The following is a 56,602-nucleotide window of genomic DNA, read 5'->3' on the forward strand; positions in this document are numbered from 1 at the left end:
GGGCGGTGGATGGCGCGCTTGGCGCCGAACTCCTCGCCGCCTTCAAGAAGGTCATCGAAAATCCGCTCACCATGCTGATCTAGGCGATATGGACCTGCTTTCCGGGGACAAACGATGAAGACCATCCTGTGCTTTGGCGATTCGCTGACATGGGGGTATGACCCCGCCGGCCCCGGACGGCATCCCTTCGATGATCGGTGGCCGAGCGTGCTTCAGGCGGAGCTGGGCGGTGGTGCGCGTGTGATCGCCGAGGGGCTGAATGGCCGCACCACGGTGTTTGACGATTTCGCATCCGGTGCCGACCGCAACGGCGCACGCCTCTTGCCTACGCTTCTGACCAGCCATGCGCCGCTCGATCTGGTCGTCATCATGCTCGGCACGAACGACATGAAACCCTTCATCTGCGGCCGTGCTTTCGGCGCGAAACAGGGCATGCAGCGTCTGATCGACATCGTGCGCGGTCATGATTATCCGATGGGCGAGCCGGCACCGAAGGTGCTCATCATGTCGCCGCCGGCCGCCTGCGAAACGCCAGAACCGGACTTCGCGGCCCTTTTTGAAAGCGCCCGTATCGAGTCGGCGAAGCTGGCCGGTCTTTATGCTGCGCTCGCGGATGAGACGGGTGCGGGCTTCTTCGATGCAGGAAGCGTGGCTCAGACGAGCCCGCTTGACGGCGTTCATCTGGACGCCGAAAACACAGGCTCCATTGGCCGGGGGCTCGCCCCGGTCGTGAGAGACATGCTTGGACTTTGACAAAGGAGGGATAAGCATGGCCAACACTGTGGAAAATGAAAGCGTACATGCTTCGTGGGGCTGGCTGGCCCTGCTCGGGGCCATTTCACTGATCGGCGGCATTCTGGCTCTCTTCAATCCGTTCGCAGCCACCATGACTGCAGCGATACTGGCAGCCTGGACATTCGTGCTGTTCGGCGTGCTCCAGATCGTGCAGGCGTTTCGTGTTCGGGGCTGGGGCGGGTTTCTCTGGGCCCTGCTGCTGGGGCTGCTGACGCTTGCCGTCGGGATTTCGATCATCGCCAAGCCGGCTGCCGGGATCATTTCGCTGACCATTCTCGTGGCCATCATGTTTCTGGTGCTCGGTGTGGTGAAGGTCATGTATGCCTTCGCATTCCGGCCGCTTTCCGGCTGGGGATGGGTGCTCTTCTCGGGCATCGTCTCGCTTCTGCTCGGCGTCATGATCCTTGCGGACATGCCATGGGCCGCGGCAACAATTCTGGGCATCCTTCTCGCCGTCGAACTGCTTTCGAACGGCGTGTTTCTTTTGCTCATAGCTTTTGGCCTGCGCGGGGCGCAGCGGGCCTGAAAACTCTCGGGGCGCGGCGGTGTGAAAGCCGCGCCCGGACAATGATACGACGACAAGGAGAAACCAGCTGTGGCTGAAAATTACGACGTTATCATCATCGGATCGGGACCCGGCGGCTATGTCACCGCCGTCCGCGCGGCACAGCTTGGTTTGAAAACGGCAATCGTGGAGCGCGAGCATCTGGGCGGCATCTGCCTCAACTGGGGCTGTATCCCAACCAAAGCTCTGCTGCGCTCGGCCGAGATCAAGCATTACGCCGAAAACGGCAAGGATTACGGCCTGACCATCGACGGAAAGATTTCTGCGGATGTGAATGCCGTCGTCGACCGCTCGCGCAAGGTCTCCCAGCGGCTGAATGGCGGCGTCGGCTTCCTGATGAAGAAGAACAAGATCGACGTGATCTGGGGCGAGGCGAAGCTTTCCAAGCCGGGCGAGGTGGTCGTTTCCGAGCCCTCCAAAAAGGCGATGCAGCCGCAGCCACCCATGCCGAAGAACACCAAGGGTGCCGGCACCTACAAGGCAAAGCACATCATTGTTGCGACGGGTGCGCGTCCGCGCGTTCTGCCGGGCATCGAGCCGGATGGCGATAAGATCTGGACCTATTTCGAGGCGATGGTTCCCAAGACCATGCCGAAATCACTCGTCGTGATGGGCTCCGGCGCCATCGGCATGGAGTTCGCCTCCTTCTACCGCACCATGGGAGCGGATGTGACGGTTGTAGAGCTGATGCCGCAGATCCTGCCGGTCGAGGATGCGGAAGTCTCGAAGTTTGCAAAGCGCCAGTTCGAGAAACAGGGCATCCAGTTCAAGCTTGAGGCGAAGGTTGCCAAGGTCGAGAAGACCAAGGACGGGATCACCGCCCATATCGAAACCAAGGACGGCAAGGTTGAGAAGATTTCGGCCGAGAAGCTGATCTCCGCCGTTGGCGTGCAGGGCAACATCGAAAATCTCGGCCTCGAATCGCTCGGGGTTAAGACGGATCGCGGCTGTGTGGCGGTCGACGGGTACGGTCGCACCAATGTTGAGGGCATCTACGCAATCGGCGATGTGGCGGGCCCGCCCATGCTGGCGCACAAGGCCGAGCATGAGGGCGTGATCTGCATCGAGAAGATCGCCGGCGTGCCGGGCGTCCATGCGCTCGACAAGGGGCTGATCCCCGGCTGCACCTATTGCCATCCTCAGGTTGCCTCCGTCGGCCTCACGGAAGCCAAAGCCAAGGAAGCCGGCCGCGACATCCGGGTTGGCCGCTATCAGTTTGCCGCCAACGGCAAGGCGATTGCGCTCGGCGAAGACCAGGGTTTCGTCAAGACGATCTTCGACAAGAAGACGGGCGAGCTTCTCGGCGCGCACATGATTGGTGCCGAGGTTACCGAGCTCATTCAGGGCTTCGTCGTTGCGATGAACCTTGAGACGACGGAAGAAGAGCTGATGCACACGGTCTTCCCGCATCCGACCCTGTCGGAGATGATGAAGGAGAGTGTGCTCGATGCCTATGGGCGTACGCTCAACGCGTAAAATGGGCTGAAGGGCCCTGTTTCCCCCGCACCAACTGGACTATATGCGGGGGAACATCGAACGAGGAACAGGATGATGGAAGAGAGCTACGGTCTTCTGGGCATGCCCGGCGTTGGCTTTTTCGGCCTGCTCGTCATCGGCTTTCTGGCCGGTTACGTGGCCGAGAAAACGATGAACCGCGATCATGGTTTTCTGACCAACATCCTTGTTGGCATCGCCGGTTCCTTCGTCGGCGGAACGCTTGCCGGTCTGGTCGGCATCTCGTTCTACGGTTTTCTGGGCAATCTGGTGATCGCCATTGTTGGCGCGATCCTGATCCTCTGGGTATTCGGACGCTCGTCTTCCAGCCGGGCGCGATAGGACAAACATGGTCACGATTCTCGATACTGTCACCGCCAAGCCGCGCCCGCGGCACCCTGAAAAGGCGCACCGGCCCGATCAGGAAGTGCTGCGCAAGCCCAAATGGATCCGGGTCAAGGCACCGACCTCGCAGGGCTATCTGGAAACCCGCGAGATCGTGAAATCCAACAAGCTTGTGACCGTGTGCGAAGAAGCGGGCTGCCCGAACATCGGTGAATGCTGGGACAAGAAGCACGCGACCTTCATGATCCTTGGCGAAATCTGCACGCGCGCCTGTGCCTTCTGTAACGTCGCCACGGGCATTCCCGGTCCGGTGGATATGAACGAGCCTGAAAACGTCGCCAAGGCGGTGCGCGAGATGGGGCTGAAGCATGTCGTGATCACTTCGGTCGACCGCGACGACCTTGCCGATGGCGGTGCGCAGCATTTTGCCGATGTGATCGGCGCGATCCGTGCCGCATCGCCCGAAACGACCATCGAGATCCTGACGCCGGATTTCCTGCGCAAGGACGGCGCGCTGGAGGTTGTGGTTGCAGCAAAGCCTGACGTCTTCAATCACAACCTGGAGACGGTTCCGGGCAATTATCTCAAGGTGCGCCCCGGCGCGCGCTATTTCCATTCGCTGCGCCTGCTCCAGCAGGTCAAGGAGCTGGATCCGACCATGTTCACCAAATCCGGGATCATGGTGGGGCTTGGCGAAGAGCGCAACGAAGTGTTGCAGCTCATGGACGATCTGCGCTCGGCCAATGTGGATTTCATGACCATCGGCCAGTATCTGCAGCCGACGCGCAAGCACCATCCGGTGAAGAAATTCGTGACGCCCGAAGAATTCAAGTCCTATGAGACCGTGGCTTACACGAAGGGCTTCCTCATGGTGTCGTCGAGCCCGCTGACGCGCTCCTCGCATCACGCAGGCGAGGACTTCGCAAAGCTGAAGGCGGCGCGCGACGCCCGCCTCGAAGGCGCAGGCGCTGCCGCGAACTGATGCCGAAATTCGAGACCGTGCGCCGCGTGGCGCACACGCCCGAGAACATGTTCGCGCTGGTCGCGGACGTGGAGAAATATCCCGAATTCGTGCCCATGTGCGAGGCGCTCAGCGTGCGCACACGCAGGGAGCGCGATGGCGTAACGCTGCTCGTCGCCGACATGACCGTGGGGTACAAGGCGCTGCGCGAGACCTTTACTAGCCAGGTGACGCTGAAACCGGACGATGCGGCCATCGATGTGCGCTATGTGGATGGGCCGTTCCGCTTTCTGAAGAACGAATGGCGCTTTGAGCCGGCCGGTGCGGCGGAGTGCGATATTCACTTCTTCATCGAGTATGAATTCAAGAGCCGTATGCTCGGAGCTGTCATGGGCGCGATGTTCGACCGCGCGTTCCGCATGTTTTCCGAGGCCTTCGAGCGCCGGGCGGACGTGGTTTATGGCGTGAGCGCCTGAATTCAGCCGTCCTTCAAAGCCGACAGAACCATGTCGAGAGCAGCCTCGACGGTCGCTGCGCGCACACCGGCGCGGTCGCGGCCCGCAAAGACGTGGGATTGCGCCAGGGGCGCGCGGCCCTTCAATGCAAGACCGAACCAGACGAGACCGACCGGCTTTTCCGCTGAGTCGCCATCAGGGCCGGCAATGCCGGTGACGGCAACGGCCACGCCAGCGCGTGAGCGGGCGAGCGCACCGGATGCCATCTCCAGCGCCGTTTCCTGCGAAACAGCGCCATGGGCGGCGAGCGTTTCGGATGAGACGCCGAGCATCTCCATCTTGGCTTCGTTGGAATAGGTGACGAAACCACGATCGACGACGGAGGAGGAACCGGCGATGTCCGTCAGGGCCGCGGCGATCATGCCGCCGGTGCAGGATTCGGCCGTGGCCAGCATGATGCCGCGTGTTTCGCAGGCCGAAAGAACGGCGCGAGCCCGATCCTCGTATTCACTCATGCCGGCACCTCGCCGGGATAGATCACGCTGGCCGTGGCGATAGCAGCAATGCCTTCCTCACGGCCGATGAAGCCCATCTTTTCATTCGTCGTCGCCTTGATGGAAATGCGATGCGGCGCGATGCCGAGCATGGTGGACAGCGCAGCGGTCATTGCCTCGCGGTGTGGGCCGACTTTCGGTGCCTCGCAGATGATCGTGACATCGGCATTGGCGATGCGGCCACCGGCCTCGCGCACGATCCGGGCCGCGTGCTCGAGGAAGATGTGCGAGGCAGCACCCTTCCACTGCGGATCCGATGGCGGAAAGTGCGTGCCGATATCGCCGGCGCCACAGGTGGCAAGTAGCGCGTCGGTGAGCGCGTGAAGGCCGACATCGGCATCCGAATGGCCGGAAAGGCGCTTTGTGTGCGGTATGCTCACGCCGCAAAGAATGACGCGTCGCCATCGGTGAAGGTGTGAACATCGTAACCGTTTCCGGTGCGCACGTCCGGGAAGGCCGACGGGCGGTTCAGGCGCTCGTCGGCGAGCGCAATGTCGCGCGCCCAGGTAAGCTTGATGTTGTCCACGGCACCGGCAACGAGACGAACGGGTATCTTTGCCCATTCGGCGATCGAGGCATCGTCGGTAAAGTCCTCGCGGCCGAGTTTGTGTGCGCGGTCGTGGGCAGCGGCAATGAGTGCGAAAGGAAAGCCTTGGGGTGTCTGGGCGGCGTGCAGATCGTGGCGCGGCACGGTTTCGGCGATGAACCCTGCGGGACCGGCGCGCTTGACCGTGTCGGCGACGGGAAGGGCGGGCAGGGCGCCTCGGCCCTCTTCCACCGCACCGATGATGCGGTCGATCAGTTCACGGTCGATGAAGGGGCGCACGCCATCATGGATAAGCACGGTCTGGGGTTCGGGATCGTAAAGCGCAAGCAGGGCGAGCCGGGTGGAGGCCTGTCGGGAATGACCGCCATGGATCGCCCGGACACGTGGATCGCAAAGGCCGGCCGTGGCTTCGGCAAAGAGCGCATCGTCATCGGGATGGATTGCGACCACGATGCGGCCGATGCGGGGATCGGCGAGGAAGGTCTCAAGCGTGTGACGCAGAACCGGCTTGCCACCGATCAGGCGATACTGCTTCGGCCCCTCTGTGGATTGCCCGGCCCGCTCGCCGCGCCCCGCGGCGACAATCACGGCAGCGACCTCTCCCGCCGGGCGGGAGGCCAGCGGATCGGCTTCGTCCAGGGTCTCGGATTGGTGCATCTGCTTGTCCATAGGGCAGACGCATAATAAGACACGCCGCGAAAGGCCAGCCGAATTTACAATCTGTGTTGCCCGATGCGAATTGGCTGTTGCGGGCAGGGGGCGAATTGGCTAAATATTAAGCACAGGATATAGGTGCATCACTTTTGTGCAATCCATCAGCTGAAATTCTCTCGGGGCCTCTTTCGGTCGGGTCGGTGACGATCCGCAACCGGGTGTTTCTGGCGCCCATGTCGGGCGTGACGGATCTGGCCTTTCGGGCGCGCGCGCATGCGCATGGGGCGGGGCTTGTCGTCTCTGAAATGGTGGCGAGCGGTGAACTTGCGCGCGGCAAGGCGGAATCGGCACGCCGCCTGCGCCGGCCGGACGTGGATGTGCACATGGTGCAGCTCGCCGGCAGGGAAGCGCACTGGATGGCCGAAGGGGCGCGCATTGCGGAAGCGCAGGGCGCCGACATCATCGACATCAACATGGGCTGCCCGGCCAAGAAGGTGACGGGTGGATATTCGGGTTCTGCGCTGATGCGTGAGCCCGACCATGCGCTAAGCCTGATCGAGGCTGTCGTGGCGGCGGTGCAGGTGCCTGTAACGGTCAAGATGCGGCTTGGGTGGGACGAGAATGCGCTCAATGCGCCGGAAATCGCAAGCCGCGCGGAGAATGCCGGTGTCGCTATGGTGACGGTTCACGGGCGCACGCGCTGCCAGTTTTACAAGGGCAGGGCGGACTGGCAGGCGATTTCGGCAGTCAAGGCGGCTGTCGGTATTCCGGTCGTGGCCAATGGCGACGTGACCACGGCAGAGGATGCCGCCGGCATACTGGCCGCGTCGGGTGCGGATGCGGTGATGATCGGCCGGGCGCATTACGGCGCGCCGTGGGTTGCGGGTGCGGTTGCTGCGAATGCCGAACGCCGGCCTGAAAACCTCTCCGATTACGTGATCGACCATTATGAGGCGATGCTCGCGCTTTACGGCACGGAGCACGGCACGCGGCATGCCCGCAAACATCTCGGCTGGTACATGGAACGCCATCTCGACGCGGTGGATGCCGAGACCAGAAAGGCGATCATGACGGGCACCGATCACCTTGAAGTGTCGCGCCTGCTGCGCGACCTGTTTCGCAGGCAAGAGGAGCGTCTGGCCGCATGAACCGACCGGGTGAGCGCACACGCATGGACACCGGCCCCGCCAGCCTGCTCCTGAACACGCTGCGGCACCCTGTGGTGATGATCGATCAGGATGGCTTCATGATCGAGGTCAATGCCGAGGCGGAGGATTTCTTCCGCTCGGGCGCCGCCATTCTCGCGCGCAGCCGGCTGGCCGATTTCGTGCCCTTTGGGAGCCCGCTGATCGCCCTTGTCGAACAGGTGCGCGAGCAGCGCGTGGCCATCAACGAATATCGTGTCGACATTTCTTCGCCCCGGCTCGGTGCGGAGCGCATGGTGGACATTCATGCCGCGCCGGTTTCCGAAGTGCCGGGCGCTGTCGCGCTCCTCCTGCAGGAGCGCTCCATGGCCGACAAGATCGACCGGCAGATGGTGCACCGGGGTGCTGCCCGCTCGGTAACGGGGCTTGCGGCCATGCTGGCGCATGAGATCAAGAACCCGCTTTCGGGCATTCGCGGCGCGGCACAGTTGCTCGAACACGCGGTGTCCGACGAGGATCGCGCATTGACGCGGCTCATCACGGAAGAGACGGACCGGATCGTCGCGCTGGTGGATCGCATGGAAGTGTTTTCCGACGAAAGGCCGGTGGAGCGCGATCCGATCAATATTCATCTCGTGCTCGATCATGTGAAGGCTGTTGCCAAAAGCGGCTTTGCCCGCAAGGTGAGCATTGTCGAGGACTACGATCCATCGCTGCCGCCCGTATGGGCCAATCGCGATCAGCTTATCCAGATCTTTCTGAACCTGGTGAAGAACGCCGCCGAGGCGATCGGCGACCGGGACGATGGCGAGATAAGGCTGACGACTGCATTTCGCCCCGGCATCCGCCTGTCGGTACCCGGCTCGCCTGACCGTGTGGCCCTGCCGCTGGAGTTCTGCGTCTACGACAACGGACCGGGCGTTCCGGAAGACCTTCGGCAGATCATCTTCGATCCGTTCGTGACCTCCAAGCAGAACGGGTCCGGCCTCGGGCTGGCGCTGGTGGCCAAGATCGTTGGCGCGCATGGCGGGGTGATCGAATGCGAATCCTCCGGCCAGCGCGGCACGGTGTTCCGCATTCTGATGCCCGCCTGGCGCGAAGCGCGCCGCAAGGATGCCCTTCATCACGAAGAGGATAGGCCCGCATGACCAGCATTCTTGTCGCCGACGATGACGCAGCCATCCGCACAGTTCTGAACCAGGCGCTGTCGCGTGCCGGCCATGACGTGCGGGTGACGTCGAATGTCGAGACGCTGTGGCGCTGGGTCTCGGCGGGCGAGGGGGATCTGGTGATCACCGACGTGGTCATGCCCGATGGCAATGCGTTCGACCTTCTGCCCAGAATCCGCAAGGCGCGACCGGACCTGCCGGTTGTGGCGATGAGCGCGCAGAACACGTTCATGACCGCCATACGCGCCTCCGAGGTCGGCGCCTATGAATATCTGCCGAAGCCCTTCGACCTGACGGAACTCGTCAATATCGTCGGGCGCGCACTTTCCGAACCGAAGGCGAGCCAGAAGGAAACCGCCAGCGCCGAAGCGCCGGATGCACTGCCCCTGATCGGGCGTTCTGCCGCGATGCAGGAGATTTACCGCCTTCTTGCGCGCATGATGCAGACAGATCTCACGGTGATGATCAGCGGTGAATCCGGCACCGGCAAGGAACTTGTGGCGCGCGCGCTCCATGAGTATGGCCGCAGGCGCAAGGGCCCCTTCGTGGCCATCAACATGGCAGCCATCCCGCGCGACCTGATCGAATCCGAGCTCTTCGGACACGAAAAAGGCGCCTTCACCGGGGCGCAGGCGCGTTCCTTCGGCCGCTTCGAGCAGGCGGAGGGCGGGACGCTCTTTCTCGATGAGATCGGCGACATGCCCATGGAGGCGCAAACGCGTCTCCTGCGTGTGCTGCAGCAGGGCGAGTATACGACGGTTGGCGGGCGGACACCGATCCGCACCGATGTGCGCATCGTCGCGGCCACCAACAAGGACCCCAGAACGCTGATCGATCAGGGGCTCTTTCGTGAGGACCTTTTTTACCGGCTCAACGTCGTGCCCCTGCGCCTCCCACCGCTGCGGGAACGGGCGGAAGACATTCCTGATCTCGTCAGGCACTTCTTTGCGCGGGCAGAACAGGAAGGGTTGCAGCCCAAACGGATCGGTTCGGAGGGTCTCAATAGCCTCAAGAACTATCGCTGGCCGGGCAATGTGCGCGAACTGGAGAATCTGGTGCGCCGCCTGGCGGCGCTTTATCCGCAGGATGAAATCTCTGCCGAAATCATCGAACAGGAACTGCGCGCCGCCGGCGCATTACGGGCCAGCCAGTCGGAAGCCCTGCCCGAAGAGACGACCCTCACGCAGGCGGTGGAGCAGCATCTTCAACGCTATTTCACGCAGTTCGGCGATCAGCTTCCACCGGCAGGACTCTATCAGCGTGTGCTGGCGGATGTGGAGCAGCCCCTTTTGATCGCGGCGCTGACGGCGACCGGCGGGAATCAGCTCAAGGCAGCGGACCTTCTGGGGCTCAATCGCAACACGCTGCGCAAGAAGATCCGCGACTATGGCATCAACATCTATCGCGGTGCGGGCTGACATGCCCGTAAACCGGCTGTTTGACTGATATCAGCCCACCCAGTGTCGGGGCCTGTTAATATGGCCTCGATCCCCGTTCTGCCCCAGCAATGCCGCAATGTTCGGAAAAGCAACTGTTGCCAGTCGGTTACAGTCGTTGCATATGTGCAACATAGATGCGGCATGGAAGAGTAGAAGCAGGGGTAATGGTCAGCTTGTCAGAGAGTTCGCCGACGCAGGCTTTTGTTGCGGCTTCGCCTGTTCGGCGCGGGCGCTCAGCCACTTTTTACGTCGGCGTCGCTGCGGCCATCGGCGCGCTTGTGACCGCCGCCATTTCTTTTACCGTCCTTCTTGGTCTTACCCCGTTCACCCCTGATGAGCGCGCAACACTTCTGCTGATCGCAGTCAATTTCGCCTTCATCATGCTGCTTTTAGGCTGATCGTGCTCGAAGGACTGCGCATCTACAAATCCCGCAAGGGACAGAGGGCGGCGTCCCGCCTGCACGTGCGCATCATCGCAATGTTCTCGCTCGTGGCGGCAATTCCGGCGATCCTCGTGGCGGTGATCGCCTCGGTGACCCTGGAGCTCGGGCTCGACCGCTGGTTCGAGCTGCGCACCAAGGTGATTGTCTATTCCTCGCTCTCGATTGCCGATGCCTACGTGCAGCAGAATGCACGCAGCCTGCAGGGGACGACCGAGAGCATGGGGGTTCGACTGGACCAGGCGCGCACGCTCTACAATCTCGACCGGTACGGTTTTCGTGATTTCATGACGCGTCAGGCCATGCTGCGTGGTCTTGCGGACGCCGAACTGGTTCGCGAAGACGGCTCCGTCATCATGAGTGCGCAGATGGTCGAAGACATTCCATTGCCGCGCCCGGGAGCCAAGGCGATGGACCTCGCCAACAGCTCGCAGATCGCTTTCAACGAGATTGGCGGCACCAATCTGGTGACCGCCGTCTACAAGCTTCAGGACATTCCTGATGCCTATCTCTACACCGGTGCGCTGCTCGATCCCGAAGTGCTCAAGGCGCGGCAGATCGTGCGCACCAACACCGACGAATACCGATCTCTCGAAGGCAACCGGGGCAACACGCAGATCGCCTTTGCGCTGCTCTATCTGGTGGTAACGCTGGCGATTGTACTGGCGGCCATCTGGACGGGCATCGCCGTGGCTGACCGGCTTGTGCGCCCGATACGGCAGCTCATCGGCGCGGCCGGGGCGGTCTCGACCGGCGATCTCGATGTCACGGTCCCCGTCCGTTCTTCCGACGGGGATGTCGGTCTGCTTGGCGACACGTTCAACAAGATGACACAGCAGCTCAAATCGCAGCGCGATCAGCTCATCGCCGCCAAGGACGTGATCGACGAGCGTCGGCGCTTTACCGAAGCGGTCCTTTCCGGTGTCAGCGCCGGGGTCATCGGTGTGGAGGCTGACGGCTCGGTCGCCATGGTCAACCGGTCTGCGGAGTCCATGCTCGGCATATCTGCTCACGAGGCGGTGAACAGGAACCTTTCCGCCGTTCTACCGCATGTCGGGCGTGTGTTCGAAATGGGGCGCAAGTCCGGTCGCCCCGTCTACCGCGAACAGGCAACTTTCTTTCGAGGCGGGTCGGAACGTACCTTCAACATTCAGATTACGACGGAAGAGGGCGTCAACGAGGATGACGAGCATTCCTATGTGGTTACGGTCGACGACATCACCGATCTGATGCAGGCACAGCGTTCCATGGCCTGGGCGGACGTGGCGCGGCGTATCGCTCATGAGATCAAGAATCCGCTGACACCGATCCAGTTGTCGGCCGAACGAATCCGCCGCAGGTTCGGAAAGGTAATCGAGCACGATCGGGAAATCTTCGATCAGTGCACGGACACGATCATCCGGCAGGTTGGCGATATCGGCAGGATGGTGGACGAGTTCTCCGCCTTCGCACGGATGCCGAAGCCGGATATTCAGCGCCTTGACCTGCGGGAACCATTGCGTGAGGCCTCTTTCCTGGTGGAAGTGGCCCGCAATGAGATCAGCTTCGAGCGCCATATTTCCGAGACGCCGCTGATGGGGCGGTTTGATGCGCGCCTCATGGGGCAGGCTTTCGGCAACATTATCAAAAACGCCGCCGAGGCAATCGACGCCGCCGAGCGCAGCAACGGCCAGCCGGGTGCGATCCGCATCAATGCCGGCATGAACGGCCGCTTCATCCAGATCGAGGTGATCGACAACGGCAAGGGACTGCCGCGTGAAAACCGCCAGCGTCTGCTGGAGCCCTATATGACCACGCGGGAAAAGGGCACGGGCCTCGGCCTGGCGATCGTGAAGAAGATCATCGAGGACCATGGCGGACGCCTCGAACTGCACGATGCACCCGCCGGTTTCCATGGCGGCATCGGCGCGATGATCCGCATCATACTTCCCGCCGCCGAAGAGAATGGCGGCGCTCTTGACACGACAAGAAGGTAAATCATGGCTTCCGATATTCTGATCGTAGACGACGAGGAAGACATCCGCGAGCTCGTTGCCGGCATTCTGAGCGATGAAGGCCATGAGACGCGCACCGCTTATGACAGCGACAGCGCGCTCGCCTCGATCTCTGAGCGCGTTCCGCGCCTGATCCTGCTCGACATCTGGCTACAGGGATCGAAGCTCGACGGTCTGGCTCTGCTCGACAAGATCAAGGAACTGCATCCCCACATTCCCGTCGTGATGATTTCCGGCCATGGCACGATCGAGACGGCCGTGTCGGCCATCAAGCGTGGCGCGTACGACTTCATCGAGAAGCCCTTCAAGACGGATCGGATGATCCTGATCTGCGAGCGCGCGCTTGAAATCTCCAAGCTCAAGCGCGAGATGAGCGACCTGAAGAAGCGCAGTGGCGCATCGTTCGACCTTGTCGGGGACTCGGCAACGCTCAACCATTTGCGCCAGACCATCGAACGGGTGGCGCCGTCGAACAGCCGCATCATGCTGACGGGGCCATCCGGCTCCGGCAAGGAGCTGGTCGCCCGGGCGATCCATGCCGCCTCGCCACGCAGCAATGGCCCGTTCGTGACGCTGAACGCAGCCGCGATCACGCCCGAACGCATGGAAATCGAGCTGTTCGGCACAGAATCCGACGGCGGCGAGAGGAAGGTTGGGGCTCTTGAGGAAGCACATGGCGGGGTGCTCTATCTCGACGAAGTGGCCGACATGCCGCTCGGCACGCAGAGCAAGATCCTGCGTGTTCTTGTGGATCAGCAGTTCGAGCGGGTGGGCGGCACACGGCGGGTGAAGGTGGATGTACGCATCATCTCCTCGACGGCGCAGAACATCGAATCCCTGATCGCCGACGGCCGGTTCCGCGAAGACCTGTTTCATCGGCTGGCCGTTGTGCCCGTGGTGGTGCCGCCATTGGCGGACCGCCGCGAGGACATTCCGCTGCTCGTCGATCATTTCATGCAGCAGATCGGCGAGCAGGCCGGCATCAAGCCGCGCCCGCTGGGCAACGATGCCATGGCCGTTCTCCAGGCTCACAACTGGCCAGGCAATGTGCGTCAGCTCCGCAACAATATCGAGCGGTTGATGATCCTCACGCGCGGGGACGGGCCGGATACGCCGATCACGGCAGATCTTCTGCCGGCGGAAATCGGCGATGTCATGCCGCGCCTGCCTACACAATCGGACCAGCACATCATGGCCCTGCCGCTGCGCGAGGCGCGCGAACTTTTCGAGAAGGAATATCTACTGGCGCAGATCAACCGCTTTGGCGGAAACATTTCGCGTACGGCGGAGTTTGTCGGCATGGAGCGCTCGGCCCTTCACCGAAAGCTCAAATCGCTCGGCGTCTAGTGGCGCGGAGCGGGCATCCGGCTTTCAGGTTTCCATGTCGCTGGAAAAGCGCTAGAGCAGGGGCCTTGCAGACCCGATATCCGGTCTTCGATGAGGCAGGGAACAGGCGATGAAAGTCATTATTTGCGGCGCGGGCCAGGTTGGTTTCGGTATCGCGGAGCGCTTGGCGGCCGAGCAGAACGACGTGTCCGTGATCGATACCTCGCCGGAACTGATTCGCGCGGTTCGCGACACGCTCGATGTACGCGGTTTCGTCGGCCATGGCGCGCATCCCGACGTGCTGGCATCCGCCGGCGCAAGCGAAGCCGACATGATCATCGCCGTGACCCTGTTCGACGAAGTGAACATGGTCGCCTGCCAGGTGGCGCATTCGCTTTTCAATGTGCCGACCAAGATCGCGCGCATTCGTTCGCAGTCATATCTGCAATCGCACTATATGGACCTGTTCTCGCGCGATCACCTGCCCATCGACGTGATCATTTCGCCGGAAGTCGAGGTCGGCGAGATGGTGATGCGCCGCATCGCGCTGCCGGGTGCGACGGATGTGGTGAGCTTTGCCGATGACAGGGTATCGATGGTCGCGATCGAATGTCTGGAGGAATGCCCCGTCATCAACACGCCGCTGGCGCAGTTGACCGAGCTTTTCCCCGACCTGCCGTCTACCGTTGTGGGCGTCTCGCGCGAGGGCAAGCTCTTCATCCCGCATTCGGGCGACCAGCTCATTGCCGGCGATCTCGCCTATGTGGTGACGACCAAGGACCAGGTGCGGCGCACGCTTGGCCTTTTCGGACATGAAGAGCGCGAGGCAACGCGGATCGTCATCGCCGGCGGCGGCAATATCGGCCTCTATGTTTCGCGCGCCATGGAAAAGAAGCAGAGCCGCACAAAGGTCAAGGTGATCGAGAACACGCGCGAACGCGCGGTCGCGCTGGCCGACAAGCTGCGTCGCACAGTGGTTCTGCATGGCAGCGCGCTCGACCAGAAGCTGCTCCTGGAAGCCGACATCCAGCATGCCGACCTGATGGTGGCGCTGACCAATGACGACCAGGTCAACATTTTGTCGAGCGTGATCGCCAAGCGCCTCGGCTGTCGCTCCAACCTCGTTCTGATCAACAATCCGACCTATCACGATTTTGCCAAAACGCTGGGAATCGACGCCCATGTGAACCCGCGTTCGGTGACGATTTCGAAAGTGCTCCAGCATGTCAGGCGCGGCCGCATTCGCGCCGTCCACAACATTCAGCGCGGGGCGGCCGAGGTCATCGAGGCTGAGGCACTCGAGACCTCGCCGCTTGTGGGACCGCCACTCAGCGAGGTGGAGTTCCCCGACGGAATGCGCATCGGCGCAGTCTATCGTGACGGTGCGGTGATCAAGCCGAGCGGGTCTCTGAAGATCAAGCCGAAGGACCGGGTGGTGATCTTTGCGCTCGAAAGTGCCGTGCGCCAGGTCGAGCAGATGTTCCGCGTCAGCCTGGAGTTCTTCTGAGGCGCTTGAAAAACCCGGCGCAGGGCGGCAAAACAGATTTCTCTTATAAGCGGCAACAATTCCAGCCCGCAGATTCCATCAGACGGAGACCCAGACATGCCACGCATTGCTTATGTGAACGGGCGTTATGCGAATCACAGTGACGCGATGGTTCACGTGGAGGACCGTGGCTATCAGCTCGCCGACGGCGTTTATGAGGTGTGCGAGATTTCCCGCGGTTTCATCATCGACATGAAGGGGCATCTGGACCGGCTCGACCGGTCGCTGCGCGAGCTTCGCATGGACTGGCCGGTGGAGCGCGGGGCGCTGGAGTTCATCATGCGCGAGGTCATCCGCCGCAACCATGTTCACAACGGTATGGTCTATCTGCAGGTCACGCGCGGTGTCGCACCGCGTGATCATGCCTTCCCGACCACGCCGGTTCGCTCCGCGCTGGTGGTAACGGCCAAGCGCATGGACCCGAAAGCCGCGGCAAAGAAGGCCGAAAAGGGCATGACGGTGATCACCGTCCCCGAAAACCGCTGGGAGCGGGTCGACATCAAGACGATCGGCCTTCTGCCAAACGTTCTTGCACGCCAGGCGGCGGTCGACGCCGGTGCGCAGGAGGCCTGGTTCGTCGATCCGGACGGAACGGTCAAGGAGGGCGCGTCCACCAATGCCTGGATCGTTACCGCGGATGGCGGCTTGGTAACGCGGCCGGCCGATTTCGGCATTCTGCGCGGGATAACCCGGGCGACCGTCATGAAGGTCGCCGACGATCTCGGTCTCAAGGTCGAGGAGCGCGCATTCTCGGTTGAAGAAGCCCAGAGCGCGCGCGAAGCCTTCGTGACGAGCGCGACCAGTGTGGTCATGCCGGTGGTCAGCATCGACGGCAAACCCGTGGCCAATGGGCATCCAGGGACTGTCGCGCGGTCCCTGCGAGAGGCGTTTTTTGCGATTGCGGAAAAAAGTCCTAGCTGTTAACCAACGCGCATGATGATGCGGCTCGGTATAATGGGCGACGACTGGCATCAATTGATCACGCAGTCTCTGTCGCAGACTTTCTTGACAGGAGCGTGTCATATTTGCGCTACTGGCTGCTCCAAGGCAGCGAATGGGTGAAAGACCAAAAATGGCGGAACGAACTCAAAACCTGCAGGACCTGTTCCTGAATACCGTTCGCAAGAGCAAGAATCCTCTCACGATCTTTCTCATCAACGGTGTCAAGCTGACAGGCATTGTTACTTCCTTCGATAATTTCTGCGTGCTCCTGCGCCGCGACGGACATTCGCAGCTCGTCTACAAGCATGCGATCTCGACGATCATGCCGAGCCAGCCCGTTCAGCTTTACGACGCCGAGGAAAGCAATCGGGACTCCTGATTGGCCGACACACGCAAGCCAGCCGAAGCAGCGCGCGGTGACGATCGGTTGACCATCGAGCCCGATCCCACCCGGGCCGCTGTCATATCGCCTGTTCTCACATCCGAACGCCGGGCTGCCGAAAGCAGCGCGGCCTCTTCGCGTGCCGCCGAAGCACGCCATGAAGAGGCGATCGGTCTCACCGAAGCCATCGATCTCGATGTGGCTTTTGCAGAGATCGTGAGCGTGAGCACGCCACGCCCGGCAACGCTGCTCGGCACGGGAAAACTCGAGGAAATAGCCGCGCGGGTCGAAGAAGAGGCCGTCGAGGTGGTGATCATCGATCATCCGCTCACGCCGGTTCAGCAGCGCAACCTCGAAAAGGCGCTGAAGGCCAAGGTTCTTGACCGGACGGGCCTGATCCTCGAAATTTTCGGCCGCCGCGCGCGCACCAAGGAAGGGCGGCTTCAGGTCGATCTCGCGCATCTGGAATATCAGCGTGGCCGGCTGGTGCGCAGCTGGACCCACCTGGAGCGGCAGCGCGGTGGCGGTGGCTTCATGGGCGGACCGGGCGAAACCCAGATCGAGGCCGACAGGCGCCAGCTTCAGGAGCGCATCATGCGCCTGAAGAAAGATCTGGAACAGGTCCGCCGCACGCGCGACCTTCACCGGGCCAAGCGCCGCAAGGTTCCGTTCCCGATTGTCGCAATCGTCGGCTACACCAATGCCGGAAAATCGACGCTGTTCAACCGGCTGACGGGCGCAAGCGTGATGGCCGAGGACATGCTCTTTGCCACGCTCGACCCGACCCTTCGCCGGGTGCAGCTCCCACATGGCACAACGATCATTCTTTCCGACACGGTCGGCTTCATTTCCGATCTGCCGACACATCTGGTGGCGGCGTTCCGCGCCACGCTTGAAGAGGTGATCGAGGCTGACCTCATCGTGCATCTGCGCGATATTTCTGACCCCGACACGGCGGCCCAGGCCATGGATGTGGAAGCCATCCTTGGCGACCTGGGCGTCGATGCGGCGGACCGGAAGCGGGTTCTTGAGGTCTGGAACAAGATCGACAGCCTGGACCCGGAGCGCCGCCGCGCGCTGCTGGAGGGGACGCGCGCAAGCGACGCGCCGCTGGCGATCTCCGCGATCACGGGCGAGGGCATTTCAGACCTTCTGGCGCTGATTGAAGAGCGCATTTCAGGCCAGATCGTCATGACTTCCATCGAGCTTTCGCCCGACCGGATGTCGCTTCTCGACTGGATTTACCGCAACGGCGAAGTCGTCGAGCGCAGCAACAATGACGATGGCAGCATCTCCCTCAAGGTGCGGATGACGGAAACCGCAAGGCAGGACGTTCAAGAGCAGCTTTCTGGAAACAAAACCTCCAGGTAAAAGCTCTATCCATCTGAAAGAAAAGGGCTTTGCGACTCTGAAAGCCGATCAGTCCGCTTCGGTTTTTGCGCGCTGCCAGAGTGTTTCCATTTCTGCGAGATTCGCCTCGTCAAGCGAACGCCCTGCCTTTGTCAGCTCACGTTCGACGAAATCGAAGCGCCTGCGGAACTTGTCGTTGGTGCGGGCGAGCGCGGCCTCTGCATCATGCCCCAGATGCCGCCCCAGATTGACGATGGCAAACAGAAGGTCGCCATACTCCTCCGCGGCATGAACATCGTCCCGTTCCTGAAGGCTTCGCGCAGCTCGCCGATTTCCTCTTCGATCTTGTCGAGAACCGGTCCGGCCTGCCCCCAGTCAAAGCCGACGCGGGCAGCGCGCTGCTGGAGCTTGTGCGCGCGCATGAGCGCGGGCAGGGCGCGCGGCACCTCATCCAGATAAGCGACAGGTTCGGCAGGGCTGCCGTTCTGCCGTCGCCGTGCGAGCCGCTCGGCCTTCTCCTGCGCCTTGATCTCGTCCCACATGCCCTTTGCCATGCCCCGGCTGCGGGCTTCTGCATCACCGAACACGTGCGGATGACGCCGGATCATCTTCCGGGTAATCGCCTCCACCACATCACCGAAATCGAACTGGTTTTCTTCTTCCGCCATGCGGGCATGAAACACGACCTGCAGCAGAAGATCGCCCAGCTCATCACGCAGATCGTTAAGATCATTGCGCTCGATGGCATCGGCGACTTCGTAGGCTTCCTCAATCGTATAGGGCGCGATGGACGCAAAGTCCTGCTCGACATCCCAGGGACAACCGGTTTCGGGCGTGCGTAGCGCCTTCATGATCTCGAGAAGGCCGACGATATCCCTAGAAGGCTGCATCCTTGTCTTCCTGTGTTGGCCCGGAGACTGAATCCGGAGCGCTTTCGCATTTCATTGGACCGCAAAAGCGCTCCATCCCGTTGATCTTACGCAACCCCGGACGGAAAACCGGTGCCCGCTTGTCGCAGAACTGCCCTAACCAATAGTGCGTTCCAGCACGCGCAGCCAGTTGCGCCAGGCGATTTTCTCGATCAGCTCGCGTCCATAACCATGCGCGCGCATCGCTTCAATCAGTTTCGGAAGGCCGGTGACGTCTCCGATCTGTCGCGGCACCAGTGCACCGTCGAAATCGGATCCGAATGCCACCCCGTCTTCGCCGAGCGCTTCGAGCATGGCATCCAGATGTCTCAGCAGAACGTCGAACTCCGTATCCGCATTCGTGTCGCCGTCGGGCCGCAGGAAACTGACCGAGAAGTTCAGCCCGGCCAGTCCGCCGGTTTCCCGGATCGCGCGCATCTGCCAGTCCGTCAGATTGCGGGATTGCGGGCAGATGGCGTGAACGTTGGAATGGCTGGCGACGAGCGGCGCGTCGCTGATCGCCTGAACGTCACGAAACCCCTTTTCGTTGAGGTGGGAGAGATCGACCAGAATGCGCAGGCGATTGCACTTGCGCACCAGTGCCTTGCCGGCCTCGGTCAATCCATCGCCGATATCGGGGGAAGCTGGGAAGCGGAACGGCACGCCATGGCCGAAAATGTTGGAGCGGCTCCAGACGGGGCCGAGTGAACGCAGCCCGGCGGCATGGAGAACATCGACCAGGTCGAGATCGGCTCCGACCGCTTCCGTGCCCTCGACATGAAATACGGCGGCCAGCGCGCCGGATGCCATCGCCGCGCGAATCGCGTCCGCGTCGCGGCAGATCGCAAAACGGCCCTCCGAAGCGCGCTCGAGACGCTGCAGGAGTGCAGCCATGGCAAGAGTCGAGGCGAGGGCATCGGCCTGTTTGAGTTGCGGAAAGGTAACGTCTTCGGGGCGTTTTCCGTTTACCTTCATGTTTGAAAGTGGCGGGGGAAAGATCGCAAAGAGGCCGCCGGCGAGGCCTCCTTTACGGGCGCGGGGAAGGTCGATGTGCCCCTGGTCCATGCCATTCAGAAAAAGCTCTTCGGCGTCCTGCCGTCCACTCAGATGAAGTCGAAGGAGCGCGTCATTGTGGCCGTCGAAAACGGGGGTGATGTCTGCCATGAAGAGATCGCCTGTTCGCGCGTATGCGCTGAGTGATTCTGGAAGGTTATTTCTAGGCAAGCACGCAGCGGGAAGCAAATCGCACTTCCGGCCGCCTGAGAACACTTTGCTGCGGTCCTCGGCACAATTCGCACAGAGGTGGATCGAACGAGTTGACGCCGAGCCGGGCAGGGCTGTAAAAGCGCCCGACAGTGACCGGAGGGATGGCCGAGCGGTTGAAGGCACCGGTCTTGAAAACCGGCAGGCGGGTGACCGTCTCGTGGGTTCGAATCCCACTCCCTCCGCCATTTTTTGCTGATTGCACGCTCACACCAACCGACGCCACGGACGGCCGATTATACGCTACGGCCCGATATCTCTTGAAGATCAAGGGGGCGGCTCTCGCTCCCATAGCAGCCATCCGAACCCATCGCAGCGAAGGTCTGCTCTGAGACCAATGTTGCCGGTCATACCAATAATGATGATGAGTTTCCGACCGCAATTCCAATAGCTCAGTCTTCGTCCGCGGCCACACCTGATTGACCGGGTGCTGTAGCGGCAAGTAGATCCTCGAACAACGCCTTCCACTGCAACTCAGAGACGGAAAACAGACCCAACGCCTTGAGCAGGAACGCGCCTTCACCGGCGAGAAAAGCAAGTGCCAGCTTGCGGTCATCCGAACTGGCCAAATCGAGGCCGGCGAGGCGGGTCTCATACCAGTCGCGTGTATCGGACAACTGATCGGGGTGCTGGACAAGCGCCGTCATCATCACCGCTGAGCGTGAATGATCATCGGCGTTCGAATCGCGCGTTGCCGCAAGGTGTGCCCGGATCAGGCCCTGCGGCGACGGATCAGTCCCGGCCCGCGCGGCCACCTCGTCATCGAAGGCGTCACCCCATCGGGTGATCATCGCCCGGATCAGGTTGTCGCGCGAGCCGAAGGCGTATTGCACGCCCCCCTTGGTGATCCCCGCAGCCTTTGCCACGGCATCGAAGCTGAGCGCGCCCGCCCCTCTGGCCATCACGAGCGCCTCGGCGGCATCCAGAACCTTGTTGCGATCAATGGAGCGAGGTCGTCCGGCCATCTTTTTCCCTTTCAATACGATGCGACTGTAATTATATGACCCATTCAGAAGATCCAACCCGAATCCGAGTCTCAAGAGGATAGCCCAAATGCCCCCCCGCAACCGCTGGCTTGTGCTCGCCACAGTGTCGAGCGCCTTGTTCCTGATCGTCATTGACATGACGGTGCTCTACACGGCCCTGCCACGCCTGACCCACGACCTCGCAGCCACGGCGATCGAGAAGCTGTGGATCGTCAATGCCTACCCGCTGGTGGTCGCCGGGCTGCTGCCGGGACTCGGCGGACTGGGAGACAGGGTCGGCCATAAGCGCATGTTCATGTCGGGGCTGGCGGTGTTTGGCATCGCCTCGCTGGTGGCAGCGTTCTCGCCGACGCCGGAGGCACTCATCGCGGCCCGTGTGTTGCTTGCGATCGGTGCGGCGATGATGATGCCCGCCACTCTGTCGCTGATCCGACTGACCTTCACCGACGAGAGCGAGCGAGCCTTTGCAATAGGCATTTGGGCTGCGGTCGCCTCCGGCGGTGCGGCCATGGGGCCGATAGTCGGGGGGGTGATGCTGGAGTGGTTCTGGTGGGGCTCGGTTTTTCTGATCAACGTGCCGATTGTCCTGTGCGCGCTGCTGGCAGGCGCGTTCGTTCTCGTCAACAGGCGACCCGAAAATACCCATCCCTTCGACCTGATCGGCTCGGCCCAGGTGATGGTCGGGCTGGTCGGCCTGGTCTATGCGATCAAAGAAGTCGCCAATCGTGACCCTTCCTTGCTGGCTTCAAGCATCGCTCTTGTCATCGGGGGGCTGGCGCTGGCGACCTTCGTCCGCCGCCAGCGCCGGAGCGCCCACCCGCTAATCGACTTCGAGTTGTTCCGCAACGCCCGTTTCACATCCGGCGTGGTTGCGGCTCTCGTGGCGTCAGCGGCGCTGATCGGCGTCGAATTGGTGTTCAGCCAGCGCCTCCAGCTGGTGCTCGGCCTGTCGCCGCTCGAGGCAGGCCTGATGATCCTGCCAATCCCAGCGGCATCCTTCATCGCAGGCCCCTGACGGGGTTGGCGATGCCACACTTCGGCGCTACCCGTGTCCTGACCTCGGCCCTGACGCTGACAGGGCTGGCCTTGGTCGTCTACCTTCTGACCTACGATGGCGCGCCTGTGGTCTGGCTCTCTGTCCTGGCGGCCATGGGCTTTGGCCTCGGTGCCAGCATGACTGCGGCGTCGAGTGTCATCATGTTGTCTACACCCGAAAAACACGCCGGCATGGCGGCATCGGTCGAAGAAGTGTCCTTTGAACTCGGCGGCGCTCTTGGCATCGCCGTCTTGGGCAGTGTCATGACCGCGCTCTACACCCGCGCTATGACTGTACCGCTGGGGTGGACGCTACGGTAGCCGACAGTTTCGACGAAGCGCTGCTGGCCTCCGAAAGCTTGGGCGATGCCGCTGCCACACAGTTGAGAGCGCTGGCACGAGGGGCCTTCGATGAGGCATTCATCGGTGTGATCGCCTTGGCATCACTCTTTGTCCTGGGTGTAGCGTTCGGTATCTGGCGAAAGGCCGTGGCCCCTCATTGAGCGGAGATGAGATTGGTACAAACGGGAAAGCGCTTCCAACTCGCACCCACGCAGCATTGGCAAACGACAGCTTCGTCCGCATAGCTACCAGATTGTCGCTTTCGTACGAGTGACCGGTTTCCGCCCCGTTGTGGCCACTCGCTCTTGAGTCAATTCTTGGGGGCTATGGCACAGACGCAGTTCTCAATTTTGCAACTCCCAGCTCGCCATTTTTTGCCTATCCGTTTCACACCAATCTACCCTCGCACCGCGCTCCGGAAAGCAGCGGACAGGGCGGCGAGGGCCTCCCGGGACCGGTCGTCCGTAACTCTCGAATGGAGCAGAACCGGCAAACGGGGCAGATCGGGAAGGCCGAGCGGGGGCCCACGTCAACCGCGCCCAAGGGCAGCATGCGGGGAGAAAGGGCGGCAATGCCCAGACCAGCCACAACAGCGGCCGAGACCGCCGAAACACCGCCTCCAACGAATGTCTCCGTCCAAGCAACGCCCGCCTCGTCAAGAATCCGGCTCGCCATGGCGCGTACGCCGCAGGGCTCCGGCATTGTGGCGATCGGCAGGGGCTCGCCCGCGCGGTGCTGCCAGCCCGGCGATGCAAACCAGCCGAACTTTTCTTCAGCGATAACCTCTCCGTCGCTGCGCCCCACATGCAGACGGGCAAGGGCCGCGTCGAGCTCGCGCCGGTCGAAGCTCTGAAGCAGGTCGCCCGACGATCCTATGCGGATGTCTATCAGCAAATGCGGGTCCTGCGCGTTCATGCGCGCGATGAGTGCGGGAAGTTCCGGCCCGGCAACATGGTCGCTGATGCCTATGGTGAGCCTCTGCCGGGAGGAAGCAAAGGCAGCGAGCGCACGGTCATGGGTTTCCATAAGCTCCCGCGCCCGTTCCAGAAAGGCCGCGCCCCGTGCCGAAAGCTGCACAGAACGCGGCGTCCGCTCGATGAGCCGGCAGTCGAGCCGGTCTTCCAGACGCTTCAGTCTGAGGCTGATCGCGCCTGAGTCGTGCTCATGGCTTCGGCAGCGCGCGTGAAACTGCCAAGCTCCGCAATGTGGAGAAAGGCGCGGACGGAATCAATGTCGAGGGTGCGTGTCGTCATTTCAATATATTATCATTGATATCAAGATCGATGCCATATCAAAATATATAGGCGGCGGTTAGTGTCCTGTTCAAACCACACGGAAAGGACCACCATGCCACGTCTCAACATCTCACTGCGTGCGGGAAAACCGGAAGCCTACAGGCAGGCGATCCTCGACAGCCTCTACCGCGCGATGCGCGACGCACTTACGGTGCCGGAAGACGACCAGTTCATGACCATCACCGAGCATGATGCCTCAAACTTCCGCCATGGTACGGCGTTTGGCGTCGCACGGAGCGAGGATCTGGTCTACATCCAGATCATTGTGTTCGACACGCGCACCCTGGACCAGAAGAAGGCGTTCTTCCGGCGGGCCACAGACCTGCTGGGCGAACACCCGGGCATCCGTCCGGAGGATGTGTTCATCAACATCGTCGAGGCCGCGAAAGAGAACTGGTCCGTCGGCCACGGCCTCGCGCAATTCGCCTGATCTGCATGCAGCTGGACATGGTGCGCAGGACGCGGGTTCGCGCCGGGCGGGGCGCCTCCAGGAGGCGGCCGGCTACGCTTTCACGGCCACGATGAAGGGGCGGGCCGTTGAACCTTTGCTGGCGTGATTTTCCAGTTCGGCGATGGTGAAGGCCTCGTCGCTCATGAGCTGTTTCAACTCATTGACGGAAAAAACACTCACATGCGGCGCCTTGCCGACGGCACGCATGGCCGGCAGCAGGAGACGCCTGATCAGAAGGTTCATCTCGCCGACGCACGGGGTCTTGGAGATGAATATCCCCTCGGGCTTGAGCAGCCGGCGGATGGTGCGCAGCGTGGCCCGGGGATCGCGCGTGAGATGCAGGTAGTTGAACCCAAGGATGACATCGAAGCGGTCATCTCCCGCCAAAAAATCCTCCGCGACAGCCTGACGGAAAGCCAGGCCGGGGCAGGGGGCTTCCCGCAGCCTGTCGCTGGCGATGGCAATCATCGCTTCGGAGATGTCAGTTGCTAGGTAAGAGCCGGCTGTATGCGCCAAGCGGAGGGCGGTGGTTCCTGTGCCGCAGCCAAGTTCGAGCACGCTGTGGTTCTTCTGGAGAAAGCCGAGCGTGCGCGCCAGCGTGCGCTCGTACCCTTCCGGATCGGCAACAGCCGATGCGGCGTATTTTCTGGCGGTCCTGTCCCAGAAACGGGCGTCCGAAATTGCCGTCATGCGAGGCTCCAGATTGATCGGCCGGAGCCTAGCATATGCATTTGGCGCGACAATTGATTAAATCCGCACGACATATATACGTAAATGCATGAGAGCATTGGACTGGAACCTTCTGCGTGCATTTCACGCCACGGCGACGCTGGGGTCGCTCTCGGCTGCGGCCCGGCATCTCTCGCTGACCCAGCCGACGCTCTCGCGGCAGATCATCGCCCTTGAAGGAGAGCTGGGCGTCGAGCTGTTTGAGCGTATTGGACGGAGGCTGTCTTTGAGCCCGACGGGCTCAGCCCTGCTTGAGCACATCGAGCGCATGGGCGACGCCGCAGATGCATTCTCCCTGGCTGCAAGTGGAAACGTGCAGGCACTGACCGGGCGGGTCAGCATCTCGGCCACGGACACGTTTTCCGCTTACGTCCTGCCCGAAATTCTTGACCGCATAAGGCTCGAGGCACCGCAACTCAGCGTAATGGTCGTGGCCTCCAACGATCTGAGCGATCTGCACCGGCGGGAGGCCGATATTGCGATCCGCCACGTCGCTCCCGACCGGGAGAGGCTGGTCGGGCAGCGCCTGCGCGACACCGAAGCGCACTTTTACGCTTCTCACGGCTGGGTCGAGCGCAATGGCCTGCCGCGCAGCGTGGATCAACTGGCGCATTCCGACCTTATCGGCATAGAGGATGTCGAACGCTACACGGCTTACCTGAACGGCATGGGCATCCCCATCGGCGTTTCGGATTTCCGATTGCTTTCCAACTCCGGGATCGCCGTCTGGCAGATGGTCCGGCAGGGGCTCGGTGTTGCCGCCATGCTGCGCGAAGTGGCCGAGCGCACCCCCGGGGTGACGCGCCTGCCGCTCGATTTGCCCGGAATCACGGTGCCGATCTGGCTCGTCACCCATCAGGGACTGGAGGCGAGCCCCCGCATAAGACTGGTTCAGAGGATAGTGAGCGAGGAACTGGCCCGCATGAGATTGTGACGGCAGGCACCGGTGCCGTCATTTGCGTTTTTCTCGCTGTCACACTAAACCAGCGACGAGAAATGCCATGGCCTGTCGCAATTTTGGCGATTTGCCCCTTTGCTGCCACAAATGATTAACAGCTTGCTAAGGTATTTCGGGGCAGGGTGCGGAGGGCATCCTGTACTGTTCAAGATTGGAACGCCTCGTTTCCGGTAATTTTGATGAGTGGGGATATCTCGCGATCATGAACGAGATTTCGATGCCCGGGGGAGATGCGGGCGCATGAATTTTTCGATTGTCGCGCGCCGCATGACGGTCCGTCGCTTATCATCCGGTATCGCCATTGCCGCATGCGCAGCGCTGCTTTCGGCATGCAATTCGACGACACCGAAGGTGGCCGTCAGCAAAAGCAAATCCAAAGAGTATTTCGCCGAATCCGAATATGGCGTGAAGGCCAGCCCGCGGGTCGCGACAAAAACATCGAACCTGCGCCGGGGCGGTGGACGCTATCAGGTCGGAAAGCCTTACCAGATCAAGGGAAAGTGGTATCGCCCCAAGGAAGACCCCGACTATGAAAAGGTCGGTGCGGCATCCTGGTACGGCGATGCGTTTCACGGCCGGCTGACCGCCAATGGCGAAATCTACGACATGACGCATCTGACGGCGGCGCATCCGACCATGCCACTGCCGAGTTACGCGCGCGTCACCAATATGGACAATGGCAATTCGGTTCTGGTGCGCGTGAACGACCGTGGTCCCTTTGCACACAACCGCATCATCGATCTTTCAAAGCGCGCCGCACAGCTTCTCGATTATCAGAGCGCCGGCGTGGCCGAGGTGAAGGTCGAATATGTGGGGCCTGCTCCGCTGGAAGGCCGCGACGATGAATATCTGATGGCCTCCTACCGGCCGGGCGGCGCGGCCCCCGATCCCTCCGACGGCCTGCCGACCGGTGTGATGGTGGCGATGAACGGCCCGACACCGACCGCCACCCTCCCGGGCGTGAGGGCTGCGGATGCCTTCGCCAGCCAGCCAGGCCTGACGCCGCCCCAGCCAATTGCCGCATCGGCAACGTTTGAACTGCCGGCATCCGGTCCGATTATCCCTGACCGTCCGCGTACGCTGCCGCTCGAGGGTGTCCCGCAGGATGTGGCCGCACTTTCATATGCCGATCAGCGTATCAGCGCTGCAGCGGGTGCATTTGACAGCGTTCTGCAGGGCGCAGACCCCCGTTCGCAGGACGTTGCGCGCTGGTGGCGCAGGCAAAACGGAGGGGCGCTGCCGGGGCCCGTCGCAGAGCCGGACACTTTCGTGAGTGTCGGCACCTGGACGGTGAAAGCAGAAGCCGAGACGCGGGCTCGCGAACTGGCCTCATATGGCAAAACGCGTATCGAAACCGTATCCGACGAAGCCGGTGTGGTTCACTACGCGCTGTCGGTAACGCCGGATGCACAATCCCGGATAGACGAACTGCTGCAGGCCGCGTGGGCAACGGGTGCCGGGGACGCTTTCATCGTTCGTTAGATCGCCCTGCGTCCATCCGGACGCACAAAGAACGATCTAGAGTATGGATGGAGCATCGGAATAGTCCGAAAACCGGATTCCGCTTTTCCGCCCGATGCGTCAGCCGGCGGCTAACTGCGCCGCAACGGTTGATTTTCACGCTCTCATACCGCTAGATTCAGGGAGATTTCCTGCGCTTGGGGGCGTTGATTTGTTTGCCGCGTTCAAAAAGACACTGTTTTTTGCCTGCTGCCTGCTGCTTCTGGGAAGCCAGGCGGCCATGGCTCAACTCTTCGAAACCCGGGCAAAGCAGGCGTTTCTCGTTGAGGCTGAAACGGGCACGGTGCTTTTCTCCAAAAATCCCGAGGAGCGCATTCCGCCAGCCTCGCTGGCGAAACTGATGACGATGGAGGTCGTCTTCAATGCGATCAAGAGCGGGCGGCTCTCCCTGAGTGACGAGTTCTATGTCAGCGAGCATGCCTGGCGCACCGGCGGGGCTGTTTCTGGAACATCCACCATGTTCGCGGAGATCAAGTCCTCCGTGCCTCTTGAAGCGCTGATACAGGGCGTGATCGTGCAATCCGCCAATGACGGCTGTATCATCATCGCGGAGGGCATGGCGGGTTCTGAAGAGAATTTCGCCCAGTTGATGACCGAGCGGGCGCGCAAAATCGGCCTGACGGATTCCGAGTTTGTCAACGCCACGGGCCTGCCCGCCGAGGGGCAGCACGTCACCATGCGGGACCTCGTCACGCTGGCAATGCATCTGCAGAAGGAATACCCCGAGTTCTACAAATATTACGCGCAGGAAGCCTTCACCTGGAACAAGATCCTGCAGCGCAACCGAAACCCGCTTTTGCGCATGAACATTGGCGCCGAAGGCCTAAAGACCGGATATACGGAGGCTTCCGGCTACGCCATTGTGGGGGCGGTGAACCGCAACGGCCGCCGCCTCTTTGCAGCGATGAGCGGACTGTCGAGCGAGAGCGAACGGGCCGAGGAGGCCCGCAAGCTGCTGGACTGGGGTATTCGCGCTTTTGAGAAGATCGAACTTTTCGAAGCCGGCGAAACGGTTGGCCGGGTGTCGGTTTTCGGAGGTGACAGGGCAGAGCTTGCCGTGCGGGCTGACGGACCGATCGCGATCTTTCGCCCGATCACCAATGCCGATCGGCTGCGTGCACGCATCGTCTATCAGGGACCGGTTCCGGCTCCCGTGGAGGAGGGCATGCAGGTCGGCACGCTGAAAGTGTGGATCGGCGACACGCTGAGCCAAGAAACGCCTCTCTACGCCGCTGAAAGCGTGAAGGAGGGTGGCCTGCCAGACCGGGCACTGGACGCAATGGGCGAGTTGCTGATCGGCTGGCTGCGAAAATACCGTTCCTGAGACGTACACCTGCATCAAACAGCAGTTTACAGAACACATATCTGCATGGACCTTCGTGAAACGAAGGCCTGGATCGCCGTGCATCTATCCGGACGCACAAAGAACGATCCAGGCCATTGATGCAGCATCGGAATAATCCGAAAACCGGATTCCACTTTTCGGTCCGATGCCATAGATCGCCGTGCGTCCGTCCGGACGCACAAAGGACGATCTAGAATAATAGTGGAGCATCGGAATAACCCGGAAACCGGATTCCACTTTTCGGTCCGATGCTTTAAGTAGGTTGCGTCCGGCAATGACGCCGCACAAAAGGTGAAAAAGGAATATGGTCTCTTGTCTCGCGGTTTCTTCATCACATTCGAGGGAGGCGAGGGGGCTGGAAAATCGACTCAGATCACGCAGCTTGCAGCCAGCCTGCGTGATCAGGGACACGACGTGATCATCACGCGTGAGCCTGGTGGCTCATCAGGAGCCGAAGCCGTCCGGCATGTTCTCCTTTCAGGCGCTGCGGAGCCGTTTGGACCGGCGATGGAGGCGATCCTTTTTGCAGCCGCACGTTCCGACCACGTAGAGCAGGTGATCCGCCCGGCGATCGAGCGGGGAGCGGTCGTTCTGTGCGACCGATTTCTGGATTCCTCGCGCGTCTATCAGGGCGTCACGGGCAATCTCGATGACGACTTCATGCGCGAGCTCGAGCGTGTCACCGTGAACGGCATGGTGCCGGACCTGACCGTCATCCTCGATATCGATCCTGAAGAGGGGCTGCGCCGGGCCAGCGCACGGCGCGGCACCGACGCGCCGGACCGTTTTGAAAAAGAGGCGCTGGCAACGCACCGCCGCCGTAGAAAGGCATTTCTCGAAATCGCCCGGGCGGAACCGGGGCGCTGTGTGGTCGTTGACGCATCCATGCCGGCAGACAGGGTCACCGCAGCCATTCAGCGCGCCGTCGAACAGGCCATGGTCAGGGAACAGACCGGGCGCGAACGGAGGCAGGCCTGATGCTTGAGCGGACGGCGCCCGAGCGCTTCGATACACTGCCGGACATACCCGAGCCTTCGGAAAACCCGATTCTGGTCGGGCATCAGCGGGTGGCCGACATGCTGGCCGGAGCCTACCAGGCCGGGAAACTCCATCATGGCCTTCTTTTTGCGGGTCCGCCCGGTATAGGCAAGGCGACGCTCGCCTTTCACCTTGCCAATCATCTATTCTCCCACCCGCAGGCAGAGAGCGCGCCTTCCCGGTTTTCCGCTCCGAACCCCAAAGGACAGGCCTTTCGCCTGATCGCGCAGGACGCGCATCCCTCGCTGCTGCACCTGACGCGCCCCTTCGTGGAACGGGACAAGAAATTCAAGACCGTGATTACGGTGGATGAAATCCGCCGTATCCAGCGGTTTCTCTCCCTGACCACGCATGATGGCGGCTATCGGGTCGTGATTGTCGATCCGGCCGACGATCTGAATGTCAGCGCCGCCAACGCGCTGCTCAAAAGCCTTGAAGAACCGCCGCCGCGCACGGTGTTCATTCTGATAGCCCATTCGCCCGGGCGGCTTCTGCCGACCATCCGCTCGCGCTGCCAGATAGTTCGGCTTCAACCCCTCGACGCGCCCGACCTCGCAGGCCTGCTGCGCGAGTTCGGCGCGGCGGAGGCAGGCAGCGACGAAGAGATTGCGGCGCGCGCGCAGGGCAGCGTGCGCAATGCGATTCTCCTGTCGCAGTTTGGCGGCGCCGAAATCGCCGATGTTTTGCAGAAGCTGGTCGCGGAACGCAGTTTTGACGCCGCCGAAGCACTGCGTCTTGGCGAAGCGGTCAGCGGACGCGACCGGGACGTTCAGTTCTCGATCTTCAACCGCGCGGTTCTTGATATGATCAATCAGCACGCCACGGCGCGGGCCGAAGCAGGTGACACAAGGGGGGCTGCCGCGGCTGCAGACCTCTGGGATGAGATAAACACGGCAATCCGCGATGCGGAGACCTTCAACCTCGACCGCAAGCAGCATGCCGCAGGCATTGCCGCGAAGCTTAATGCCGCATTCAACGCCTGAAGACGCTGGTTGGGCTGGCATGCGCATGCGCGATGCGCTATCTGGGCGTCATCAAGCAATGTGTTTCCTGGACGTTCTTCCCAATGGCCCGCGACAAGTTTTACATCACCACGCCCATTTTTTATCCCAATGGCAAGCCGCATATCGGTCATGCCTATACGGTGATCGCGACGGATGCGATGGCACGCTTCCAGCGGCTTGACGGCAAGGACGTCTTCTTTCTGTCCGGTACCGACGAGCACGGACTGAAGATGCAGCAGACCGCCGACAAGGAAGGCATCACGCCGCAGGCGCTCGCAGACCGAAACACCGCCGTGTTCCGCGACATGATTGCCGCGCTGGGCGGCTCGAACGACCAGTTCATCCGCACCACCGAGGAGCGGCACCACCGCGCCTGCCAGGCCATCTGGCAGAAAATGGCCGACAATGGCGACATCTATCTGGACCGTTATTCGGGCTGGTATTCGGTGCGCCAGGAAGCCTATTTCGACGAAAGCGAAACGACAATCGGCGAGGATGGCGTGCGCCGTGAGCCGCTCGGCTCACCGGTGGAATGGAACGAGGAGGAAACCTATTTCTTCCGCCTCTCCGCCTATCAGGACAGGCTCCTTGCTCATTACGAGGCCAATCCGGACTTCATCGGTCCGGCCGAACGCCGCAACGAAGTGATGAGCTTCGTGCGCTCGGGCCTCAAAGACCTTTCCATCTCGCGCTCGACATTCAACTGGGGCGTTCCGGTGCCGGGCGACGAAAAGCATGTGATGTATGTGTGGGTCGACGCGCTCACCAACTACATCACCGCTGCCGGCTATCCCGACACGGATGCGCAGAGCTGGTCCTACTGGCCCGCCAACGTGCATGTGATCGGCAAGGACATCGTGCGCTTCCACGCGGTCTACTGGCCTGCATTCCTGATGTCGGCAGGGATCGAGCTGCCCAGGCGCGTCTTCGCGCACGGGTTCCTGTTCAACCGCGGAGAGAAGATGTCAAAGTCGGTCGGCAATGTGGTCGATCCCTTTGCGCTGATTGAGCATTACGGGCTCGATGCGGTGCGCTACTTCTTCCTGCGCGAAGTGCCTTTCGGGCAGGATGGCAGCTACAGCCACGATGCCATCGTCAACCGCACCAATGCGGATCTGGCCAACGATCTCGGGAACCTTGCACAGCGTTCCCTGTCTATGATCGCCAAGAACTGCGGCGGGCAGGTTCCCGAGAAGGGCACGCTTGATGCGGCCGATGAGGCAATTCTGGCGCGCGCCGGGGAGGCGCTTGAAACGGCACGCACAGCCATGGAAACGCAGGCTCTGCACCAGGCGCTCGGCGCGATTTTCGGCGTCGTGGCCGAAGCGAACCGCTATTTCGCCGGGCAGGAACCCTGGGCGCTGAAAAAGACCGACCCGGCCCGCATGCAGACCGTGCTCTATACGACCGCCGAACTGGTGCGCCGTGTGGCTATTCTCTGCCAGCCTTCATTCCGGGCTCTGCTGAAAAGCTGCTCGACCTGCTGGCCGTGGAAAAGGATGCCCGTTCCTTTGCGCATCTTGGCGAAGAGAATGCGCTCGTTTCCGGCAGCGCACTGCCGGCACCGCAGCCGGTCTTTCCTCGCTATGTCGAGCCGAAAACGGAAGGCGAAGGAGCCTGATAGGGATGCTGGTCGACAGCCACTGCCATCTGGATTTTCCCGATTTCGAGGAGGACCGAGCCGGTTTCATCGAGCGCGCGGGCGAAGCCGGTGTCGGGCTTATGGTCACCATCTCCACCCGTGTGCGTCAGTTCGACCGGATTCTGGCGATTGCCGAGGCGCATGAGAACGTTTTCTGCTCTGTGGGCACCCATCCGCATAATGCGGATGAGGAGCTCGATGTGACATGCGATGAGCTCGTGCGCCTTGCCGGACACCCCAAGGTGGTGGCCATCGGCGAAGCGGGGCTCGACTACTTCTATGACAAGGCGCCGCGCGAAGCACAGGCGCAGGGTTTTCGCACGCATATCCAGGCCGCGCGCCAGACAGGTCTGCCGCTCGTCATCCACGCCCGCAATGCCGATGACGACATGATCGCAATTCTCGAAGAAGAAACAGGGAAGGGGGCCTTCCCCTTCATTCTGCACTGTTTTTCCTCCGGTGCAGCACTGGCACAGGCCGGTGTGAAACTCGGCGGTTATGTTTCGTTCTCCGGCATTCTGACCTTCCGCAACTCGCAGGAACTGCGCGACATCGCGGAAACCGTGCCGCATGACCGGCTTCTGGTCGAGACGGATGCGCCATATCTCGCGCCCGTGCCCAAGCGCGGCAAGCGCAACGAACCGGCTTTCGTCGCACATACGGCGCATGTTCTGGCGGAAACAATCGGGCTTTCCGATGAAGAGACGGCTGATCTGACGACAGAGAACTTCTTCCGTCTTTTCAGGAAAGTGCCACGGGATGCGGCGCGGTGAGCGATGTTCTGCGCCTGACGATCCTGGGATGCGGTTCTTCGCCAGGAACGCCGCGCATCACCGGTGACTGGGGAGCCTGCGACCCCGCCAATCCCAGAAACCGGCGACGGCGCTGCGCGGCACTGATGGAACGCATCTCGGAAAATGGCGGGATAACGCGGGTCGTCATTGATACGGGACCGGACTTCCGCGAGCAGATGATCGCCGCCGGCGTTGACCGACTGGATGCGGCTGTTTACACGCACCCCCATGCGGACCATATCCACGGCATCGACGATCTGCGCGGCTATGTCCTCAACCAGCGGCAGCTGATGGACATCTACGCGGACAAGCCGACGCTGGAACGTCTGAGAGAAGCTTTCGGCTATTGCTTCGAAACGCCGCCGGGCAGCAATTATCCGCCGATCCTGAAGGCGCATCCAATCAGCCACGAAGAGGCGTTTTCAATCGACGGCGCTGGCGGGCGACTTCTGTTTCAGCCGCTGCCTCAGATACATGGCGACATTCTTTCACTCGGTTATCGCATTGGCGGTCTGGCCTATTGTCCCGATGTCAGCGCATTTCCGGACGACACACCGGAGCTGATCTCGGGCGCGGACACGCTGATTATCGATGCGCTGCAATACCGGCCGCACCCAAGTCACTTTTCGCTCGGGGAAGCGCTGGAGTGGATCGAGCGACTGGCACCACGGCGCGCCGTGCTGACACACATGCACATACCGCTCGACTATGAAACCGTGCTGCGGGAGACGCCGGATCACGTGGAGCCGGCCTTTGACGGCATGGTGCTCGAATTGCCCATTGAGGAGGACACGGAATGAGCAAGAGCATCAAACGCGTACAGGCGGCCGCCGAAGCTGCCGGACTTGCAATCGAGGTCAAGCGGATGGGTGAATCGACCCGAACCGCCGAGGAAGCGGCCAGCCAGTGTGGCTGCAGTGTCGCGCAGATCGTCAAATCGCTGATCTTTCAGGGCGAGCAAAGCCAGAAGCTCTATCTGTTTCTGGTTTCCGGCAGCCGCCAGCTCGACACTGCCAAGGCATCGGCACTGGTCGGCGAAACCCTGAAACGCGCCGACCCACGGCACATCCGCGACGTCACCGGGTTCGCCATTGGCGGCGTATCGCCACTCGGACAGCCCGACGAGGTCGCACGCTTTGGCGACGAGAGCCTGGCGGGTTTCGATCTTGTCTGGGCCGCGGCCGGCGCGCACGATGCCGTTTTCTCTGCCGAGCCGGGCGCGCTTTTCACGGCGGCAGGCGTGCAGAAGGCCGATATTGCGGTGTAACCGACGCAGGCAGCGCGCCCTGAGAAACCTTCTCCGTCAGTATCGATCAGTTCCATAATCTATCTTATGCGATCTTCTTATAGAGCCGGGTGGGTTACCGGATGGGTACAAGTCTGAAGTACGGCTTGCGTGAGATAACAATGACTTGTCTCACGCGAGGAACAACGCAGGAAACGCACCTGCTCCCATAATCAGCATGGATGAACACCGCAGGATCGCCTGCTCGCATGCTCGCATGCTACGACGGTTCGCATCGACGTCAGTGCGGAAAAGTCCGGACGACGTCGCGTGCCGATTTCTGTTGAATGGCAATGATGGGCTGAACCGTAAGAAACCGCAGCCTCGAAAAAAGCAGGAACGACCTGCTCTGCCCTTCGTTACGCGCTCTCCTTCACTGTCAGGCGCATGCTACCGCCCATCGTCTCGCCCGGTGCGAGCCGCTGCAGGTCTCCGAAATCGGGATGATGGAAACCGTTGGCCGTGTGGCTCATGGGCTCGAAACACAGAAATGCAAAGTCCGGCGGCGGTGAAAAAAGCATGTAGCGCGAGAAGACGGGGTTGGTGTCGATGGTCGCGCTGAGACCGTGTTCGGGCCAGACCAGACTGGCCCTGCAATCCCATCCCTCGAAACAATTGTTGAGCCCGTGATCCGGAAGGAGGCGCGGTTTTGAGAAATCCACCGTATCAGGCAGCGGTTCGTTTCGGTCGGGAACGTGGTAGTCGTCCTCCGTCCACCAGGATTGTGCGCGGGCCTGCAAGGTCATCCGGGGTGTCCGGGGGAAATATGGATGCAGACCAAGGCCAAACGGCATGGCGTGGCGCGCCTTGTTTTCCACCGCAATGGAGATTGTAAGCCGGCTGCCATCAAGCGCAAACCGCTGTGTCGCCCTGTAGGTGTAGGGTGACTGTGCATCGCCCTCACGCTGCATGTCGATGACCACGGAATGTGCGGTACGCTCAGTGACGGTCCAGTCGCTCTTCCAGCCTTCGCCATGCAGGTAGAAGGGCGGCACGTCATTGGGTTCAAACGTGTATGTGCGGCCTTCATAGTCAAAGGCATTTCCGCCGACCCGATTGGCAAAGGGCACCATCGGAAAGCAGGCCGTATCGGTCGGGCCAAACGCCCCCTCCTCCCCGGCGAACGGCCTCAGGATCGGATGCCCGTTGCGGTGGTATCCATCAAGAACCACACCAAAACGCGGAGACACGCGAACGCGCAGTTCCGTGCTTTCCAGTAAAACCGTTCCGTCTGTCATCGTTCCCCCAATCAGTCAGACCGGCCAAAGCAATACAACAAGCCGGCGCATGAAGCCATCGGCGGCGGATTTTGAAGCACGATCCTGAAAGGCCGGATCAGCGTTCACCGAGGCTCTGGCCGAACTGGGCCGTGATTGGCGCCAGGAAGTAACTGATGAGACGGCGCTCTCCGGTGATCGCGTCGACATTGCCGGTCATCCCGGGACGCAGAGCAAGACGGCCTGACGGCGATTGCAGAGCATCGCTTTCAGGCTTCAAGCGCACGACAAATCCCCAGCGGCCGCTGGCCCCGAGTTCGATCGAATCGGTGGCGATGTCGGTGATAACGGCCATCATCGAACCAAATCGCTCGGCAGGATAGGCATCGAGCCGGATGCGCGCATTCTGTCCGACCTTGAGGAAGCCGCTGTCCTGATTGGAAAACAGCGCTTCAAATTCGAGCTGGCTGTCCCGCGGGACCACCCGCATGAGATCCTGTCCGGACTGAACCACGCCGCCGATTGTCGATACCGCGAGTTGCTCGACTGTTCCCGATACCGGAGCTCTCAGCGTCGCTGCCGCGATCCGTTCGTCCAGTGCTCTGCGCTCCTGGCGCAACGCAGCCAGCCGGGCATCAATCTTGTCCCGTCGCTGCATGGCCCTGTTCTGGTTCGCGCTGAAGAGCCCTGCCCGCTCGGTTTCCAGAACGGACGCCTCAGCTTTCGTTTTGGCGATCTGGCGCTCGACCACATGTTTTTCCGCCTGGAGGTCGTCATAAGCCGCACGGACCTTAAGATACGCCTCCCGGGAGGTAATGCCGCGCTCCATGAGCTTCTCCGCCGCCTGAAGCCGTTCTTCCTGAACCGCCAGCGCTGCATCTGCCTGCTCAATCCGTTCAAGAAGGACATCCAGCGCCTTTCGGTTGACGTCGATGCGTGCATCCGCACCGGCCAGGCCGTCGGTAAAGTCGTTGAGTTCGACGGCAAGCAGGCGTGCCTGCACGGCCTCTTCATCGCCATCTTCGCCACCGGGCAGAAGGTCGCCCGCATCGAATTTTCGCGGCGGTGAGCCACCATCCCGCATTTCAGCAAGGCGCGAGAGAAAAGTGGCGAGCCGCATTGTCTCACGCTTGAGCCGGGCCTCTTCCTCAACCAGCGTTGCCTGCTTTGCTCCGGCGGCGGTGGCGTCGAGCGTCAGCAAAAGATCGCCTTTTTTTACACTTGCTCCGTCCCGCACGAGGATGCCGGTGATGGAGCCGGGATATTCGGCCTGCACCACCTGCACCCGATCAAGCGGCACGATCCGGACGGTGCCGCGGGCGGTCACCTCGACGCGCAGGATGCACGCAGCGATCAGGATGATGGCAAAAACAGACATGCTGAACAGGATGGTGACATGCAATGTCGGTGAAGAGCCGCCCGGTTCGTCAAGCATCCGCATGAGCAACTCCCGTACCAAAATCGATAATGTGATCCCGCTGCGAAAAAACATCTGGCCGGTGGGTGATGACGATGACCGTCATCTTTTCCCTGAGCCGCATCAGTTCCCCCACCATCCGGCCCTGCGCCACCTCATCAAGCGCGCTGGTCGGCTCGTCGAGTATGAGAACGGACGGGTTCTGGAGCACGGCGCGGGCGATGGCGATGCGCTGCCTCTGCCCGCCCGACAGGGCATTCCCCTGCTCTCCAACCGGCGTATCGAGCCCCAGCGGCAGCCGGTAAACGAGGTCATCCGCTGCCGCGACGACCAGCGCTTCGCGCAGCATCGCATCGGTGGCTTCCGCACATCGAAGCTGAAGGTTCTCGCGCAGCGTTCCCGAAAAGAGATACGGATCCTGCGGAACATAGATGATCCGCGACCGGACGCTCTCCGGTTCGAATTCTGAAAGGTCCTCGCCACCCAAGCGGACGGTGCCCCCCTGCGGCACTTCCAGACCGGCAGCCAGGCGCCCGAATGTCGACTTTCCCACCCCCGACGGTCCGACCACGAGGGTGCATGAGTTCGGCGGAATGACGAGGTCGACCCCATCCAGAACCGGTCGTTGATCGACCGCATAGGCGAAGGAGACGGAGCGAAACTCCAGCCGGGGTTCAAGTTCGGCGGGGAGCCTGTTTTTCTCGCCGAAAGGCTCACGCGTGCTGCTCAGTATATCGCCCAGCCGCTGGCGCGAGACGCGAAGGTTCTGCCAGTCCTGCCAAAGCTTTGAGAAGCCGGCGATGGGCGCGGCGATCTTCTCTGCAATTAATTGAAAGGCAATGAGCTGCCCGAGCGTGAGATCGCCGGCAAAGACCTGTTGCGCACCGACATAGATGACGCCGATGAAGACGCCCTTCTCGCACAGCATGGCCAGTTGGCCGCTGACGGCATTCATCGTGTAGACACGGCGCGAAGCCTGGAGGGTATGGGAGAGTGTCTGGCGCAGACGCGACAGCATCGCGCCCTCCGCGGTGAGCGCCTTTACCGCAGTCATGCCGGACAGGTTTTCCACCAGTCGAGCCTGATGGCGCGAACCCGCATCGAACTGGGCGCGCAGGCGCTTTCGCAATACGGGTCCAAAACCCAGATAAAGAACTGCCTGAAGCGGCAGCGCCACGGCCACGACCACGGTCAATTGCCCCGAGATCGACAGAAGAACCGCGACGTAGAGCACAGTAAAGAACAGATCCAGCGACGCACCGGTGGTCAATCCGACCAGGAAGGCGCGAATCGTATCCGTCTCGCCGATCCGGGACAGAGTTTCGCCCACAGGCCATCTTCGGAAGTGCCGCAGCGGCAGGCGGAAGAGATGATCGAACAGCCTTGTTCCAAGTTCCAGCGTCAGGCGGTTGGCGACAGAGATGCCCAGAAAGGCTGCGAGAAGGTTGAAACTGACCTGAAAGAGGTTTGCGCCCACCATGACGACCACCACGACGATCAGAGACGCTTCACGCTGGAACGGCAATATCCGGTCGATAACCACCTGAAAAACAAACGGCTCAAGGAGACCGATCATTCGAACGCAGACGGCCAGAAAGGTGAGCTCCGCATAGAGCGGGATATGTTTGCGCAGCGTCGTTGCGAACCAGGACAGTGGGACACCCTGATCGGCCGATGGAAGGCGTTTTGTCATGTGGAGACCTGCTGATCGGGTGTCCGGCAGTCGGGGCCCTGATGCGTGCAGACCCCCGACCCCGTTCAGTGCAGACATCGCCGCGTCAGGCGATGTCTTCTATCTCGACTGAGGATTAGGCGACGGCGTCTTCGATCGCGCCGCCGATAATTCCGCCAACGGAGTTTCCGACGACACCACCGACTTCAGCCCCTGGCGCGCTTCCGAAAAAACCGCCGACGGCTCCGCCGACAACCGAACCGATGGCCGCACCAATGGTGTGGCCCAGACCCTCGGTTCCTTCGCCGCCACCGCCGAAGCTCACGGGCGCATCAATGCTGACGGTATCAATCTGAAAATCTTCAAACATTTCCAACATCCCTATTTCAAATGTGCTTTTGAGTATGAAGCCGGATAACCGGCGGTTTAACCGGCGAATAATATCCACCGGCATGCGCCCGATACAAAACGTGTCGAGGGCATTCGTTCCGGGCTACGGGAGACCTGCAAAATGCCTCAGGGCCCGGTTGTTCGGCTCACGCGGAACTCTTCCAGTACTTGACAGTTCGAAGAGCGCCATCGGTATGTCTGCGTACGCTGGTCGCGCGACGACCGGGGAAAATATTGCTTCTCAAATCGGCAATGATTTCGCGCGCAGTACCATAGGGAGCGATGAAGTCATTGAAGAACAGGCGGTCGCCGCATCTCCATTCGTGGAATGCGAGTGCGCGGCCGCTCTGCAAGATGGTTCGCTCGGTGCCTTCATCCAGCAGCGCCCAGCTAACGAAGCCCGTGGGGATCCCGTCCGGCGTCAGATAAAACCGCGCTTGGCCAAGATGAAGAGGCGGCAGGATTTCCACGTCGAGATAACGCACTACGGAGAAGGCGCGATGGCTCTCGGAGCGCGCGAGAAGCTCCAGGACATAGCCAATGCCGGAATATAGATCGACGGCCGTCATTGCCTGATCCCCCGTGATGAAGCGGTTGGTTTCGTGTGCCGGAGCTCCATCGCGACCTGCGGACAATGATTCCCGAGAGACGCGAGCATATCCGGAAGCCGTTGCCTGCACGCTATTCGGTGCTCAAGGTGGACTGTCTCGCCCTCCCCGTTGCGCTGCCACAGCACATACCCCAGAGGCACCTGTTGACGGTCGAGCGCAAGGAAAACACTGCCGTCCTGCATGGACTGCAGCAGGCGGGCGTAGCGATCGCCAATCGAGTGATCGACGGCACCTGCATCAAGGTCCTGAAGATCGAGCAGTAGAAGGCCACCGATCTGGCGGTAAAGACTGGAGACGGTTCCGCCCGTATCCTGCATGCCGGGCAGAACGTAGCGCTGCGGCAGAATGCACGGGCGATCGTGATAAGCTTTGAGGAGAGCCGGGGCCTGTTCGCCGCTCTTGAAGAACGCGGCGATTTTCTTTCTAGTCCATTCCTGACCAATCGATTGCGCCAGAAGACGTGCAATCGGGTAGTTCCATGCGTAATCGTAGGTGTCGCTTCCGCATTCCAGAGCGGTTCTCAGCAACTGTAGATCCGTACCGAGATAGCGAGAGTTGTCGGTTAACCAAGCAGTTTCCAGATGCGGCGATAATGCCGGTCGAGCCTGACGCACCCAGCCCAACAGAAGCTGCTCGCCGACAAACGCACAGACTTCACGGGATAATGGCGGCATGGTCGAGCGCCCGGAGCTGACAATCTGCAGGGCGTGGGAAAACTCATGTGCGACCGTGAGAATGTCCGAAGCTGTTCCGCGGTAGGGACAACTCACAAAGGGCAATGTCTTTCGCCCGCGGGCGCCTCGGGCGCCCCGATCGTACGTGAAGGCACGGCCATCCCTGCCCTGCTGCACTTCAAAACTTCTCGGCACCCGCGTCTGCACGAACCGAATCAACCGTGACAGTTCGGGAATACCCGCAGTAAGCGCCTGTGCTGCCATCTCCCACGCTGCCTCACCGCTTGTTTCCGGAGGCACGCTGCGACCTGATGCCCCGGCGCCCGTCAGAAAAACCGGAATTGCATCATCACTCAGGTTTCGCCTGAGGAAGGCATCATCAACACGATTGGTTCTTAACCACTCAGAAAAAATATCAGCCATGAGGAAAAGATATGATCAATATTCGTTTGTAAATTAAAAGTGAGATGCTGTTTACAGCAAATTGATCGGGAGAGATTGTGATTTTTTATGAAATAAAGTCGCCTTTTATATTAGTACCGGACGCGAAATATCATGAAAAGGCGTGCATCTTGCCGATCCGACTTCGCCGTCCGACGCAGTTTCGCGGCTTTCCCCGCTGCGCCTCAATGTCCGCCATGAGACGTGTGATTGTGCTTGCGTCCCCGGTTTCGTTGCATATATACGGGCACACTCCTGAATGATCAGGTTGAGCATCTGCTGGTTGGAGAGGACGCCATGTCTCAAGACGCCCTTTTCCAATTGGGGATGGATTCAGTTGTACTGAACACCGCCCAAAAGGAAGAAAGCATCACCGCGCAGCCCGCATCTGCGGCTTGCGACGACAAGGATCACTTTATCGAGAAGGACGGCGTTCTTTGCGCCGGTTCGCATCTCATCGTGGATCTGTTCGAGGCCGAGCGCCTGGACGATCTGCCTTACATTCAAAAGACGCTGATCGACTGTGTGAACGCAGCCGGTGCCACTCTTTTGCATATCCATCTGCACCCATTCGAGCCGAATGGCGGGATAAGCGGCGTTGCCGTTCTGGCCGAAAGCCATATCTCGATCCATTCCTGGCCCGAGAGGCAATATGCGGCGCTGGACATTTTTATGTGCGGCGACGCACAGCCGGAACGCTGCATCGATGTGCTGAAGGAAGCATTCGCGCCCGGCCGGATGGACGTGAACGAGCTGCTTCGGGGACGAAACGCGTGAGCGGGCGCAAGACCATCTCGGAAACCCTGCATGACGGCGTCGGCATGGTTTTCGATGCCGAGGAAGTGCTTTACGAAGAGGGAACGGGACATCATCAGCTCACGCTGATCCGAAACCCTGTCTTCGGCAAGGTTCTGGTGCTCGATGGTGCTGTGCAGGTTACCAGTCGTGACGAGTTCATCTATCATGAGATGCTTGCGCACGTGCCGCTTGCCGCGCACGAAAGCCCCGCCGATGTGCTGATCATCGGCGGCGGCGATTGCGGCCTCGCGGAGGAGGTGCTGAAGCACAGGCGTGTCGGCACCCTCACCCAGGTGGAGATCGACGCGTCCGTCCTTGACTTCTCACGCGAGCATTTTGCCGACTTCAACGCACCCGTTTTCGACGACCCGCGTTTCAGGGTCGAGATCGCCGACGGGGCGGTTTTTGCTGCGGAAACAGACAGGCGATTCGATGTCATTCTCGTCGATTCAACGGATCCCACCGGCCCCGGCGCGGTTTTGTTTACGACCGAGTTCTACAGGAGCCTGAAACGCATCCTGCGCCCGGGCGGCATCGTGGTTTCGCAGAATGGCGTCCCTTTTCTGCAGCCCGACGAGTTTTCGAAGGCCATGAAGGGGCTGTCCTCGGTGTTTGGGACTGCTACCTGTTACCTCGTCTCCGTCCCCACCTATTTCGGCGGGCACATGACGCTCGGCTGGTCGACTGACAATCCCGCCTCTCTCGCAGTCAGCGAGGAGACGCTTGCAGAACGTATGTCGGGAATTGAAACACGGTACTACACGCCTGCCCACCACAGGGCAGCCTTCGCCCTTCCGCGTTTCATCGAAACGCTGCTGGAGAACGCCGTGAAGCCTTGAGATATGGGCCCAAGGGCCCATTTCCGCTTCTCACTCCATCTGCCACCGGCAGTCTCATCCGGAAGTCCGCATTCCACCTTTCCGCCGGTTTCTCTATGCCTGCTGACCGGAGAAGAACGGCACGCTGGAGGCAAGTTCCGCGTCCAGCTCTTGTGCCCTGCGATAGGCGGGCCTCGTTTCCACCCGCGCCAGATAGTCCTTGAAGACAGGCTTTTCGGGCAGAGCGCGCAGGATGTTCATGGTGTAATTGATCCCGGATGCGAGCTGTGTATCGGCAGCGGTGAAACGCGCGCCTGCCGCATAGGAATTGTTTGCAAGCCGCAGTTCGACGTAAGCCAGCATGTCGGCGAAGGTGCCAAACGGGTATTCGTTGCTCTCATATTTCAGCCCCTGCACATGTGCGCAGATGGCAGGATCAAAAACGGCATCACAATAGACCAGAGCCGCCAGATAGGCCGCCCGATCCGCGTCATTGACCGCGGGTGCCAGTCCAGCCTGCGAATACCGGTCGGCAAGATAGATGGTGATGGCGGCGCGTTCGGTCACCACCTGTCCGTCATGGACAATGGCCGGAACTTTCTTGCTGGGCTGAATGGAACGATAGCTCTCCGGCACACCGCCGCGAGCGCGAATGTCGATCATCTCCAGTTCATAGGGAACCCGCAACTCCTCCAGGAGCCAGAGGATGCTTGATGAGCGCGACCAGGGTGCATGATAGAAAGTCAACATCGGGTTTTCTCCTACTCGATGCCGCACTCTATCAAGCCCCTCCTGACAGGATACCGTCAGCATGCTCCGGTATTCATCCCCGCAGATGCAAAAAGGCGGCCGAAGCCGCCTTTTCCGAGAATGTGAATACCGTCAAGATCAGTTCGGCAGCTTGTCGTCGATGCCCTTGATATAGAAGTTCATGCGAAGGACTTCGCCGTCGGGTGCAACCTGGCCTTCCTCGAGCCAAAGCGTGCCATCCTGCTTGTAGACAGGGCCGGTGAACGGGTTGAAGTTTTCATCCTTGATTTTGGCCTCGATGGCCTCGGCAGCCGCCTTCACATCGTCGGGCATGTTCGTGTAGGGCGCCATGACGACGTGGCCGTCCTTCATGCCACCCCAGACATCCTGCTGCTCCCACGTACCGTCCATCACGGCCTGGACGCGCTCGATGTAATACGGACCCCAGTCATCGACGATGGATGTCAGCTGGGTCTCAGGCGCAAACTTGATCATGTCGGAGGCCTGGCCGAAACCCTTGATGCCGCGATCGGCAGCGACCTGCAGCGGCGCCGTGGAATCGGTGTGCTGCGTGATGATGTCGACGCCCTGATCGAGCAGCGCCTTGGCTGCGTCGGCTTCCTTGCCGGCGTCAAACCAGGTGTTGGCCCAGACGATCTTGACCTGGAAATCCGGATTGACCGACTGCGCGCCGAGCATAAAGGCGTTGATGCCCATCACCACTTCGGGAATCGGGAAGGAGGCGATATAGCCGGCCACGCCCTTCTCCGACATTTTTGCAGCGATCACGCCCTGCACATAGCGGCCTTCGTGAAAGCGCGAATTGAAGGTTGCCACATTGGGGTGATCGCGCTTGAAGCCGGTTGCGTGCTCGAACTTGATGTCGGGGAACTTCGCGGCGACCTTCTGCACCGGATCCATGAAGCCGAACGAGGTGGCGAAGATGATGTCGCACCCCGAGCGGGCAAAACGCTCCAGCGCGCGCTCGGCATCCGCCCCTTCCGGGACGCTTTCGAGATAGGCCGTCTCGACCTTGTCGCCAAAATGCTCCTCGACATCGAGCAGGCCCTGATGATGCTGGTAGGAATAGCCGAAATCGCCAATGGGGCCGACATAGATCCAGCAGGCCTTGGTCTTGTCCTGCGCCGCGGCGGGCGCCGCACCGTAGGCGATGGCCGCAGCACCTGCGGCAAGAGCCATAACGAGTTTCTTCATTGTTGACGTCCTCTCTGTTGTCTGAGTGCGGGGCTTATCTGGCAGGCACAAAGGGCCGGCCGAGGCATGCGGGCGTGTTGACCATCGTCAGGCGCCGGTTTCGCGAGATTAGTACAAGAACGGCGATGGTCGCCAGATAGGGCAATGCGGACAGGAACTGTGAAGGCACGGAAACACCGATCACCTGTGCATGCAGCTGGCCGATTGAGACGGCGCCGAAGAGATAGGCTCCGGCCAGAACGCGCCACGGTCGCCACGATGCGAACACCACCAGCGCCAGCGCGATCCAGCCACGGCCGGCTGTCATGTTCTCGATCCATTGCGGCGTATAGACGAGCGAGAGATACGCGCCCGCGAGCCCGGCGCACGCACCGCCGAAGACGACCGCCGCATAGCGCACGGCGATCACCCTGATGCCGAGCGCATGGGCGGAATCGTGATTGTCCCCCACAGACCGCAGCGTAAGACCCGCGCGGGTGCTGAAGAGAAAATAGCTGACGCCGATGACCAGCAGGATCGAAATATAAAAGAGCGGGGCCTGCGCGAAGAGAAAGCGGCCGACCACGGGCAGATCGGACAGGACCGGAATGACAAGCGGTGTCATCCTGACACCGGGCAAACCGATGAACGCCTCGCCGATCATGCCGGAAACACCAAGCCCCAACAGCGTCAGCGCCAGACCGGTCGCCACCTGATTGGTCACGAGCGAGAGCGTCAGGAACCCAAAGAGGAGGGCGAAGGCTGCGCCGACCAGAACGGCCGCGAACACGCCGAGCAGGGGGAACCGGTGGTTATGGCGACGCCGAATCCTGTCACGGCGCCCATCACCATCATCCCCTCGACGCCGAGATTGAGAACGCCGGAACGCTCCACCACCAGCTCGCCCATTGCGGCGATCAAAAGCGGTGTTGCCGCTGTGGCAATGGTGATCAGAACGGATTCAAGCATGTTTCGCGGCCTCCCCGCCCCGCAAGGCGCGTCCGGCGAGCCGGACCCGGTAGTGGATCAGCATGTCGCAGCCGAGCACGAAGAAAAGCAGCATGCCCTGAAATGCACGGGCGGCCTTGTCGGATAGCCCGAGTGAAATCTGCGCGGCCTCGCCGCCAAGATAGGAGAGCGCGAGCACGAAGCCTGCCGCCACGATGCCCAGCGGATTGAGTCGCCCAAGGAAGGCGACGATGATTGCGGTGAACCCGTAGCCGGGTGAGATGGAGGGCTGGAGCTGACCGATCGCACCTGCGACCTCGGAGATGCCGGCAAGGCCGGCAAGGCCGCCGGAGATGAGAAAGGCCATCATGACCATGCGCGACGAGCTGAAGCCGGCAAACCGCCCTGCCCTTGGACTTTGGCCCAGGACGCGGATTTCAAATCCCTTGCGGGTCTTGCGCAGGACGAACCACAGGATCAGGGCCGCAAGAACGGCAAAGACGATGCCCCAGTTGGCCCTGCCGGCCGAAGGCATCAGTTCGGGCAGAATGGCGAAAGCGTGAAAATCGCGCGTCTCGGGGAAGTTCATTCCGCCCGGATCGCGCCATGGACCGCGCACGATCCAGTCCAGAAAGAGCTGCCCCACATAGACCAGCATAAGGCTTGTCAGAATCTCGTTGGTGTTGAAACGGGCCTTGAGGAAGGCGGGCACGGCCGCATAGGCAGCGCCGCCCGCCATGCCCATGGCGAGCATCAGGGGCAGAACGAGCCAGTTCTGAAAATCGGGAAACACCACGGGCAGGATGCTCCCAGCTATTGCGCCGGCTATGAACTGCCCCTCGGCACCGATGTTCCAGTTGTTGGACAGGAAACAGACCGACAGGCCGACGGCGATCAGGATCAGTGGTGCCGCCTTGATCGCGAGCTCATGGAGCGACCATGTCTCGCGCAGCGGATCGATGAAATAGTAGTAGAGCGCATCGAGCGGGTTCTTGCCAAGAATGGAGAACATGATCGCGCCGGCAATCATGGTAAGCACCAGGGCGATCAGCGGCGAGATGGCGCTGAAGAGAACGGAGTGCTGCGGACGCTTGACGAGTTCCAGTCGCATCATGCGGTCTCCGCACTTTCGGGCCGTTTGGGTTCGGCGCCACCCATCAGCAGGCCGATTTTTTCAAAACTTGCCTCGCCAATCGGCATCGGCGCCGAAAGTCGTCCGTCATGCATGACGGCCACGGAATCGCAGATTTCAAACAGTTCATCCAGATCCTGACTGATGACCAGAACCGCCGAGCCCGAGCGCGCCAGGTCGATCAGGGCCTGCCGGATGCGCGCGGCGGCCCCCGCATCGACGCCCCAGGTGGGCTGGTTCACCACCATCACTGCGGGCTGGCGATCGAGCTCGCGGCCGATGATGAACTTTTGCAGATTGCCGCCCGACAGGGCGGAAGCTTCTGGATCCTCGCCGCTTTTTCGAACGTCCATTATCTTGACGATGCGGGAAGCGGCCTTCGCCAGCGCGCCCGAACGCACGGTGCCGAGCGCCCCGACGAGAGCGCCCGCATCGGTGATATGGCGCGACAGGAAGAGATTCTCTGAAAGCCGCATCTGCGGCGCCGCGCCGTGACCAAGGCGCTCTTCAGGCACGAAGGCGGCGCCCAGCAGGCGGCGGCCGGAAATGCCGGTTCGCCCCGCATCCCTGCCGCGAATGCGGATGGCACCCGCCTGTTCCTGAAGCACTTCCCCAGACAGGGCTTCGAACAGTTCCCCCTGTCCATTGCCCGCCACGCCGGCAATGCCCATGACCTCACCGGCGCGCACCGAAAGGCTGATCCCTCGAAGCGGCATGGCGAACGGGTTTGCGGCGGGCCGTTTTAGCGCCGTGATTTCCAGCAGCGCCTCGCCGCCGGTATCAACGCTGCCGGTGCGCCTGACTGCATCGACGTCATCGCCGACCATCATGCGGGCAAGCGAGGCGGCAGTCTCCTGCCGTGGATCGCAATGCGAAACCACCCTGCCGTGGCGCAGAACGGTTGCACGGTCGCAAAGCCTTTTCACCTCCTCCAGCCGGTGGGAGATGTAGAGGATCGATTTGCCCTCGTCGCGCAGGGTTTCCAGCGTCTCGAAGAGTTTGTCCGCCTCCTGCGGGGTCAGAACCGACGTCGGCTCGTCGAGAATGATCAGATCCGGTTTTTGCAGCAGGCAACGGATGATCTCGATTCGCTGACGCTCTCCGACCGAAAGGTCGCCTACATGGGCAAAGGGATCGAGCGGCAGGCCATAGGCCTTTGACAAGTCGCGTGCGCGTTCGGCCACCTGCAGGATCGGCGTGTTGTCGTCCAGCGACAGCATGATGTTTTCAGCCGCGGTCAACGCCTCAAACAGCGAGAAATGCTGGAAAACCATGCCGATGCCGAGACGACGGGCCTCGCCCGGCGACTGGATGGACACCGGCTTTCCCTTCCAGCGAATGTCGCCCGCGGCCGGTTCGAGCGCACCGAACAGCATCTTGACCAGTGTCGACTTGCCGGCGCCGTTCTCACCGAGGAGCGCATGAATCTCGCCCTTGCCAATCGAAAGGTCGATCGCGTCGCACGCCTTCAGGGCGCCAAATATCTTTGTCAGCCCGCGAACTTCCAGAAGTTCGCTGCCCTTGCCTTCGTGTGCTTGATCCACGCCGGCTCCCATTTCGGACATTTTTATTTTGTTCCCAACTCGATCATAGGCAGACGGCTTTGTCGTTAATTAGAGCCGCGTTGCTTGAAAGAGCTTCAAACGCGACGGCCCCTTTACTCATTACGCCCTTTGCCCAGATTCGGCCAAGCCTGCATGATGCCCCCGATCACAAAGAGATAAATGCCGGTGGCGCCGATGCCGATCCGAACCAGCGGATGCGCCTCGAGATGCTGGACAAGTCCAAGCACGCCAAACGCGCACCAGGCAAAGAAGATGGTCAGATTGAGCGCGCGCAGTCGCTGCACGCGCACCGGATGGAGGAAGAAGACGGGCAGAAAGGTCGTCACAGCCGAGATGAGAACAACGGCGAACGCGACATATTCACCCGGCTCCACCACGAACAGGGTGAACACCACCATGTTCCAGACCACAGGAAAACCTTTGAAGAAATTCTCCCGGGTCTTCATGCCGGTATCGGCATAATAGATCGCGCTGGTAACGACGATGATCGCCGCCGACAGGAAGGAAAGTCCCTCGCCCATGAACCCGCTCTGGTAGAGCGCGAACGCGGGAATGAGAACATAGGTGACATAGTCGATGATGTTGTCGAGCATATCGCCCGACCATGTGGGCAAAACCTGCTTTACATCGAGCCTACGCGCGATCGGCCCGTCGATCCCATCGACGAACAGCGCGAAGCCGAGCCACCAGAACATGGCGACCCACCGCCCTTCGCTGGCTGCGACCAGCGACAGAAATGCGAGAAAGGATCCGGATGCCGTCAAAAGGTGAACGGAAAACGCCTTGGCCTGTGGGGCCGTGACTTTTTTGGTCTTCATGCTCTGTGCCCAGATCCTGACCCCAGAGCGTTTTCGCTTTTCGTAGATCGCAAAAACGCTCTATCCTGTTGTTTTTGCGCAATTCCGGACGGAAAACCGGTTCATGCTTTTCCTGAAATTGCTTTAAGGTCCGCGCCAGTCGAGCGGGCATATCTCTGCCGACCGCCCGGCAAAATTCCAGTTGCGGCCAAAGGCGCGCATGCGGCTCTTCTCGGATCGGGCAACGGTAATCTCCGGCGCGATCCAGTATTGCGAATTTGTGATGACCGTGTCGCCCTCGGCATCCTTGCCGGCGATCGGCGTGATGGCGCCGTCGATGATTTTCGGAATCTGGAAAATGCGGGTCTTCCCGTCGGTTTCATAGTGGACCGGCGCCCGCTGTATGCCGAGAAACTGTCCCACGAGAATCGAGAGAAGCCCTGTTGTCCCGCCGGCCTTGCCGGAAAAGATCTTGCCGATGGCTTTTTCCGCATAGATCGACGCGCGTTCATCCAGAAAGATACCCGCTGTCCAGTTGCCGCGGCTCATATAGCCTGGAATTTCCATGACAAGCCCGAGATTGAGGCCGGAAAGGTCCGTCTCGCCGTAGTGCCCCTGGTCTATCCGAAACCCGGCCCAGGTCTGGCAGTACCCCTCGGTGGGCGGATGGTTGCCCAGCGAAAGCACGCAGGGGCAGAACACGGTGCAATTGCACGACAGTACCAGCTCGCCTTTCAGCGCCCAGTCTTTCTTTCCCATGGCATCGGCCCCTCTTCTAAAATGAGATTACAAGAAGCGTAAGCGCCCACACAAGAAGGAGCGCACCCGAAACGCGTGTGAAAACGCGGCTATGACCAGATTTCTCGACCAGCGTGAACACGCCGAGAAGCGCCATCCAGAACACATTCATGAGCCAACGGCCAACATGACCAGCATAAGCGCCCAGCAACAGCCGAGGCACCAGAGCCCTTGCTGCAGGCCGAGCCGGTAGATTGTGGCAGGGCGTGTGCTCCAGCGGCCAAACAGGGTGGCAAAGGGATTGCGGCACTTGACGAGGCAGGCCTCTTTCAAGGCGGAGAACTGATAAAATCCGGCAATGGCGAGAACAATCGCGCCGGCATGGCCCGTCCAGGGAGACAGGAAAGTTTCGCCATTGAAGCTTCGGAACGCACCGAGTGCCAATGCTGCGAAACCGAACGATGCCGCCAGCCAGACGGAGAGATACCCGGTCACGAGAATGACGGGATGCACCACGCTTTCACCCTTTCGGGCGGCGGTATCGGCAATCTCGCAATAGGTGCGGAGCAGCGGCGCAGCGACGGCAGCATCATGGCAACCGCCATCAGGAACCACATGAAGGCGAGAAGAAAGAAGGCGGTCCAGCCGTTGCCGGCGCCGACCGGAGCAAGGCAGAGGGACAAAAACGTCTCGAAGGAAGCCGGCAATGCGATTTCGGGAATGTGTTGAAGCAAGGCCGCCCCCGGCCCGGCAGCCCTCGGGTCGACGGCGGCGATCCTCACGCCCATGAGTGCGAGAACGGCCCAGGACGCTGCAATGGCCAGACAAAGCGCAGACAGCGAAAGCGGATAAGCCAGACGTGCCATGCGGTGCACGGTGCGCCCGGAACCCGCCAGAGCAGTCAGATCGTCATCCTTGCAACTCACATCCGAACCTCATCCATCAGACTGGGTTCTTTCGCCACGTTGAAGCTTGCGCCGAACCGACCCATCATGACAAAGACAGGAAGCGCTGCTGTCGATCAAGACAGAAACAGAGATGGATGGAAAGCCGTGAGCGATCGCAACCGCAGGATACTCGTTGCAGGGACAGGGCCAGCCGGCCTGATCGCCGCGCTGATGCTCGCGCATCACGGCCACGCGGTAACGCTTGTGGGCCCCGTCCCCGAGGGGCGTGACCGGAGGACCGTGGCGCTGATGCGCCCGTCGCTCGACCTGATCGAGCCCCTTGGCATACTTGACCGGCTGCTGCCGGAAACCGCGCCGCTGCGCGCCATGCGGCTTGTGGACGCGACGGGGCGTCTCATCCGCAGCCCGACGGTGACCTTTCATGCAGGCGAGATCGGCGAAGAGTTTTTTGGGCTGAACATCCCCAATGCGCGCCTGACGGAAGAGCTCGCAGAGGCGGCAAGAACCTCGCCCCTGATCGACTGGCACGAAAGCCTTGTAGAGAAATGGGCCTGCGAAAGCGACCGCGTGACCGCAACGCTCAGAAACGGCGAACGCCTTGTGGCGCAGCTTGCGGTGGCCGCCGACGGGCGCGGCTCGCCGGCGCGGGAAGCCGCCGGTATTTCTGCCAAGACCCGAGCCCTTCCCCAGGCCGCCCTGGTGCTCAACTTCAAGCATGCGCGTGAGCACGGATTTGTATCGACCGAGTTTCACACCCAGAGCGGCCCCTGCACACAGGTCCCCCTCCCCGGAATGCGTTCGAGCCTTGTCTGGGTGCTGAACCCCGAAGATGCCGAGACGATGAACGCACTCGGCGACGAAGAGCTGTCGCGCAGGGTCGAGGAACGGCTTTCGTCGATGCTCGGCCGCGTCACCGTGGAACCCGGCCGTCAGATTTATCCGCTCGGCACGCTGATGCCGTCGCGCTTCGGACAGAACCGGGTGGCGCTTGTCGGTGAGGCGGCGCATGTTTTCCCACCCATCTCGGCACAGGGGCTCAATCTGGGCATTCGGGACGTCGAGGACCTCGTGGCCGTGGCCAGTGCTTTTCCCGACGATCCCGGGTCACCTGCCGCCATGAGCCGCTATCACGCTGCCAGGCGCCCGGATATTCTTGCCCGGAGCAACTCGGTCAACCTTCTGAATGCTTCGCTTCTTTCGGGCTTTCTTCCCGCACAGATTGCCCGCAGCGCCGGGCTCAGTGTCATCGGAAGCATTCCGCCGCTGCGCGTCCTCTTCATGCGCGAAGGCATGCGGCCCGGCAGCGGCTTCTCCGCGCTTCTGCCGTTTAAGGGAAAAGGTCCGGCGGCAGGAGCCCGTTCGTGATGGCGTAGAGGAGCGCTGTTACTGTGCCGACCGACACGAGCGTGGTGATGAGCACGCTTGCCGAAGCGCGCTCCATCCAGACACCGTATTGCTGGCTTATGACAAACACGTTGGTTGCCGTGGGCAGCGAGGCAAGAAGTACGGCTGAAAATACCCAGCTCTCGGAGAAATTTCCGACCCAGCTCAGCATGACATAGCAGATGGCCGGGTGGAGGATGAGCTTGAGGAAAACGATGGCGCCGACTTCGTGCGGCACACGCTTCAGCGGTCTGAGCGCCAGGCTGACCCCCATGGCGAAGAGCGCACAGGGAGCTGCTGCCGATGCCAGATAGGCAAGCAGCCGCTCAACGGGCAATGGCGGGGCAAAATTGATCGCTGCCGCGGCCACGCCTGCCGCTGTTGCCACAATAAACGGATGGAGCACGATCTTGCGCACCACTTCCAGAGCCAGCCGGCCCGGTTTCTGGCCGCTGCCGCCTGAGATCGCCATCATCATCGGCGCAACCGCAAAGTGGACCATGTTCTCGAAGCAGAAGATCAGCGCCACGGGCACCGCAGCATCTTCACCGAAGGCGAGCAGCGCCAGGCCCGGCCCCATATAGCCGATATTGCCGTAGCTGGCGGCAAGCCCCTTGATGGTGCTTTCAGCGATCGAGCTTCGGCTGATCAGAAGCGAACCGGCAAACATGATGGCGAAGACGATATAGGTGGAGGCGACCGCGCCAAAAATATAGCCCCACTCCGTCAGACGCTCGATGGGCGTTTTGGCTAGAAGCTGGAAAAAGAGAGCCGGAAGCGCCACATAAATGACGAACGTGTTCATCCAGCCGAGCGCGTCGGCCGGATGGGGCTTCAGCCGCGCCACCGCATAGCCGATGAAGATCAATCCGAAAAACGGCAGAACAAGTCCTGCGACACCGGTCATGGCCCATCCCTGTCTGGGCCACCGCTCGGTTCACTTACCCGCAGAGGCAGGTTGAAAACGTTTCGCCCATACATGGCGGCTAGCCCGCGCGCGCCCTGCCCGTCAAGCCTGCGGGATTGAATTGTGGCGGCGGCTGCGCCACATAGGGGCCAGAGGTACAATTATGCAAACTATTGGAACTGCAAAATTTCGCATTGGTCAGGTCGTTCGCCACCGAGTGTTCGACTTTCGTGGCGTGATTTTCGATGTCGATCCCGAATTCAACAACACCGAAGCCTGGTATCAGGCGATCCCGGAAGAAGTGCGTCCGCGCAAGGATCAGCCATTCTACCACCTCCTCGCCGAGAACGAGGAGACGGAATATGTGGCCTATGTCTCGGAGCAGAATCTGATGCCCGATGAATCCGGCGTGCCCGTCCGGCACCCGCAGCTCGCGGAATTCTTCGTGGAGACCGGCGACGGTCACTACGAACCCCGCGAGCGCATGCATCACTGACTGCATTTATTGAAGCGCATATGAAAACAGGGCCGCGAAGGCCCTGTTTTTTAATGAGATTCCGAAGGAGAATGAAGACTATTCAGCCTTCTTGGCCTTCTCCTGAGCTTCACGCAGCTTTTCGGTAAACTCTTCGTTGTTCTTGTTCACGAAGTCCTGAAGCTTCTTCTGGCGGTCCTCGATGTCGGACTGCGGCAGCGGGTCGCCGTCATAGGCGTTGGTGAAACCGGACAGCGACATCTTGATCGGGTTCGGCTGGTTCTGGAAATTGACGGAGGTGAGCGTCAGTTCCGAGCCGCGCTTGAAGGAAGCCACGAGCTGATCGGTCAGCGGGGCTTCCGCGATGCAGCGATCCGGCAGGCAGATCGCGTAGTCGATCTTCTGGGTCTGGCCACCGTCGATCTGCAGGCCGATGCCGGGAGGCACCATGCGGCCGGTCGGAACGGTGATCTGGAAGACCTTGCGGTTCACCTTGCCCTTCACTTCGATCAGGCTGACGCCTGTGATCATCTGGCCGGTTTCCGCCACGAGAACGTTCTGCACATTGCAGATATCCACGTCTTCCTGTTTGGTGCAGGCCTTGAACCAGCCCTGCGGCGGCTGCTGCTGTTGCGCGGCGGCGACACCAACTCCGCTTGCGGCCACGCAGGCGGCGCCGGCAAGGGCGAACAGGGTGCGGATTGCTTTCGCGTTCAGGCTTTTCATATGGCTCAGTTCCTCTAAATGCACAGCACCAGAATATCGATCACTGCGTCACCTGTTGTTAAAATGCGGCGACAGCATGACCCTTGGCCGCGTGTTACACCGCCATGCGGTGCGAATCCAGTCCGTCCGCGCATTTCCCTGGACTTTATGACAGTGTGCGGCAAACATCACACGATCTGCGGGAAGCCCGGAAAAGGTCACACTGTGTGCTAGGCTCCCCGGCGAATCACGGAAACGCGCAATTCCCGGCCAAGGTGTCTCAATGTCTGCAGCCCTCAAACCCCTTTGTTTCGCCCTGTTGGCGAGTGTGATCGCAACAGGTGCGGCTGTCGCGGCGGATGAGCAGCCGAAACATGCCATCGCCATGCACGGCGCACCTGAACTGCCGGCCGGTTTCTCGCATTTCCCCTACGCAAATCCCGAAGCGCCAAAGGGCGGCGACATCACCTATTGCGTCGTGGGGTCCTTCGACAACCTCAATCCTTTCATTCTCAAAAGCATGCGCACCACGGCGCGCGGCGTAATCGACACCATTTTCGGCAATCTGGTGTTTGAATCCCTGATGATGCGCAGTGCCGACGAGCCCTTTTCACTCTACGGCCTGCTGGCAGAAAGCGTGGAGATGGACGAGGCGCGCAGTTATGCTGAATTCAACCTGAACCCGGACGCCAAATGGTCGGACGGAACGGATGTGACGCCGGAAGACGTGATCTTCACCTACGAGGCGTACACGGAGAAGGGACGCCCGCCCTATTCCAGCCGCATGGCAAAGATCGAGAAAATCGAGAAAACCGGCGATCACAGCGTGCGCTTCACCTTCAACGACAAGGCGGATCGCGAGTTTCCGCTGATCGTTGCAATGACCCCGATCATCCCGGAACACGCATTCGACATCGAGACTTTCGATCAGACGACGCTCAAACCGGTGACCGGCAGCGGCGCGTATCGCATTTCGGAGGTCGAGCCCGGTCGGCGCATCGTCTTCACCCGAAACGAAGAGTATTGGGGCGAAAACATCCCGTCGAAGCGCGGTTTCGACAATTTCGACAAGGTCACCATCGAGTACTTTCTGAACGCAAATTCGCTTATCGAGGCGTTCAAGAAGGGCATTTGCTCGGTCTATGCAGAATCCGACCCGGTGCGCCGGCAGCGCGGCATCGATTTTCCGGCTGCCCGCGAAGGCAAGGTCGTCAGCGAAACCTTCACCAATGGCATCCCGCCCGCGGTCACGGGCTTTTTCTTCAACACACGCCGCGAAAAATTCGCCGATCCGCAGGTGCGCCGCGCACTTTCCAAGCTCTATGATTTTGGCTGGGTCAACACGAACGTGTTGCGCGGCGAATATGAACGCACGCTCAGCTACTGGCAGGGATCGCATCTCTCCGCCCTTGGAAAGCCCGCCGACGAGCGCGAGCGCGCCCTTTTGGAACCCTTTGCCGACCGCGTGACGCCGGACGTCATGGACGGGACCTATGGCAAGGCGGAGATGGCCGGAGCGCCCATCGGGCGTGGTGAAATGCGCGAAGCGCTGCAGATGCTTCAGCAGGCCGGTTACAGCCTCGAAGGCAATGCACTGGTGAATGCCGATGGCGAGGCCCTCACCTTCGAAATCCTCGTGACCTCAGAGGAAGGCGAGAAACTGGCCGCCGTTTTTCAGCGAGTGCTCAAGAAAATCGGCATAGATGTTTCGATCCGCCTGCTGGACGATTCACAGGCCCAGCAGCGCAAGCAGCGCTATGATTTCGACGTAATCATCGCTTCCGTGGGCTTTTCCGGTTCGCTGTCGCCCGGTATCGAGCAGATCAACCGCTGGGGTTCTGAAGCTGCGAAGGCCGAGGGTACGTTCAACCTTTCAGGCGCAGCCGATCCGGCGATCGATGCCATGATCGACGCGATGCTCAATGCGCGGGACATGGACGACTACGCCGCAGCCGTGCGCGCGCTCGACCGGCTTTTGATGTCCGGCGCTTATGTCGTCCCCATGCAGCATGACAGCGACGAATGGGTCGCCTACTGGAGCGATCTGGCGCATCCCGAGAAGACGCCGCTTTACGGATACAAGCTGCAGACCTGGTGGCACAACAAGGACGCTGAATAAGACCTGAGACCATGACTGTTCCCGTTACGATCGACGTCGTTTCCGACGTCGTATGCCCCTGGTGTTATGTGGGGCGCGCACGTCTGAAGAAGGCTTTGGAGGCAGTTCCAGAGATTTCCATCAATCTGCGCTGGCGACCGTTCCAGCTCGACCCGACCATTCCGCCAGAAGGCAAGAGCCGGCGGGATTATCTCGCCGACAAATTCGGCGATGAAGCCCGTATCCGGCAGATGCACGAGCAGCT

At 61.1% G+C, this 56,602-nt stretch carries 51 protein-coding genes, 1 tRNA gene and 6 pseudogenes (1 of these 58 cut by a window edge); 34 read left to right on the forward strand and 24 right to left on the reverse strand.

The window, feature by feature from the left end; genetic code table 11:
* The first annotated feature begins 114 nt into the window (after positions 1–114).
* From JCM21793_RS02910 to JCM21793_RS02935, 6 genes are all read left to right on the forward strand, one after another.
* A complete protein-coding gene (locus JCM21793_RS02910) occupies positions 115–753 on the forward strand; it encodes an SGNH/GDSL hydrolase family protein (protein ID WP_025029401.1) in 639 nt (212 codons plus the stop codon).
* Positions 754–769: 16 nt separating this feature from the next.
* Positions 770–1,321: an HdeD family acid-resistance protein gene (locus JCM21793_RS02915; protein WP_007007440.1), complete on the forward strand. Its 552-nt coding sequence runs from the start codon at positions 770–772 to the stop codon at positions 1,319–1,321.
* A 69-nt stretch (positions 1,322–1,390) separates the two neighbouring features.
* A complete protein-coding gene (gene lpdA, locus JCM21793_RS02920; RefSeq protein ID WP_007007441.1) occupies positions 1,391–2,836 on the forward strand; it encodes a dihydrolipoyl dehydrogenase in 1,446 nt (481 codons plus the stop codon).
* Positions 2,837–2,911: 75 nt separating this feature from the next.
* Positions 2,912–3,196 carry a GlsB/YeaQ/YmgE family stress response membrane protein gene (locus JCM21793_RS02925; RefSeq protein WP_007007442.1) on the forward strand — a complete coding sequence of 95 codons (285 nt, stop codon included), beginning with the start codon at positions 2,912–2,914 and terminating at the stop codon, positions 3,194–3,196.
* Positions 3,197–3,203: 7 nt separating this feature from the next.
* Positions 3,204–4,181, forward strand: a complete 978-nt coding sequence (gene lipA / locus JCM21793_RS02930) for a lipoyl synthase (protein ID WP_007007443.1) — start codon at positions 3,204–3,206, stop codon at positions 4,179–4,181.
* Complete coding sequence (locus JCM21793_RS02935) at positions 4,181–4,636, forward strand: type II toxin-antitoxin system RatA family toxin (protein ID WP_025029402.1); 456 nt, start codon at positions 4,181–4,183, stop codon at positions 4,634–4,636. Before lipA ends, JCM21793_RS02935 begins: the two co-directional genes overlap by 1 nt.
* Positions 4,637–4,638: 2 nt before the next feature.
* On the opposite strand, the gene JCM21793_RS02940 is transcribed toward JCM21793_RS02935, so the two are convergent.
* Both JCM21793_RS02940 and JCM21793_RS23835 read right to left on the reverse strand, forming a co-directional pair.
* The gene (locus JCM21793_RS02940; RefSeq protein WP_025029403.1) at positions 4,639–5,130 is read right to left on the reverse strand and encodes a CinA family protein; all 492 of its coding nucleotides are present in this window, start codon (positions 5,128–5,130) and stop codon (positions 4,639–4,641) included.
* Positions 5,127–6,355 (reverse strand): annotated as a pseudogene (locus tag JCM21793_RS23835) (bifunctional 2-C-methyl-D-erythritol 4-phosphate cytidylyltransferase/2-C-methyl-D-erythritol 2,4-cyclodiphosphate synthase). The gene JCM21793_RS02940 and the pseudogene JCM21793_RS23835 overlap by 4 nt, the downstream one beginning before the upstream one ends.
* 215 nt (positions 6,356–6,570) lie before the next feature.
* Here JCM21793_RS23835 and dusB point away from each other — a divergent pair.
* The 9 genes and pseudogenes from dusB (at position 6,571) to hflX (ending at position 18,124) form a co-directional block, all read left to right on the forward strand.
* Entirely contained in the window at positions 6,571–7,518 is a 948-nt protein-coding gene (gene dusB, locus JCM21793_RS02950) for a tRNA dihydrouridine synthase DusB (RefSeq protein WP_370671621.1), read from the forward strand.
* Complete coding sequence (locus JCM21793_RS02955) at positions 7,515–8,663, forward strand: two-component system sensor histidine kinase NtrB (protein WP_025029405.1); 1,149 nt, start codon at positions 7,515–7,517, stop codon at positions 8,661–8,663. The genes dusB and JCM21793_RS02955 overlap by 4 nt, the downstream gene beginning before the upstream one ends.
* Positions 8,660–10,102 carry a nitrogen regulation protein NR(I) gene (gene ntrC, locus JCM21793_RS02960; protein ID WP_025029406.1) on the forward strand — a complete coding sequence of 481 codons (1,443 nt, stop codon included), beginning with the start codon at positions 8,660–8,662 and terminating at the stop codon, positions 10,100–10,102. The genes JCM21793_RS02955 and ntrC overlap by 4 nt, the downstream gene beginning before the upstream one ends.
* A 185-nt stretch (positions 10,103–10,287) precedes the next feature.
* A pseudogene (locus tag JCM21793_RS23840) lies at positions 10,288–12,539 on the forward strand (sensor histidine kinase NtrY-like).
* Between the two features lie 3 nt (positions 12,540–12,542).
* Entirely contained in the window at positions 12,543–13,904 is a 1,362-nt protein-coding gene (gene ntrX / locus JCM21793_RS02970) for a nitrogen assimilation response regulator NtrX (protein WP_025029407.1), read from the forward strand.
* Between the two features lie 109 nt (positions 13,905–14,013).
* Positions 14,014–15,390 (forward strand): Trk system potassium transporter TrkA, encoded by a 1,377-nt coding sequence (trkA, locus tag JCM21793_RS02975; protein ID WP_007007452.1) that lies wholly within the window; start codon positions 14,014–14,016, stop codon positions 15,388–15,390.
* A 96-nt stretch (positions 15,391–15,486) separates the two neighbouring features.
* A complete protein-coding gene (locus JCM21793_RS02980; protein ID WP_007007453.1) occupies positions 15,487–16,353 on the forward strand; it encodes a D-amino-acid transaminase in 867 nt (288 codons plus the stop codon).
* Positions 16,354–16,501: 148 nt separating this feature from the next.
* Complete coding sequence (hfq, locus tag JCM21793_RS02985; RefSeq protein ID WP_007007454.1) at positions 16,502–16,750, forward strand: RNA chaperone Hfq; 249 nt, start codon at positions 16,502–16,504, stop codon at positions 16,748–16,750.
* 48 nt (positions 16,751–16,798) lie between these two features.
* The gene (gene hflX / locus JCM21793_RS02990; protein WP_051556106.1) at positions 16,799–18,124 is read left to right on the forward strand and encodes a GTPase HflX; all 1,326 of its coding nucleotides are present in this window, start codon (positions 16,799–16,801) and stop codon (positions 18,122–18,124) included.
* Between the two features lie 48 nt (positions 18,125–18,172).
* Here the strand turns inward: hflX and mazG are convergent.
* Positions 18,173–18,993 (reverse strand): annotated as a pseudogene (gene mazG, locus JCM21793_RS23845) (nucleoside triphosphate pyrophosphohydrolase).
* 135 nt (positions 18,994–19,128) lie between these two features.
* On the reverse strand, positions 19,129–20,175 hold the full coding sequence (locus JCM21793_RS03000) for a dipeptidase (protein ID WP_025029409.1): 1,047 nt from the start codon (positions 20,173–20,175) through the stop codon (positions 19,129–19,131).
* Positions 20,176–20,372: 197 nt separating this feature from the next.
* Here JCM21793_RS03000 and JCM21793_RS03005 point away from each other — a divergent pair.
* Positions 20,373–20,462: transfer RNA gene (locus JCM21793_RS03005), tRNA-Ser, on the forward strand.
* A gap of 204 nt (positions 20,463–20,666) precedes the next feature.
* On the opposite strand, the gene JCM21793_RS03010 is transcribed toward JCM21793_RS03005, so the two are convergent.
* Positions 20,667–21,239 carry a TetR/AcrR family transcriptional regulator gene (locus tag JCM21793_RS03010; protein WP_007007458.1) on the reverse strand — a complete coding sequence of 191 codons (573 nt, stop codon included), beginning with the start codon at positions 21,237–21,239 and terminating at the stop codon, positions 20,667–20,669.
* Positions 21,240–21,327: 88 nt separating this feature from the next.
* On the opposite strand from JCM21793_RS03010, the gene JCM21793_RS30840 reads away from it, so the two are divergent.
* Both JCM21793_RS30840 and JCM21793_RS30845 read left to right on the forward strand, forming a co-directional pair.
* On the forward strand, positions 21,328–22,275 hold the full coding sequence (locus tag JCM21793_RS30840) for an MFS transporter (protein WP_280113472.1): 948 nt from the start codon (positions 21,328–21,330) through the stop codon (positions 22,273–22,275).
* Positions 22,276–22,286: 11 nt separating this feature from the next.
* Complete coding sequence (locus JCM21793_RS30845) at positions 22,287–22,616, forward strand: MFS transporter (protein ID WP_280113473.1); 330 nt, start codon at positions 22,287–22,289, stop codon at positions 22,614–22,616.
* Between the two features lie 418 nt (positions 22,617–23,034).
* Here the strand turns inward: JCM21793_RS30845 and JCM21793_RS23855 are convergent.
* Positions 23,035–23,890: pseudogene (locus tag JCM21793_RS23855) on the reverse strand (LysR family transcriptional regulator).
* A 94-nt stretch (positions 23,891–23,984) separates the two neighbouring features.
* Here JCM21793_RS23855 and JCM21793_RS03025 point away from each other — a divergent pair.
* Positions 23,985–24,362: a tautomerase family protein gene (locus JCM21793_RS03025; protein WP_025029410.1), complete on the forward strand. Its 378-nt coding sequence runs from the start codon at positions 23,985–23,987 to the stop codon at positions 24,360–24,362.
* Between the two features lie 72 nt (positions 24,363–24,434).
* Here the strand turns inward: JCM21793_RS03025 and JCM21793_RS03030 are convergent, their stop codons facing one another.
* On the reverse strand, positions 24,435–25,073 hold the full coding sequence (locus JCM21793_RS03030; protein WP_025029411.1) for a class I SAM-dependent methyltransferase: 639 nt from the start codon (positions 25,071–25,073) through the stop codon (positions 24,435–24,437).
* A gap of 88 nt (positions 25,074–25,161) precedes the next feature.
* On the opposite strand from JCM21793_RS03030, the gene JCM21793_RS03035 reads away from it, so the two are divergent.
* The 9 genes and pseudogenes from JCM21793_RS03035 to JCM21793_RS03075 all read left to right on the forward strand — a co-directional run bounded on the left by JCM21793_RS03035 (position 25,162) and on the right by JCM21793_RS03075 (position 34,681).
* Complete coding sequence (locus JCM21793_RS03035; RefSeq protein ID WP_025029412.1) at positions 25,162–26,046, forward strand: LysR family transcriptional regulator; 885 nt, start codon at positions 25,162–25,164, stop codon at positions 26,044–26,046.
* Between the two features lie 264 nt (positions 26,047–26,310).
* Entirely contained in the window at positions 26,311–27,552 is a 1,242-nt protein-coding gene (locus JCM21793_RS03040) for a septal ring lytic transglycosylase RlpA family protein (RefSeq protein ID WP_025029413.1), read from the forward strand.
* A 259-nt stretch (positions 27,553–27,811) separates the two neighbouring features.
* The gene (locus JCM21793_RS03045; RefSeq protein WP_051556107.1) at positions 27,812–28,915 is read left to right on the forward strand and encodes a D-alanyl-D-alanine carboxypeptidase family protein; all 1,104 of its coding nucleotides are present in this window, start codon (positions 27,812–27,814) and stop codon (positions 28,913–28,915) included.
* A 333-nt stretch (positions 28,916–29,248) separates the two neighbouring features.
* Positions 29,249–29,914 (forward strand): dTMP kinase, encoded by a 666-nt coding sequence (tmk, locus tag JCM21793_RS03050; protein ID WP_007009860.1) that lies wholly within the window; start codon positions 29,249–29,251, stop codon positions 29,912–29,914.
* Positions 29,914–30,957 carry a DNA polymerase III subunit delta' gene (locus JCM21793_RS03055; protein ID WP_007009861.1) on the forward strand — a complete coding sequence of 348 codons (1,044 nt, stop codon included), beginning with the start codon at positions 29,914–29,916 and terminating at the stop codon, positions 30,955–30,957. Before tmk ends, JCM21793_RS03055 begins: the two co-directional genes overlap by 1 nt.
* A gap of 83 nt (positions 30,958–31,040) precedes the next feature.
* A pseudogene (gene metG / locus JCM21793_RS23860) lies at positions 31,041–32,599 on the forward strand (methionine--tRNA ligase).
* A gap of 5 nt (positions 32,600–32,604) precedes the next feature.
* Positions 32,605–33,393, forward strand: coding sequence for a TatD family hydrolase (locus JCM21793_RS03065; RefSeq protein ID WP_007009863.1), 789 nt, complete (start codon positions 32,605–32,607; stop codon positions 33,391–33,393).
* Positions 33,390–34,214, forward strand: coding sequence for an MBL fold metallo-hydrolase (locus JCM21793_RS03070; RefSeq protein WP_025029415.1), 825 nt, complete (start codon positions 33,390–33,392; stop codon positions 34,212–34,214). The genes JCM21793_RS03065 and JCM21793_RS03070 overlap by 4 nt, the downstream gene beginning before the upstream one ends.
* Positions 34,211–34,681 carry a YbaK/EbsC family protein gene (locus JCM21793_RS03075; RefSeq protein ID WP_025029416.1) on the forward strand — a complete coding sequence of 157 codons (471 nt, stop codon included), beginning with the start codon at positions 34,211–34,213 and terminating at the stop codon, positions 34,679–34,681. Before JCM21793_RS03070 ends, JCM21793_RS03075 begins: the two co-directional genes overlap by 4 nt.
* Positions 34,682–35,058: 377 nt before the next feature.
* Here the strand turns inward: JCM21793_RS03075 and JCM21793_RS03080 are convergent, their stop codons facing one another.
* The 6 genes from JCM21793_RS03080 to JCM21793_RS29105 form a co-directional block, all read right to left on the reverse strand.
* Entirely contained in the window at positions 35,059–35,937 is an 879-nt protein-coding gene (locus JCM21793_RS03080; RefSeq protein WP_025029417.1) for an aldose 1-epimerase, read from the reverse strand.
* 97 nt (positions 35,938–36,034) lie between these two features.
* Positions 36,035–37,357 (reverse strand): HlyD family type I secretion periplasmic adaptor subunit, encoded by a 1,323-nt coding sequence (locus tag JCM21793_RS03085; protein WP_025029418.1) that lies wholly within the window; start codon positions 37,355–37,357, stop codon positions 36,035–36,037.
* Positions 37,344–39,026: a peptidase domain-containing ABC transporter gene (locus JCM21793_RS03090; protein WP_007009868.1), complete on the reverse strand. Its 1,683-nt coding sequence runs from the start codon at positions 39,024–39,026 to the stop codon at positions 37,344–37,346. Before JCM21793_RS03090 ends, JCM21793_RS03085 begins: the two co-directional genes overlap by 14 nt.
* Before the next feature lie 115 nt (positions 39,027–39,141).
* On the reverse strand, positions 39,142–39,453 hold the full coding sequence (locus JCM21793_RS03095; RefSeq protein WP_244439643.1) for a hypothetical protein: 312 nt from the start codon (positions 39,451–39,453) through the stop codon (positions 39,142–39,144).
* Between the two features lie 88 nt (positions 39,454–39,541).
* Positions 39,542–39,964, reverse strand: coding sequence for a toxin-activating lysine-acyltransferase (locus JCM21793_RS03100; protein ID WP_025029420.1), 423 nt, complete (start codon positions 39,962–39,964; stop codon positions 39,542–39,544).
* Positions 39,961–41,103: a hypothetical protein gene (locus JCM21793_RS29105; protein ID WP_025029421.1), complete on the reverse strand. Its 1,143-nt coding sequence runs from the start codon at positions 41,101–41,103 to the stop codon at positions 39,961–39,963. The genes JCM21793_RS03100 and JCM21793_RS29105 overlap by 4 nt, the downstream gene beginning before the upstream one ends.
* Before the next feature lie 345 nt (positions 41,104–41,448).
* Here JCM21793_RS29105 and speD point away from each other — a divergent pair, with 345 nt between their 5' ends.
* Both speD and speE read left to right on the forward strand, forming a co-directional pair.
* Positions 41,449–41,898 (forward strand): adenosylmethionine decarboxylase, encoded by a 450-nt coding sequence (speD, locus tag JCM21793_RS03110; RefSeq protein WP_007009872.1) that lies wholly within the window; start codon positions 41,449–41,451, stop codon positions 41,896–41,898.
* Entirely contained in the window at positions 41,895–42,758 is an 864-nt protein-coding gene (gene speE / locus JCM21793_RS03115) for a polyamine aminopropyltransferase (protein WP_025029423.1), read from the forward strand. Before speD ends, speE begins: the two co-directional genes overlap by 4 nt.
* Before the next feature lie 93 nt (positions 42,759–42,851).
* Here speE and JCM21793_RS03120 read toward each other — a convergent pair whose 3' ends face one another.
* From JCM21793_RS03120 to JCM21793_RS30010, 9 genes and pseudogenes are all read right to left on the reverse strand, one after another.
* A complete protein-coding gene (locus JCM21793_RS03120) occupies positions 42,852–43,487 on the reverse strand; it encodes a glutathione S-transferase family protein (RefSeq protein ID WP_025029424.1) in 636 nt (211 codons plus the stop codon).
* 138 nt (positions 43,488–43,625) lie between these two features.
* A complete protein-coding gene (locus JCM21793_RS03125; protein ID WP_025029425.1) occupies positions 43,626–44,702 on the reverse strand; it encodes a BMP family ABC transporter substrate-binding protein in 1,077 nt (358 codons plus the stop codon).
* Between the two features lie 34 nt (positions 44,703–44,736).
* Positions 44,737–45,650: pseudogene (locus JCM21793_RS23865) on the reverse strand (ABC transporter permease).
* Positions 45,643–46,740 carry an ABC transporter permease gene (locus tag JCM21793_RS03135; RefSeq protein ID WP_025029426.1) on the reverse strand — a complete coding sequence of 366 codons (1,098 nt, stop codon included), beginning with the start codon at positions 46,738–46,740 and terminating at the stop codon, positions 45,643–45,645. Before JCM21793_RS03135 ends, JCM21793_RS23865 begins: the two are co-directional and overlap by 8 nt.
* Complete coding sequence (locus JCM21793_RS03140; RefSeq protein WP_025029427.1) at positions 46,740–48,317, reverse strand: ABC transporter ATP-binding protein; 1,578 nt, start codon at positions 48,315–48,317, stop codon at positions 46,740–46,742. Before JCM21793_RS03140 ends, JCM21793_RS03135 begins: the two co-directional genes overlap by 1 nt.
* A 101-nt stretch (positions 48,318–48,418) precedes the next feature.
* Entirely contained in the window at positions 48,419–49,144 is a 726-nt protein-coding gene (pcsA, locus tag JCM21793_RS03145; RefSeq protein WP_025029428.1) for a phosphatidylcholine synthase, read from the reverse strand.
* Positions 49,145–49,267: 123 nt separating this feature from the next.
* Positions 49,268–49,882, reverse strand: a complete 615-nt coding sequence (locus JCM21793_RS03150) for a DUF1326 domain-containing protein (protein WP_025029429.1) — start codon at positions 49,880–49,882, stop codon at positions 49,268–49,270.
* A gap of 147 nt (positions 49,883–50,029) precedes the next feature.
* Entirely contained in the window at positions 50,030–50,431 is a 402-nt protein-coding gene (locus JCM21793_RS30005; RefSeq protein WP_244439646.1) for a DUF2182 domain-containing protein, read from the reverse strand.
* Positions 50,353–50,787 carry a hypothetical protein gene (locus JCM21793_RS30010; RefSeq protein ID WP_244439644.1) on the reverse strand — a complete coding sequence of 145 codons (435 nt, stop codon included), beginning with the start codon at positions 50,785–50,787 and terminating at the stop codon, positions 50,353–50,355. The genes JCM21793_RS30005 and JCM21793_RS30010 overlap by 79 nt, the downstream gene beginning before the upstream one ends.
* A 126-nt stretch (positions 50,788–50,913) precedes the next feature.
* On the opposite strand from JCM21793_RS30010, the gene JCM21793_RS03160 reads away from it, so the two are divergent.
* Positions 50,914–52,134, forward strand: a complete 1,221-nt coding sequence (locus JCM21793_RS03160) for a UbiH/UbiF family hydroxylase (protein ID WP_025029430.1) — start codon at positions 50,914–50,916, stop codon at positions 52,132–52,134.
* Here the strand turns inward: JCM21793_RS03160 and JCM21793_RS03165 are convergent.
* A complete protein-coding gene (locus JCM21793_RS03165) occupies positions 52,097–53,059 on the reverse strand; it encodes an AEC family transporter (protein ID WP_025029431.1) in 963 nt (320 codons plus the stop codon). The genes JCM21793_RS03160 and JCM21793_RS03165 overlap by 38 nt on opposite strands.
* A 163-nt stretch (positions 53,060–53,222) precedes the next feature.
* On the opposite strand from JCM21793_RS03165, the gene hspQ reads away from it, so the two are divergent.
* Complete coding sequence (gene hspQ, locus JCM21793_RS03170) at positions 53,223–53,555, forward strand: heat shock protein HspQ (RefSeq protein WP_007009885.1); 333 nt, start codon at positions 53,223–53,225, stop codon at positions 53,553–53,555.
* Between the two features lie 78 nt (positions 53,556–53,633).
* On the opposite strand, the gene JCM21793_RS03175 is transcribed toward hspQ, so the two are convergent.
* Positions 53,634–54,260 carry an invasion associated locus B family protein gene (locus tag JCM21793_RS03175; protein ID WP_007009886.1) on the reverse strand — a complete coding sequence of 209 codons (627 nt, stop codon included), beginning with the start codon at positions 54,258–54,260 and terminating at the stop codon, positions 53,634–53,636.
* Positions 54,261–54,522: 262 nt separating this feature from the next.
* On the opposite strand from JCM21793_RS03175, the gene JCM21793_RS03180 reads away from it, so the two are divergent.
* Together JCM21793_RS03180 and JCM21793_RS03185 are read left to right on the forward strand one after the other, a co-directional pair.
* Positions 54,523–56,358, forward strand: a complete 1,836-nt coding sequence (locus tag JCM21793_RS03180) for an extracellular solute-binding protein (RefSeq protein WP_025029433.1) — start codon at positions 54,523–54,525, stop codon at positions 56,356–56,358.
* A gap of 11 nt (positions 56,359–56,369) precedes the next feature.
* Positions 56,370–56,602, forward strand: partial view of a DsbA family oxidoreductase gene (locus tag JCM21793_RS03185; RefSeq protein WP_025029434.1) — the beginning only. Its footprint extends 445 nt past the window's final position; the window shows 233 of its 678 coding nt (coding positions 1–233); the start codon lies at positions 56,370–56,372; the stop codon falls past the right edge of the window.

It is taken from the genome of Nitratireductor aquibiodomus NL21 = JCM 21793 (assembly GCF_000615975.1).
GTDB classification, from domain to species: domain Bacteria; phylum Pseudomonadota; class Alphaproteobacteria; order Rhizobiales; family Rhizobiaceae; genus Nitratireductor; species Nitratireductor aquibiodomus.

What these genes read in the sequence shown, in the direction of transcription:
- JCM21793_RS02910 (WP_025029401.1), top strand. Translation starts at nt 115, where the DNA reads ATGAAGACCATCCTGTGCTTTGGCGATTCGCTGACATGGGGGTATGAC.
- JCM21793_RS02915 (WP_007007440.1), top strand. Translation starts at nt 770, where the DNA reads ATGGCCAACACTGTGGAAAATGAAAGCGTACATGCTTCGTGGGGCTGG.
- JCM21793_RS02925 (WP_007007442.1), top strand. Translation starts at nt 2,912, where the DNA reads ATGGAAGAGAGCTACGGTCTTCTGGGCATGCCCGGCGTTGGCTTTTTC.
- lipA (WP_007007443.1), top strand. Translation starts at nt 3,204, where the DNA reads ATGGTCACGATTCTCGATACTGTCACCGCCAAGCCGCGCCCGCGGCAC.
- JCM21793_RS02935 (WP_025029402.1), top strand. Translation starts at nt 4,181, where the DNA reads ATGCCGAAATTCGAGACCGTGCGCCGCGTGGCGCACACGCCCGAGAAC.
- JCM21793_RS02940 (WP_025029403.1), bottom strand. Translation starts at nt 5,130, where the DNA reads ATGAGTGAATACGAGGATCGGGCTCGCGCCGTTCTTTCGGCCTGCGAA.
- JCM21793_RS02955 (WP_025029405.1), top strand. Translation starts at nt 7,515, where the DNA reads ATGAACCGACCGGGTGAGCGCACACGCATGGACACCGGCCCCGCCAGC.
- ntrC (WP_025029406.1), top strand. Translation starts at nt 8,660, where the DNA reads ATGACCAGCATTCTTGTCGCCGACGATGACGCAGCCATCCGCACAGTT.
- ntrX (WP_025029407.1), top strand. Translation starts at nt 12,543, where the DNA reads ATGGCTTCCGATATTCTGATCGTAGACGACGAGGAAGACATCCGCGAG.
- trkA (WP_007007452.1), top strand. Translation starts at nt 14,014, where the DNA reads ATGAAAGTCATTATTTGCGGCGCGGGCCAGGTTGGTTTCGGTATCGCG.
- JCM21793_RS02980 (WP_007007453.1), top strand. Translation starts at nt 15,487, where the DNA reads ATGCCACGCATTGCTTATGTGAACGGGCGTTATGCGAATCACAGTGAC.
- hfq (WP_007007454.1), top strand. Translation starts at nt 16,502, where the DNA reads ATGGCGGAACGAACTCAAAACCTGCAGGACCTGTTCCTGAATACCGTT.
- JCM21793_RS03000 (WP_025029409.1), bottom strand. Translation starts at nt 20,175, where the DNA reads ATGGCAGACATCACCCCCGTTTTCGACGGCCACAATGACGCGCTCCTT.
- JCM21793_RS03010 (WP_007007458.1), bottom strand. Translation starts at nt 21,239, where the DNA reads ATGGCCGGACGACCTCGCTCCATTGATCGCAACAAGGTTCTGGATGCC.
- JCM21793_RS30840 (WP_280113472.1), top strand. Translation starts at nt 21,328, where the DNA reads ATGCCCCCCCGCAACCGCTGGCTTGTGCTCGCCACAGTGTCGAGCGCC.
- JCM21793_RS30845 (WP_280113473.1), top strand. Translation starts at nt 22,287, where the DNA reads ATGCCACACTTCGGCGCTACCCGTGTCCTGACCTCGGCCCTGACGCTG.
- JCM21793_RS03025 (WP_025029410.1), top strand. Translation starts at nt 23,985, where the DNA reads ATGCCACGTCTCAACATCTCACTGCGTGCGGGAAAACCGGAAGCCTAC.
- JCM21793_RS03030 (WP_025029411.1), bottom strand. Translation starts at nt 25,073, where the DNA reads ATGACGGCAATTTCGGACGCCCGTTTCTGGGACAGGACCGCCAGAAAA.
- JCM21793_RS03035 (WP_025029412.1), top strand. Translation starts at nt 25,162, where the DNA reads ATGAGAGCATTGGACTGGAACCTTCTGCGTGCATTTCACGCCACGGCG.
- JCM21793_RS03040 (WP_025029413.1), top strand. Translation starts at nt 26,311, where the DNA reads ATGAATTTTTCGATTGTCGCGCGCCGCATGACGGTCCGTCGCTTATCA.
- JCM21793_RS03045 (WP_051556107.1), top strand. Translation starts at nt 27,812, where the DNA reads ATGGCTCAACTCTTCGAAACCCGGGCAAAGCAGGCGTTTCTCGTTGAG.
- JCM21793_RS03055 (WP_007009861.1), top strand. Translation starts at nt 29,914, where the DNA reads ATGCTTGAGCGGACGGCGCCCGAGCGCTTCGATACACTGCCGGACATA.
- JCM21793_RS03065 (WP_007009863.1), top strand. Translation starts at nt 32,605, where the DNA reads ATGCTGGTCGACAGCCACTGCCATCTGGATTTTCCCGATTTCGAGGAG.
- JCM21793_RS03075 (WP_025029416.1), top strand. Translation starts at nt 34,211, where the DNA reads ATGAGCAAGAGCATCAAACGCGTACAGGCGGCCGCCGAAGCTGCCGGA.
- JCM21793_RS03080 (WP_025029417.1), bottom strand. Translation starts at nt 35,937, where the DNA reads ATGACAGACGGAACGGTTTTACTGGAAAGCACGGAACTGCGCGTTCGC.
- JCM21793_RS03085 (WP_025029418.1), bottom strand. Translation starts at nt 37,357, where the DNA reads ATGCGGATGCTTGACGAACCGGGCGGCTCTTCACCGACATTGCATGTC.
- JCM21793_RS03090 (WP_007009868.1), bottom strand. Translation starts at nt 39,026, where the DNA reads ATGACAAAACGCCTTCCATCGGCCGATCAGGGTGTCCCACTGTCCTGG.
- JCM21793_RS03100 (WP_025029420.1), bottom strand. Translation starts at nt 39,964, where the DNA reads ATGACGGCCGTCGATCTATATTCCGGCATTGGCTATGTCCTGGAGCTT.
- JCM21793_RS29105 (WP_025029421.1), bottom strand. Translation starts at nt 41,103, where the DNA reads ATGGCTGATATTTTTTCTGAGTGGTTAAGAACCAATCGTGTTGATGAT.
- speD (WP_007009872.1), top strand. Translation starts at nt 41,449, where the DNA reads ATGGATTCAGTTGTACTGAACACCGCCCAAAAGGAAGAAAGCATCACC.
- JCM21793_RS03120 (WP_025029424.1), bottom strand. Translation starts at nt 43,487, where the DNA reads ATGTTGACTTTCTATCATGCACCCTGGTCGCGCTCATCAAGCATCCTC.
- JCM21793_RS03125 (WP_025029425.1), bottom strand. Translation starts at nt 44,702, where the DNA reads ATGAAGAAACTCGTTATGGCTCTTGCCGCAGGTGCTGCGGCCATCGCC.
- JCM21793_RS03135 (WP_025029426.1), bottom strand. Translation starts at nt 46,740, where the DNA reads ATGCGACTGGAACTCGTCAAGCGTCCGCAGCACTCCGTTCTCTTCAGC.
- JCM21793_RS03140 (WP_025029427.1), bottom strand. Translation starts at nt 48,317, where the DNA reads ATGGGAGCCGGCGTGGATCAAGCACACGAAGGCAAGGGCAGCGAACTT.
- pcsA (WP_025029428.1), bottom strand. Translation starts at nt 49,144, where the DNA reads ATGAAGACCAAAAAAGTCACGGCCCCACAGGCCAAGGCGTTTTCCGTT.
- JCM21793_RS03150 (WP_025029429.1), bottom strand. Translation starts at nt 49,882, where the DNA reads ATGGGAAAGAAAGACTGGGCGCTGAAAGGCGAGCTGGTACTGTCGTGC.
- JCM21793_RS03165 (WP_025029431.1), bottom strand. Translation starts at nt 53,059, where the DNA reads ATGACCGGTGTCGCAGGACTTGTTCTGCCGTTTTTCGGATTGATCTTC.
- hspQ (WP_007009885.1), top strand. Translation starts at nt 53,223, where the DNA reads ATGCAAACTATTGGAACTGCAAAATTTCGCATTGGTCAGGTCGTTCGC.
- JCM21793_RS03175 (WP_007009886.1), bottom strand. Translation starts at nt 54,260, where the DNA reads ATGAAAAGCCTGAACGCGAAAGCAATCCGCACCCTGTTCGCCCTTGCC.
- JCM21793_RS03180 (WP_025029433.1), top strand. Translation starts at nt 54,523, where the DNA reads ATGTCTGCAGCCCTCAAACCCCTTTGTTTCGCCCTGTTGGCGAGTGTG.